The sequence below is a fragment of the Halogeometricum sp. CBA1124 genome (assembly GCF_009741955.1).
Taxonomy (GTDB): domain Archaea; phylum Halobacteriota; class Halobacteria; order Halobacteriales; family Haloferacaceae; genus Halogeometricum; species Halogeometricum rufum.
The window spans coordinates 1-49256 of sequence record NZ_WPCD01000010.1; the positions used below are offsets into that span (position 1 = coordinate 1).

Annotated in this window: 45 protein-coding genes and 11 pseudogenes; 29 read left to right on the forward strand and 27 right to left on the reverse strand. The window is 68.0% G+C overall.

Translation table 11 applies throughout. The annotated features are described in order from the left end of the window. From GJ632_RS02680 to GJ632_RS02690, 3 genes and pseudogenes are all read left to right on the forward strand, one after another. Window positions 1-1378, forward strand: a pseudogene (locus GJ632_RS02680) (heavy metal translocating P-type ATPase); the annotation flags it as partial. Between the two features lie 85 nt (window positions 1379-1463). Then, window positions 1464-1793: a hypothetical protein gene (locus GJ632_RS02685; RefSeq protein WP_191451998.1), complete on the forward strand. Its 330-nt coding sequence runs from the start codon at window positions 1464-1466 to the stop codon at window positions 1791-1793. 88 nt (window positions 1794-1881) lie between these two features. After that, window positions 1882-2273, forward strand: a pseudogene (locus tag GJ632_RS02690) (secondary thiamine-phosphate synthase enzyme YjbQ). Between the two features lie 30 nt (window positions 2274-2303). Here the strand turns inward: GJ632_RS02690 and GJ632_RS02695 are convergent. Then, entirely contained in the window at window positions 2304-3008 is a 705-nt protein-coding gene (locus tag GJ632_RS02695; protein WP_089809563.1) for a type 1 glutamine amidotransferase, read from the reverse strand. A gap of 309 nt (window positions 3009-3317) precedes the next feature. Between GJ632_RS02695 and GJ632_RS02700 the strand changes: the two are divergent. Then, window positions 3318-4528 (forward strand): annotated as a pseudogene (locus tag GJ632_RS02700) (CBS domain-containing protein). Between the two features lie 87 nt (window positions 4529-4615). Here the strand turns inward: GJ632_RS02700 and GJ632_RS02705 are convergent. From GJ632_RS02705 to GJ632_RS02720, 4 genes and pseudogenes are all read right to left on the reverse strand, one after another. Further along, window positions 4616-5532 (reverse strand): annotated as a pseudogene (locus tag GJ632_RS02705) (sodium:calcium antiporter). 73 nt (window positions 5533-5605) lie between these two features. Next, window positions 5606-6151: a plastocyanin/azurin family copper-binding protein gene (locus GJ632_RS02710; RefSeq protein WP_343160981.1), complete on the reverse strand. Its 546-nt coding sequence runs from the start codon at window positions 6149-6151 to the stop codon at window positions 5606-5608. Window positions 6152-6331: 180 nt separating this feature from the next. Next, entirely contained in the window at window positions 6332-7117 is a 786-nt protein-coding gene (locus GJ632_RS02715; RefSeq protein ID WP_191452000.1) for a universal stress protein, read from the reverse strand. 2 nt (window positions 7118-7119) lie between these two features. Next, a complete protein-coding gene (locus tag GJ632_RS02720) occupies window positions 7120-8562 on the reverse strand; it encodes an APC family permease (protein WP_191452001.1) in 1443 nt (480 codons plus the stop codon). A 162-nt stretch (window positions 8563-8724) separates the two neighbouring features. On the opposite strand from GJ632_RS02720, the gene GJ632_RS21825 reads away from it, so the two are divergent. The 4 genes from GJ632_RS21825 to GJ632_RS02735 all read left to right on the forward strand — a co-directional run bounded on the left by GJ632_RS21825 (window position 8725) and on the right by GJ632_RS02735 (window position 10709). Beyond that, on the forward strand, window positions 8725-8895 hold the full coding sequence (locus GJ632_RS21825) for a hypothetical protein (RefSeq protein ID WP_197427833.1): 171 nt from the start codon (window positions 8725-8727) through the stop codon (window positions 8893-8895). Between the two features lie 122 nt (window positions 8896-9017). After that, a complete protein-coding gene (locus GJ632_RS02725) occupies window positions 9018-9467 on the forward strand; it encodes a pyridoxamine 5'-phosphate oxidase family protein (protein WP_089809553.1) in 450 nt (149 codons plus the stop codon). A gap of 75 nt (window positions 9468-9542) precedes the next feature. Further along, on the forward strand, window positions 9543-10178 hold the full coding sequence (locus GJ632_RS02730) for a helix-turn-helix domain-containing protein (protein ID WP_191452002.1): 636 nt from the start codon (window positions 9543-9545) through the stop codon (window positions 10176-10178). 96 nt (window positions 10179-10274) lie between these two features. Next, window positions 10275-10709: a helix-turn-helix domain-containing protein gene (locus GJ632_RS02735; protein WP_231751274.1), complete on the forward strand. Its 435-nt coding sequence runs from the start codon at window positions 10275-10277 to the stop codon at window positions 10707-10709. 21 nt (window positions 10710-10730) lie between these two features. On the opposite strand, the pseudogene GJ632_RS24555 reads toward GJ632_RS02735, so the two are convergent. Then, window positions 10731-11623, reverse strand: a pseudogene (locus GJ632_RS24555) (universal stress protein). 168 nt (window positions 11624-11791) lie between these two features. Between GJ632_RS24555 and GJ632_RS02745 the strand changes: the two are divergent. Beyond that, a complete protein-coding gene (locus tag GJ632_RS02745; protein ID WP_191452003.1) occupies window positions 11792-12679 on the forward strand; it encodes a CPBP family intramembrane glutamic endopeptidase in 888 nt (295 codons plus the stop codon). 118 nt (window positions 12680-12797) lie between these two features. Here the strand turns inward: GJ632_RS02745 and GJ632_RS22885 are convergent, their stop codons facing one another. Next, window positions 12798-13067 carry a hypothetical protein gene (locus GJ632_RS22885; protein WP_231751275.1) on the reverse strand — a complete coding sequence of 90 codons (270 nt, stop codon included), beginning with the start codon at window positions 13065-13067 and terminating at the stop codon, window positions 12798-12800. Between the two features lie 2 nt (window positions 13068-13069). Further along, complete coding sequence (locus tag GJ632_RS24560; protein ID WP_255473501.1) at window positions 13070-13198, reverse strand: hypothetical protein; 129 nt, start codon at window positions 13196-13198, stop codon at window positions 13070-13072. Window positions 13199-13869: 671 nt separating this feature from the next. On the opposite strand from GJ632_RS24560, the gene GJ632_RS02755 reads away from it, so the two are divergent. The 4 genes from GJ632_RS02755 (at window position 13870) to GJ632_RS02770 (ending at window position 17067) form a co-directional block, all read left to right on the forward strand. Further along, entirely contained in the window at window positions 13870-14460 is a 591-nt protein-coding gene (locus GJ632_RS02755; RefSeq protein WP_343160985.1) for a CPBP family intramembrane glutamic endopeptidase, read from the forward strand. Between the two features lie 144 nt (window positions 14461-14604). Continuing rightward, on the forward strand, window positions 14605-15408 hold the full coding sequence (locus tag GJ632_RS02760; RefSeq protein ID WP_191452005.1) for an N-acyl homoserine lactonase family protein: 804 nt from the start codon (window positions 14605-14607) through the stop codon (window positions 15406-15408). Further along, window positions 15409-16725, forward strand: a complete 1317-nt coding sequence (locus GJ632_RS02765; protein WP_191452006.1) for a hydroxyacid-oxoacid transhydrogenase — start codon at window positions 15409-15411, stop codon at window positions 16723-16725. A 105-nt stretch (window positions 16726-16830) separates the two neighbouring features. Beyond that, window positions 16831-17067, forward strand: a complete 237-nt coding sequence (locus tag GJ632_RS02770; RefSeq protein WP_191452007.1) for a hypothetical protein — start codon at window positions 16831-16833, stop codon at window positions 17065-17067. A gap of 27 nt (window positions 17068-17094) precedes the next feature. Here GJ632_RS02770 and GJ632_RS21830 read toward each other — a convergent pair whose 3' ends face one another. The 6 genes and pseudogenes from GJ632_RS21830 to tenA form a co-directional block, all read right to left on the reverse strand. Continuing rightward, entirely contained in the window at window positions 17095-17268 is a 174-nt protein-coding gene (locus tag GJ632_RS21830) for a hypothetical protein (protein ID WP_177232671.1), read from the reverse strand. Between the two features lie 84 nt (window positions 17269-17352). After that, window positions 17353-18676 (reverse strand): annotated as a pseudogene (locus GJ632_RS02775) (NRAMP family divalent metal transporter). Window positions 18677-18716: 40 nt separating this feature from the next. Beyond that, a complete protein-coding gene (locus tag GJ632_RS24565) occupies window positions 18717-18839 on the reverse strand; it encodes a hypothetical protein (RefSeq protein WP_255473503.1) in 123 nt (40 codons plus the stop codon). Next, window positions 18839-20453: pseudogene (locus GJ632_RS02780) on the reverse strand (sodium:proline symporter). Before GJ632_RS02780 ends, GJ632_RS24565 begins: the two are co-directional and overlap by 1 nt. Continuing rightward, window positions 20447-21291, reverse strand: a pseudogene (locus tag GJ632_RS02785) (TenA family protein). Before GJ632_RS02785 ends, GJ632_RS02780 begins: the two co-directional pseudogenes overlap by 7 nt. Then, complete coding sequence (tenA, locus tag GJ632_RS02790) at window positions 21288-21953, reverse strand: thiaminase II (protein WP_191452008.1); 666 nt, start codon at window positions 21951-21953, stop codon at window positions 21288-21290. Before tenA ends, GJ632_RS02785 begins: the two are co-directional and overlap by 4 nt. 562 nt (window positions 21954-22515) lie before the next feature. Between tenA and GJ632_RS22895 the strand changes: the two are divergent. The 3 genes and pseudogenes from GJ632_RS22895 (at window position 22516) to GJ632_RS02805 (ending at window position 24018) form a co-directional block, all read left to right on the forward strand. Next, window positions 22516-23278, forward strand: a pseudogene (locus tag GJ632_RS22895) (sugar phosphate isomerase/epimerase family protein). 6 nt (window positions 23279-23284) lie between these two features. Next, entirely contained in the window at window positions 23285-23677 is a 393-nt protein-coding gene (locus GJ632_RS02800; RefSeq protein WP_191452009.1) for a hypothetical protein, read from the forward strand. After that, window positions 23662-24018, forward strand: a complete 357-nt coding sequence (locus GJ632_RS02805; RefSeq protein WP_191452010.1) for a hypothetical protein — start codon at window positions 23662-23664, stop codon at window positions 24016-24018. Before GJ632_RS02800 ends, GJ632_RS02805 begins: the two co-directional genes overlap by 16 nt. 38 nt (window positions 24019-24056) lie before the next feature. Here GJ632_RS02805 and GJ632_RS22900 read toward each other — a convergent pair whose 3' ends face one another. From GJ632_RS22900 to GJ632_RS02820, 4 genes are all read right to left on the reverse strand, one after another. Continuing rightward, the gene (locus GJ632_RS22900; RefSeq protein ID WP_231751277.1) at window positions 24057-24230 is read right to left on the reverse strand and encodes a hypothetical protein; all 174 of its coding nucleotides are present in this window, start codon (window positions 24228-24230) and stop codon (window positions 24057-24059) included. 43 nt (window positions 24231-24273) lie between these two features. After that, complete coding sequence (locus GJ632_RS02810) at window positions 24274-26103, reverse strand: glycoside hydrolase family 15 protein (protein WP_231751278.1); 1830 nt, start codon at window positions 26101-26103, stop codon at window positions 24274-24276. Window positions 26104-26198: 95 nt separating this feature from the next. Further along, window positions 26199-26909, reverse strand: coding sequence for a CPBP family intramembrane glutamic endopeptidase (locus GJ632_RS02815; protein ID WP_191452011.1), 711 nt, complete (start codon window positions 26907-26909; stop codon window positions 26199-26201). 51 nt (window positions 26910-26960) lie between these two features. Beyond that, window positions 26961-30134, reverse strand: coding sequence for a BGTF surface domain-containing protein (locus tag GJ632_RS02820; protein WP_231751279.1), 3174 nt, complete (start codon window positions 30132-30134; stop codon window positions 26961-26963). A 605-nt stretch (window positions 30135-30739) separates the two neighbouring features. On the opposite strand from GJ632_RS02820, the gene GJ632_RS02825 reads away from it, so the two are divergent. Then, window positions 30740-31054 (forward strand): hypothetical protein, encoded by a 315-nt coding sequence (locus GJ632_RS02825; RefSeq protein ID WP_231751280.1) that lies wholly within the window; start codon window positions 30740-30742, stop codon window positions 31052-31054. A 166-nt stretch (window positions 31055-31220) separates the two neighbouring features. Here GJ632_RS02825 and GJ632_RS02830 read toward each other — a convergent pair whose 3' ends face one another. Further along, window positions 31221-31538, reverse strand: a complete 318-nt coding sequence (locus tag GJ632_RS02830; RefSeq protein WP_191452013.1) for a hypothetical protein — start codon at window positions 31536-31538, stop codon at window positions 31221-31223. A gap of 422 nt (window positions 31539-31960) precedes the next feature. Here GJ632_RS02830 and GJ632_RS22905 point away from each other — a divergent pair, with 422 nt between their 5' ends. After that, on the forward strand, window positions 31961-32074 hold the full coding sequence (locus GJ632_RS22905; protein ID WP_231751281.1) for a phosphate acetyltransferase: 114 nt from the start codon (window positions 31961-31963) through the stop codon (window positions 32072-32074). A gap of 91 nt (window positions 32075-32165) precedes the next feature. Here GJ632_RS22905 and GJ632_RS02835 read toward each other — a convergent pair. Both GJ632_RS02835 and GJ632_RS02840 read right to left on the reverse strand, forming a co-directional pair. After that, a pseudogene (locus GJ632_RS02835) lies at window positions 32166-32968 on the reverse strand (HpcH/HpaI aldolase/citrate lyase family protein). A 180-nt stretch (window positions 32969-33148) separates the two neighbouring features. Further along, on the reverse strand, window positions 33149-33913 hold the full coding sequence (locus GJ632_RS02840; protein WP_191452014.1) for an IclR family transcriptional regulator: 765 nt from the start codon (window positions 33911-33913) through the stop codon (window positions 33149-33151). A gap of 435 nt (window positions 33914-34348) precedes the next feature. Between GJ632_RS02840 and aceB the strand changes: the two genes are divergently transcribed. Further along, the gene (aceB, locus tag GJ632_RS02845; RefSeq protein WP_191452015.1) at window positions 34349-35653 is read left to right on the forward strand and encodes a malate synthase AceB; all 1305 of its coding nucleotides are present in this window, start codon (window positions 34349-34351) and stop codon (window positions 35651-35653) included. A 54-nt stretch (window positions 35654-35707) separates the two neighbouring features. On the opposite strand, the gene GJ632_RS02850 is transcribed toward aceB, so the two are convergent. Further along, a complete protein-coding gene (locus GJ632_RS02850) occupies window positions 35708-36088 on the reverse strand; it encodes a VOC family protein (protein WP_089809497.1) in 381 nt (126 codons plus the stop codon). A 169-nt stretch (window positions 36089-36257) separates the two neighbouring features. Between GJ632_RS02850 and GJ632_RS02855 the strand changes: the two are divergent. The 4 genes and pseudogenes from GJ632_RS02855 (at window position 36258) to GJ632_RS02870 (ending at window position 41181) form a co-directional block, all read left to right on the forward strand. Beyond that, window positions 36258-39276: pseudogene (locus tag GJ632_RS02855) on the forward strand (FAD-binding and (Fe-S)-binding domain-containing protein). 155 nt (window positions 39277-39431) lie between these two features. After that, window positions 39432-39785, forward strand: a complete 354-nt coding sequence (locus GJ632_RS02860) for a 4a-hydroxytetrahydrobiopterin dehydratase (protein WP_191452016.1) — start codon at window positions 39432-39434, stop codon at window positions 39783-39785. 631 nt (window positions 39786-40416) lie between these two features. Further along, window positions 40417-40623, forward strand: a complete 207-nt coding sequence (locus tag GJ632_RS02865; protein ID WP_089809492.1) for a transcriptional regulator — start codon at window positions 40417-40419, stop codon at window positions 40621-40623. A 129-nt stretch (window positions 40624-40752) separates the two neighbouring features. Then, window positions 40753-41181 carry a CBS domain-containing protein gene (locus GJ632_RS02870; RefSeq protein WP_191452017.1) on the forward strand — a complete coding sequence of 143 codons (429 nt, stop codon included), beginning with the start codon at window positions 40753-40755 and terminating at the stop codon, window positions 41179-41181. Window positions 41182-41267: 86 nt separating this feature from the next. On the opposite strand, the gene GJ632_RS02875 is transcribed toward GJ632_RS02870, so the two are convergent. After that, complete coding sequence (locus GJ632_RS02875; protein ID WP_191452018.1) at window positions 41268-41555, reverse strand: amphi-Trp domain-containing protein; 288 nt, start codon at window positions 41553-41555, stop codon at window positions 41268-41270. Between the two features lie 188 nt (window positions 41556-41743). On the opposite strand from GJ632_RS02875, the gene GJ632_RS02880 reads away from it, so the two are divergent. Next, on the forward strand, window positions 41744-42832 hold the full coding sequence (locus GJ632_RS02880) for a sodium:phosphate symporter (RefSeq protein ID WP_245778518.1): 1089 nt from the start codon (window positions 41744-41746) through the stop codon (window positions 42830-42832). 101 nt (window positions 42833-42933) lie between these two features. Beyond that, a complete protein-coding gene (locus GJ632_RS02885; RefSeq protein WP_343160984.1) occupies window positions 42934-43362 on the forward strand; it encodes a universal stress protein in 429 nt (142 codons plus the stop codon). A 58-nt stretch (window positions 43363-43420) separates the two neighbouring features. Here GJ632_RS02885 and GJ632_RS02890 read toward each other — a convergent pair whose 3' ends face one another. After that, window positions 43421-43810 (reverse strand): VanZ family protein, encoded by a 390-nt coding sequence (locus GJ632_RS02890; protein WP_191452019.1) that lies wholly within the window; start codon window positions 43808-43810, stop codon window positions 43421-43423. Between the two features lie 139 nt (window positions 43811-43949). Between GJ632_RS02890 and thiL the strand changes: the two genes are divergently transcribed. The 3 genes from thiL to GJ632_RS02905 all read left to right on the forward strand — a co-directional run bounded on the left by thiL (window position 43950) and on the right by GJ632_RS02905 (window position 46110). Then, on the forward strand, window positions 43950-44825 hold the full coding sequence (gene thiL, locus GJ632_RS02895) for a thiamine-phosphate kinase (RefSeq protein ID WP_191452020.1): 876 nt from the start codon (window positions 43950-43952) through the stop codon (window positions 44823-44825). Window positions 44826-44948: 123 nt separating this feature from the next. Then, window positions 44949-45098 (forward strand): hypothetical protein, encoded by a 150-nt coding sequence (locus GJ632_RS02900; protein WP_191452021.1) that lies wholly within the window; start codon window positions 44949-44951, stop codon window positions 45096-45098. Between the two features lie 142 nt (window positions 45099-45240). Beyond that, the gene (locus GJ632_RS02905; protein WP_191452022.1) at window positions 45241-46110 is read left to right on the forward strand and encodes a universal stress protein; all 870 of its coding nucleotides are present in this window, start codon (window positions 45241-45243) and stop codon (window positions 46108-46110) included. A 58-nt stretch (window positions 46111-46168) separates the two neighbouring features. Here the strand turns inward: GJ632_RS02905 and GJ632_RS02910 are convergent, their stop codons facing one another. Continuing rightward, entirely contained in the window at window positions 46169-46807 is a 639-nt protein-coding gene (locus GJ632_RS02910; protein WP_191452023.1) for a dienelactone hydrolase family protein, read from the reverse strand. Between the two features lie 106 nt (window positions 46808-46913). Here GJ632_RS02910 and GJ632_RS02915 point away from each other — a divergent pair, with 106 nt between their 5' ends. Next, window positions 46914-47558 carry a phosphoribosyltransferase gene (locus GJ632_RS02915; protein WP_191452024.1) on the forward strand — a complete coding sequence of 215 codons (645 nt, stop codon included), beginning with the start codon at window positions 46914-46916 and terminating at the stop codon, window positions 47556-47558. 48 nt (window positions 47559-47606) lie between these two features. Here GJ632_RS02915 and GJ632_RS02920 read toward each other — a convergent pair whose 3' ends face one another. Both GJ632_RS02920 and GJ632_RS02925 read right to left on the reverse strand, forming a co-directional pair. After that, a complete protein-coding gene (locus tag GJ632_RS02920) occupies window positions 47607-48260 on the reverse strand; it encodes a hypothetical protein (protein WP_231751282.1) in 654 nt (217 codons plus the stop codon). 10 nt (window positions 48261-48270) lie between these two features. Then, on the reverse strand, window positions 48271-49256 hold a 986-nt coding region (locus tag GJ632_RS02925; protein WP_191452025.1), incomplete at its 5' end, for an ADP-dependent glucokinase/phosphofructokinase.

A 49256-nucleotide genomic window follows, 5' to 3' on the forward strand; every position in this document is an offset into this window, starting at 1 on the left:
GGTGGACGGCGTCGTCGTCGACGGGCGCGCCGCCGTGGACGAGTCGCTCGTCACCGGCGAGTCGCTGCCCACCACCCGCGGCCCGGGCGACCCCGTCGTCGGCGGCTCCGTCGTCACCGACGACTCCCTGACGGTCGAAGTTGGCGCCGACGCGACGAGCACGCTCGACCGCCTCGTGGAACTGCTGTGGGAGATTCAGTCCTCCCGCGGCGGCGCGCAGCGACTCGCAGACAAGCTGGCGACGGTGTTCGTCCCCCTCGTCCTCGTCCTCGCGGCGGTGACGACGGCGGGCTTCCTCGCGCTGGGGTCGTCGCCGGCGGACGCCCTGCTGAACGGGCTGACGGTCCTCGTCGTCTCCTGCCCGTGCGCGCTGGGGTTGGCGACGCCGCTGGCCGTCGCCTCGGGCGCCGCGACGCGGCCGACGCGGGCGCGTCGTCGCCTCCGACGCCGTCTTCGAGGACGCGCCCGACGCGGACGTGCTCGTCTTCGACAAGACGGGGACGGCTGACCGACGGCCGGATGCACGTCGCGGCGTGACAACCGGCGAGGCCGACGAGGCGACGGCGGTCGAACTGGCCGCGGCCGTCGAACGCCACGCCGCCCACCCGCTCGCGAAGGCCGTCGTCGAACGCGCCCGGACCGCCTCCCCGAGGTGACGGACTCGTCGATTCTCCGGCGAGGCGCGGCGGGGACCGTCGACGGCCGGCGCGTCGTCGTCGGCCATCCGGACCTCCTCCGCGAGGAGGGGCTCTCGGTTCCGGCGACGCTCGCGGCCGCCGGCGAGTCGATTCGCGACGACGGCCGCGTGCCGGTGTTCGTCGGCTGGGACCGGACCGCGCGCGCCGTCCTCGACGTGGGCGACGCGCCCCGGGAGATGTGGGACGAGACGCTGTCGGAACTCGGTGCAGGTCGGGAGATTGTCGTCCTCACCGGCGACGACGAACGCGCGGCGGCGCAGTTCCGCTCTCACCCCGCGGTCGACGAAGTGTTCGCGGGCGTCCCGCCGGAGGCGAAGGCTCAGACGGTCGAACGCCTCCGCTCGCGCGGTACCGTCGCCATGGTCGGCGACGGCTCCAACGACGCCCCCGCACTCGCCGCGGCGGACGTGGGCATCGCCTTCGGGTCCGGCACCGACCTCGCCGGGAGCGCCGCCGACGCCGTCGTGGTCGAACGCGGCCTCGAAGCGGTCCCGACGGTGTTCGCCGTCGCCGCCGGGACGCACCGGCGCATCCGGGAGAACCTCGCGTGGGCGTTCGTCTACAACCTCGTCGCCATCCCGCTGGCCGCCTTCGGCCTGCTCAACCCTCTGCTCGCCGCCGTCGCGATGGGGACGAGCAGCCTCCTCGTGGTCCTCAACTCCTCTCGGTCGGTGGAGTGAGTCGGGGCGACGCCGGGCGCGAGGCGGCGGGTCGTGCCGGTAGGGTGTGATTTAGGCCGTCGGGGCGACAACTCGGCACGACCCGATGCCCGACGAGGACACCCGAGGCGCGGACGACCCGTACCGCATCGACCTCCCGGACGGTTGGACCGCCGTCACCGAGGGCGACACGACGACGTACGAGTCGCCCGGCGGGACGCGCCGCGTCCAGATAACCGAGTTCTCCCGAGGGCTGTCGCTGTACTGGTGGGTCGACGTGTACGAACGCGACGGCGAGGACTGGACGCGGGTCGAGGTCGGTCTCGGCGAGAGTTACACCCGCGCGGACGCCGTCGCGTCGGCCGTCCAGTCGTACCTCGACGGTCTCGCTCCCGAACCGGACCGCCGCGCGACGGTCGGCGGCGAACGCGACTGAACCGTCGCGCGGCGGGCGACTGTCACCGTGACGCTCGTTCGCTGAGGCGACTGCCGCACTTTTCCGTCGAGCGACCCTACCGGCGGCCGTGTCACTCGAAATTTCGACCGACGAGCGAGTGGAACTCCTCGACGTCACCTCGGAGGTGGCCGCGGCCGTCCCCGAGCAACTCGATGCGGGCGTCTGCACCGTCTTCGTGCCCCACACGACGGCGGGCGCGTCGTCAACGAGAACGAGAGCCGACTGCTGCGCGACGTCGAACGACTGCTCGCCGAACTGGTCCCCCGCGGCGACGACTACGACCACGACGCCATCGACGACAACGCGGACGCGCACCTGCGGGCGACCCTTCTCGGTTCGAACGTCTCGATACCGGTCGAAGACGGCGAGTTGGCCCTCGGAACGTGGCAGTCGGTGCTGTTCGTCGAGTGCGACGGGCCGCGGACGCGCCGACTGCGAGTCACGACGACGCCGTCGTAGTGCTCCTGTCGCCCGGCGACGAGCGAGCGCTCACCGCCGTTCCACCGGCGACTGCGTCTCCACGAGTCGCAGGAAGTTGTCGAACACCCGCGCCGCCGCCTCGGCCGCCGCGGCAGTCTCGTCCGTGATGCCGTCGAGGACGGACCGGATGCGTTCGTCGGGCAACTCCTTGTTCTTCGTCACCCACTCGGCCGTCTCGCGGTCGTACTCGGGGTGGAACTGGACGCCGTAGGCGGCGCCGTCGCGGAACGCCTGCACGCCGAAGTCGTTGCGCGCGAGGGTCACCGCCCCGGACGGGAGTTCGGCCACCCGGTCGGAGTGCGTCTCGAACGCGGTGAACGTCCGCGGGACGTTTTCGAACAGGTCGTCTTCGCCCACGCGAGTGATACGCCGGTACCCGAGTTCGTACTCGGCCACGTCCACGATACGTCCGCCGAGAGCCTGCGCGACGAACTGGTGCCCCCAGCAGACGCCGAGCGTCGGGACGCCCGCGGCGTGCGCGCGGCGGAACCAGTCGGTGACCTCGTGAATCCACTCGTGGTCGTCGTAGACGGACGTCTGCGACCCGCTTATCACCACGCCGTCGTACGTCCACGCCCGCGAAGACACCGGCGGGGGGAGTTCGCCGTCGCTCAGTTTGAACGTCGTCACCTCGGCGTCGAGGACGCGCCTGAAGTTCCGCTCTGCGGGTGTGTCGCCGACGGACGCGTCGAGGAGTGCGATGGTCGCGCTCATGGTCGAACGTACGCACCCCCGCCCCTTTTAGTTTTGCATAGTATAGACAATACTACTGTCGGGGGCGCGCGGGGAGACATCTTCCGATGCGCACGTATCCATCAAAATCTGCGACCGGAACCCTTCCGCTCCGAAACCGAACTTGCACGGAAAGTAAAATCACGACGGGGTTGAACGCCTTCGGTGGATATCAGATTCTGAGAACGAGCGACCCGTACTTGCAGTCGTCCCTCCAACTCCTATCCGTAGGGCATCCGCCCGACGACCGACTGTACAGCGCGTGACTGAAGCCGGACACAAACCACAGCTATGGATATAACTGATATCGTTTCGAAGGAGTACGTCGAATTCGACCCCGAGACCGAAGTCTCGAAACTCGTCGGTGCGTTCGAGGACCCGACGGTCAAAGGAGTCGTCGTCCGCGGCGACGAGTTCGAGGGCGTCGTCACGCGGCGGCAACTCACCACCTCCCGTCACCCGCCCGACCAGAAGGTCGGGTCGCTCGTCTGGCACGTTCCTCGACTCGCCCCCACCGAGGACGTCCGCAAGGTCGCCCAGTTGATGATAGATAGCGACTCGCACGTCCTCCCCGTCTTCGAGGGGGACGACCTCGTCGGCGTCGTCACCGCAGACGACCTCCTCGATGCGGTCGCGCCGTTCCTCGACGCCGCCAGCGTCGGCGACGCCTACTCGGACGAACTCGTCTCGGTCGCGTCCACTTCGACGGTCGGCGAGGCCGTCAGCCGGTTCCGCGAACACCACTTCACGCACCTCCCCGTCGTCGAGGACGACGCGGCGGTCGGCATCCTCAGCCTCTACGACATCGTGGACCTCACGGTCCGCCCCGAGACGGGGAGTCAAGGGGGCGACCCGAGCGGTCGAGACGCGTTCGGGGGCGGTTCCGGTCGCACCCGCCGCGGCGGGTTCGGCGCCCGCGAGGGCGAAACCGACCGGGCGTTCGACCTCCCGGTCCGCGACGTGATGGTGTCGCCGGTCCGCACTATCGAACCGAGCGAGACCCTCGACGCGGCGGTCGAGGCGATGTTCGACGCGGACGCTCCTCGCTGGTCGTCGTGGAGGAGGGACGCCCCGTCGGTATCGTCACGAAGACGGACGTCCTCGACTCGTTGACGTGGGAGGCCGAGGGCAACAGGGCGGTCCAGATATACGGGGCCGACCTGCTGGACGACGTCAGCTACGAGGACCTCGTGGCGATGGTCGACTCGTTCGACGACAAGGACCACGGAACGAACGTGCTGGACGCGAAAGTCCACCTCCACGAGCACGACGAGACGCTCCGCGGGACGCCGTTGCTCCTCGCCCGCGTCCGCCTGTACACCGACGGCGGAATGTACATCGCCTCCGGCGAGGGCTACGGCGCGAAGCAAGCGCTCGACGAGGCGCTCGACATCCTCCAGCGGCAACTCCGGGACAAGAAGACCCACGGACGGACCAAGAAGCACCCCGACGAGGCGTTCTGGGAGAAACGCTTCGGCTGGATACTCGAAGAGGTCGCCTGACCGGGCCGGACGACACCTGACGGGGAGCCTCGGAGACAAAACGCCGGCGCGGTCGCCGAACGCCGGTTCGCATTTTTCGACGGAGGGTCAGAGGACGACGAACGACGGGAGGTACAGGAGCAGACAGCCGACCGCCGCGCGCCGGTCGATACCCCGCCGCCAGTACAGCACCGCGAGGACCACGACCGAGACGGTCAACATGTAGCCGACCGACGGTAGCACCGCCTCGGGGTCGCTCAGGGTCACGTCGCGACGAGTGCGCCGATGCCCAGAGAGAACACCGGGTCGGTGATGTTGCTCCCGAGCAACGACCCGACCGAGATGCCCTCTTCGCCGTCTCTGGCGGCGACGCCCGCGACGGCTATCTCCGGTGTCGTCGTGCCCAGTCCGGTCAGAATTCCGACGAGGTAGGGCGGAATCCCGACGACCGTCGCGACTGCGATGCCGTTCGTCACCATCAGATGCCCGCCGCCCACGACCAGCAGGAGTCCGAACAGTATCCACGGAATCGTCCGCTTCGGCGGTTCCTCCTCCTCTATGACCTCCTCGGTTATCTCTTCGCCCCCCTCGCTCGAGTAGAGGTCGTGGACGAAGATGGCGTACGCCAGCATCATCAGGAACCCCTCCGACCGCGTGATTCCGTCTTCGAGGGTGAGAATCATGATTATCATCGACAGCAACATCGCGCCCCCGTAGACGAGCACGTTCTTCCGTTCGGCGACGATCGGCGCAACGAGGGCGACGACACCGATACCCACCGTTATCTGTGCCGTCTCCGACCCGACGATGTTCCCCACGACGATGTCGCCGGCGCCGTAGTAGGCGGCGTACAGCGAGGTGGTCATCTCCGGTACCGACGTTCCGATGGAGACGACAGTCACACCGATGAAGAAGCTCGAGACGCCGTAGTAGAGGGCGAGTTCGGCCGCCGCCCGGACCGTCCTGTCGGCACCCACGAGGAGGACGACCAGACCGACGACGAACCCTCCCAGTTCGACCAGCATCTATCCGGCCCAACAGGGTCCGACGAGTAAAGTGTGCCCGTCGCACCGTGGAGGTCCAACGGTGGGGGGCAGACTACTCCTCGTCGCCGACCTCGTAGTCGCCGCCGTACTTCACGAAGAAGTACGCGAGGGCGATGACGCTCACCAGAGCGATGCCCGTCGCGATGGCCAGCGTTCGAGCCGAATCCGGAACTTGTGGGACCTCCGGGCCCGACGCTTCGGTCGCCCCGCCCGGTTGGACGGTCACGCTCCCGAGCATCCCGACGGACTCGTGGGGGATGCAGAAGTACTCGTGCGTGCCCTCGACCTCGAACGTGTGCTCGTACGTCTCGCCGCCGCCGACGTCGCCGCTGTCGGGGTCGCCGGACGAGTAGGCCCTCCTGGCCGCGTCTTCGGAGTCGAACCCGCCCGAGGCCCAGTATTCGGCCTCCCCGGGGATGTCGTCCTCGTACGCCGTGACGGAGTGACCGATGGTTCCGACGTTCTCCCAGACCACCGTGTCGCCCGGCGCGACGGTGATCGCATCCGGGTCGAACACCAGTTCGTCCGTCATATCGACCGTGTGGCGCTGTCCCTCCTGTGCCGTCGCGGTTCCCGCGGCGGCGCTCAGTGCGGCCACACCGCCCGCGGTTCGCACCGAACCCCCGTCGCGACATGGTGGTCGGGTTCCCGTCCATGCGTAGTGGTCCCTCACCATGTCAATAATCCTTCGGGTCGATTCCTACTCGGTGAGAGCTCCTCGCACGGCCGAGCCGACTCCAGGGGCGTCACCGCTGGGGGTTCGCTCCCCGCCCGTCGCTCACTCGTCTTTCGACTCCTCGGCCGTCCCGTCCGCCGACTCGACGGCCGGGAGTCGCCGCACGACGAGGACGGGCGCGAGCGTTCGCTCCGCGAGTCGCTCCGACGGTTCGCCGAAGACGAGTTCTCGCACCGTGGGCTGGCTCTCGCCGAGGACGATGAGGTCCGTGTCGTCGGACGCCATCTCGCTCAGCGCCTGCAGGGGTGCCTGACTCACCGCCACGGTCCGCTCGATGGCGTCTGGCGGGACGCCGTTCGCAGAGAGGGCGTCGGCCGCCTCCTCGAGCAGTCGGTCACCCGCCGGGCGCGCCTCCTCGGAGTCGGCGACGTGGACCAGCCTCACCGTGACGTCCGAACCGACCGCCAGCGCGGAGGCGAACGCGGTGATTCGGTCGGTGTTGATTCCCGCGCTGAGCGGGACGAAGATTCTGTCGACGTTCGGCGCGGGGTTGAGCAACAGAATCGCGTCGACTTGCTCGTCCACGGCGACGCGTTCGAACGTCTGCGTCGGGTCTCGCGTGAAGACGAACCGCGTCTCGACTGTGCCGTCCGTATCGCGAAACGCGTCGGCCAGGTCGTCTAGCTCCGCCCGCGCCTGTTCGCCGAACTGCTCGCGCGCCTGTTCGGGCGCGGTCTGTTCGGGGATGACGTGGTAGCCCAGCAACACGACCGGAATCGACGCCGCCGTGAGCAGTTCCACCAGCGCGGTCGGGACCTGTTCGCCTTCGAACGTCCGGACGGGGACGAGAACGGTCAGTCCTTCCCCGGTGTCGATGCGTTCGGTCATCGTTAGAGCACACCTCTCAGTTCGACGTCCGCGGCATAGAACCGTTGCCATACTGCGGCCGCGAGCATGACGGCCACTCCGATGGCCTGCGACAGCGGTTGCATGAGTGCGAGGAGGGCGAAACTGGCGACCGCGCCGAGTATCGGCAACACCGGGTAGCCCGGGATGCGGTAGTCGGGGTCGTACCACTCGGGCGACTGCCGCCGGAGGACGACGAGCGTGACGCACATCAGCCCGTACATCAGGAGGTGGAGGAACGACGCAACCTCCGCCAGCACCTCGACGGGACCGAACACGACCAGGAAGAGCACCGGCCCCCCCGCGAGGCTCAGGGCGACGTGCGGCGTGTTGTACTTTCGGTTGAGCGTCCCGGCCTTCGAGGGAACGATCGCGTCGCGGCTGAGCGCGTACAGCGCGCGCGACGAACTCAGAATCGACGCGTTCGCGCTGGAGACGGTCGCCAGCAGGCCGGCGATGAGAATGATCACCGCGCCGCCGATGCCGACGTAACTCCGCGCGACTTCGACGAGGGCGGTTTCGCCGAAGGCGGCCAGTCGCCCGCTCCCGAACGCGCTGGTGGCGACCAGCACGGTGACGACGTTGAACACCGCGACGAGGACCACGGACCCGATCATCGCCAGCGGGAGGTTCCGACCCGGGCGCTTGATGTCGCCGGCGACGGTTGCCACCTGCGCGAAGCCGAGGTAGGCGGTGAACACGAACGCCGTCGTCGTCAGGATGGGGAAGACGCCGAACGGGGCGAACGCCTCGGGGACGGTCTGTCGGCCGAAGAATCCGAGCGTGTCGAGTCCGCCGTAGACGAGAAACACCGACAGGATACCGAGTAGGAGGCCCACGATGACGTTCTGGAGTTTCGCCGTGTTCTCGGTGCCGACGATGCTCGACGCGGTCAGCGCCACCCCGACGAGGACGGCCAGCGCGGGTGCGAGTATCCCCGCGCCGACGTCGATACCGACTTCCGCCAGTATCGCCGCGGCGTACTGCCCGAAGCCGACGAGGTAGAACGCCGAGGCGAACACCAGCCCCAGCCACAGGCTCAGCCCCACCACCGCGCCGTAGGCGGTTCCCATCCCGCGGGAGATGAAGTAGTAGCCGCCGCCGCTCTGGGGCATCGCCGTCGCCAGCTCTGACGTCGGGAGCGCGACGAGGAGGGCGACGACGGCTCCGAGCGCGAACGAGACGGCTGCGGCGGGTCCGGCACGTCCCGCCGCGAGGCCGGGGAACACGAAGATGCCGGCACCGATCATCGTCCCCACGCCGATGGCGATGCCGCCGCGAAGGTCGATGGTCCGCTCCAGTTCGAGTTCGTCGTCGTAGATGGTTGCCTCGTCCACCGTCTCGGCGGTCGAACCGGGCGGCCCCTCCGCCGTCGAACCGGGCGGCCCCTCCGCCGTCGAATCGCCTCCCGTCTCTGGTTCGCTCATTTACCGAGACGATGGTATCTACGGCCCTAATAGATTCCCCCGTGTTTCGCGTCTTCCCGCTTCGTCCCGGCGTCGCCCGCAGACGAACACGTCCGCACGTGTTCTCACCAGCTCGGAAAAATAGGATACCCTTTATTACTGGACTACGCAGGAGTGTACGTGATGAGTTGCGAAAACGACGGGGACTACACCTTCCGCTGCCCGGAGTGCGACGAGGCGTTGGAGGTGAACGACTCCATGAAAACCGCGCTCGTCGAACGTGGGTGCGTCCTCTGCGGAGCCCCGGTCACGAGCGACGCGTTCACGGCCGTCTCTTCGACCGACTGTCCCTAGCACTCCGAAACACGCACGCGTGACCGTCTCGGACCTCCCGTGTGGTCGATTTCGGCACGATACGACCGCGGCCGCCCACAGACAGGTATTAGTTCACCTCCCGTCTCACGTCATACAAGAGCATGACGCTGGACCAGGAGACCGGACTTTCCCGTGAGGAGACGGACGCGCTACTCGCCCGTCACGAGACGGGCGTGTTGGCGCTGGCGCGGGACGACGACCCGTATTCGATTCCCATCTCCTACGGCTACGACTCCGAGACGCGCCGCTTCTATCTCCGACTCGTCTCGACGCCGCAGAGCGAGAAGCGGGAGTTTCTCGCCTCCTCGCCGAAGGCTCGACTCGTCGTGTACGAGGAGGCCGAACCCGTCTACCGGAGCGTCGTCGCCATCGGGACGCTGGAAGAGATATCGAAGGACGAGTTGACCGTCGAGCACGTCGAACAGTACGGCGAGGCCAAGCGCCCCCTGTTCGAGATATGGGGCGAATCGAAGCGCAACCTCGACGTCCAGCTCTATCAGCTCGAACCGGACGAACTGAGCGGCCGCCGGGTCGAGGTCGAACGGGAGTAGGAGACTCCGTTCGGTCGCGGTCCCCGTTCGCCACCTGTGGGTTCAAGTGAGTGCTCGACGAAGCCCTCAGCGTCGATGCCCACTGGAATCCGTGCGACGGTGGCGTTCACGACGCCCGACATCTGTCCGATAGTCGAACTCTCGAACACCGCCGAGACGACTATCGACTCGGTGACGACGAACGTGACGCCGTCCGGCGACGACGAGAGCGTGACCGAGTTCTCTGTCGACGCGGACTGCGACGCCGAGGCGGACCTCACGCCGGTGTTCTCGCACGGGGGCACGAACCGATACCGGTTCACGCACGACGACGGCGTGGCGTGCCCGTGCGAATGCCTCGGGCAGTTCGGGTGTCCGGTCACCCGGTACGTCGCACAGGACGGGGAGTTGACGCTCGTCTTCCACGCCGCGGACTACGAGGAACTCCGGGACGTCGTCGCGGAACTCCGCGAGCGATTTCCCGACGTCGACATCAAGCGGTTCGTTCGCTCGCCGGCGGGCGAGCAGAGCCGTGACAGCGTCTTCGTCGACCGGAGCAAACTCACTTCGCGACAGCTCGAAGTGCTCGAAACGGCACACCAGATGGGGTACTTCGAACGGCCGCGGCGAGCCAACGCGACGGAGGTTGCGGCGGCACTCGGCATCTCCCCGTCGACGTTCGCCGAGCATCTCTCTGCCGCGCAGTCGAAACTGTTCACCGACATCCTGTAACGACGGTCCGAGAACGACGCCCCCGGGAGGTGCTTATAAACCTCCCCGGATGTTGGGGCGGTCAGTTACTCCCACTGTACCGCATCAGCAGTAGGTATGAGCCAGTCACCGATGGTCCCCTCGTCAGTTCAGTTCGCCGACCGACAGTCGTCCACCGAGGAGACGGTGGTTCGGGACGAGGACGCGATTCAGGACCTCCTCGACGCGTTCAACGACGCCGGGTCCCGCGCGATTCTCGACGCGACCAGCGACGAAGCGCTGTCCACGAACGAGATTTCGGAGGCGTGCGACCTCCCGCTCTCGACGGCGTACCGGAAACTCGACCAACTCACCGACGCGGGTCTGGTCGAAGAGCGGACGCGCATCCGTCGCTCCGGGAAGCACGCCAGCGAGTACGCCCGCGTCGTCGAGGACGTCGTCATCTCCATCGACTCCTGCGGCGAGATGGAACTGCGCGTCTCTCACCGCCCGTGCGCCGACCAGTTCGGGGGACGTTTCCCGGGCGCCCCCCGCGACGAGCGCACGAACTGAGCGGAGTGCCGATTCGACGACTCAGTCCGAGCGTTCTCGGGCGTTGACCGCCAGCACGGGCACGTCCGAGTGTCTGATGACGCGTTCGGTCGTACTCCCGAGCAGGTATCGGTCGAGCCCCGTCCGCCCTGCCGTCCCCATCGCTATCGCGTCGACGTCGTTCTCCTCGGCGTAGTCGAGGAGCGTTCGCGCCGCGAACCCTTCACGGACCTCGGTGACGGCGTCGAGTCCGGCCGCGCGGGCCTGCGAGGCGATGCCCTCCGTCATCGTCTGCCCGTTCTCCTCTAGCTCCGCTATCACCTCCGAGGGGAGCGTGTACGTCGGACTGGCCGTCACGTTGCCCACGTCCACCACGTTCACCGCGTGGACGCGCGCGCCGGCCTTCTGCGCGATGGCGATGGCGTGTTCGACCGCCGCACTCGCCGGTTCGCTCCCGTCCGTCGGCACGAGAATCTCGTCGTAGCCGTCGACGACTTCGCTCCGGTCGGTCGCTCGAACCGTGAGGACGGGTACCTCGGCCGTTCGAACCACGTGTTCCGTCACGCTCCCGGTGATGTACCGGCTCAGTCCGGTTCGGCCGTGCGTTCCCATCGCGAGGAGTTCGACGTCGTGCTTCTCGGCGTACTCCAGTATCGCCTCTCTGGGGTCGCCTCTGACGATTGCCGTCTCCACGGAGTCGCGTCCGCGAGGGCGTCTTCGACCGCTTCGATAGCCTCCTCGCCCTTCGCGTCCAGTCGCGACATGAACTCCTCGTCCACGCCGCCGGCGCCGAACACGCCGGCCGCGGCCTGCACGTCCGCGACGTTGACGACGTGTACTGTCGCGTCGAACAGTCGCGCGAGGTACCGGCCGTGTTCGGCCGCGCGAATCGCGTGCTCGCTACCGTCCGTCGGGATGAGAATCGTGTCGTACATCGCCGTTCTACTCACGTATCGAACACGTCTAGATATAAACGGTGGCGGTCATCGCCATCGGATAGGAACGGTGCCGCGGGGACACGACGCGTGGGGGACGCGCCTCCGTCTCCAGCGAACTGAGAACCAGCGACTGCCGTTACCTCGCTCGCTCGCGTATCGTCTCACATGAACCGAAACGTCCGAATCCCCCACGTGGCGGTCGACCTGTCCGACCGGCGGGTGATCAGTTGGCGCCTCCTCGCCGCCGTCCTCGCCGTCGAAGTCGTTCTGAGCGCGGCGTTCAATCTGGTCGTCTTCCGGAGCGAGTGGTTCCTCGAGACGGTGTTCAGGCCCGTCTTCGTCGCCACCGGCGGGCTGGTGGGTCCCACGCTCCTGGTGAACGCCGTGAACGTCCTGCTCGTCTTGGTGGGTCTGCTGATACTCGTCGGCGGACTGCGTCTCCGTGACCTCGGGCTGGAACGCTCGAAACTCCCGCTCGCGGCGGCGGTCACCGCCGGGCTCTGGGCGACGATTCAGGTCGTCGGCGCGACGGTGGCGTACGTCCAGACCGGGTCGGTCGCGCTCGACCCCCTCTGGTCGACGGCCGGCGTCGGTGCCGTGCTGGGACTCCTCGTCGCTCAGTTGTTCGGAAACGCGCTGTTCGAGGAGGTGCTCTACCGCGCCGTGTTGCTCGACCAACTGGTGCTGAAGCTCCGGCACCGCAGGCGCGGCTTCCTGCTCGCACTCGTGGGGTCGCAGGCGGTGTTCTCGCTTCTGCACGTCCCCAACCGGCTCTATCAGGGGTTCCCGCTCGACGCGCTCCTCGTCAGTCTCGGGATGCTGTTCCTGATGGGACTGCTGTTCGCGCTGGTCTACCACCGGACGGGGAACCTCCTCGTCGCCGTCGGCGTTCACGCCGTCGGCAACGCGCCCACGATGCTGGTGGAGACGCCGGTGTCGGGGAACTTCCTCACCGTCGTCTTGGCCGTCGTCCTCGTCGTCGTCTGGCCGGTCGTCTCGGGTTCACGCGGTTCCGGGCCGCAGTCCTCGGACGAGGTTCGACCGACGGCCTGACGGGGTGCGTCGCTCGACGTGCCCCGGTCCGCCGGGGTCGCCGCCAATCGATCGGTCCGGCCCGCCGTCGCGACCGGACGCTCCGTCGCTCGGCGGGTCACGACGCGAGCGAATCCTCTCAGAGACCGAACTTCGCGTCGCGTTCGACGACCGTGTACCCCTGTGCAGTGAGCACGTCGCCGCGGTACCGCTCCGCGACGAACTGCTGCGGAACGCGCCGCACTCCGAAGCGCCGGTTCGACTCGTATTCGACGTCGACGACCGTTCCGTCGCCCTCGCCGCTCACCGTCGCGGTGTACGTCGCCCACGGCCGGTCGTCCGCCGTGAGTTCCAACTCGACCCGTCGCTCTCCGTCTGCGGCGGTGTCGGTCCGCGTCCGAACCGCCACCGTCACTGAGCGCAGGCCGAACAAGTACGACGTCCGGTACCGCACCGCGTCTCGCCGACGGACACCCCGTCCGCGATTCCCCACTGAAGCGCGAGCACCGGCGGCGTCGGACCGGCGAACTCTTCGACCACCGCCGCTGGCGGGTCGTCCGTCCGGAGCCGGAACGTCCCGCGGGAACGGAAGACCGGCGCGCGTGCGGCGACGACGAGGACGGCTGCGACGCTATCGCCGACAGCAGCGACGCCGTCAGATAGGTCCCCAGAAACACCGATACCGCGAGCGTGACGACGAGTACGTTCAGAGGGCGCTCACGTCTGAGGTATCGCTTCGCGACGGTCACCGCTTCCCGCGGTCGTTCGACTTCGTTCGGGGAGGGCATCACGAAGAACGCCCGCCGGGAGCCGATTAACTCTATTGAACTCTCTCCTACTGTCGACCCGAAGTGGCCGCCGCTCGAACGGCGAACCGACCGCTTCTCGGGCGTCGGCAATCACTGGTCGGTTATTTACTGTCAGATGTAGAATGTGAACGTGACGATGACCGAACACACCCCTTCCTCGGAGCGGTCGGCGAGTTCGCGGCCGCTCGTTCGAGTCGCGGAGTTCTTCGCGCTGACGTTCCTCGTCTCGTGGGTCCTGTGGGGACTCGGAGCGTTCCTCGGAACGACCGCCGGCGCGTGGCCGATACTGAGTACGCTGGCCGGCTTCGGACCGCTGGTCGCCGCCGGCATCCTGAGTTGGCGCGACGGTGACCTCCGCGCGTGGGCCGCGCAGGCCGTTCGGTGGCGGACGGGTGCCCGGTGGTGGCTGGCGGCCCTCCTCGGCGCGCCCCTCCTGTCGCTCGCGGGCTACGGCGTCTACGTCGCGCTCTCCGGCGCGTCGTTCAGTCTCGCGAGCGGAACGCTGCCCGTCGTCTACGCGACGGTGTTCCTCTACGTCTCCTCCTCCGCGGGGGGTTCGGCGAGGAGATGGGCTGGCGCGGCTACGCGCTCCCGCACCTGCTCGAACGCTACAGCACCACCGCCGCGGCACTCGTCGTCGGCGTCGGCTGGGCGGTCTGGCACCTCCCCCTGTTCTTCGTTCAGGGGACGAGACAGAGCGGTCCCTTCGCCGTCTACCTGCTCGGCGTCGTCGGCCTCTCCGTCGTGCTGGCGTGGCTCTACGTCCGGGCGAAGGGGAGCGTCCTCCTCGTCGCCGTCTTCCACGCGCAGTGGAACGTCTTCGACAGCGGCGTGTTGTTCGCGCTGAGCGGCGAGTCGCCGCTCCTCGCGCCCGCGGCGTCGGCGGCCGTCGTCTGGGCCGCCGCACTCCTCCTGGTCGCACTCGACGGCGAGACGATGCGTTCGTCCCGTCCCGGCACCGCCCCGCCCGGACGAGGGTCACCCGCCGAGTAGGCACTCGGTCCCGGTTCGAGAGGCGTGGCGACGACGCCGTCCCGTCGGCTGCCCAATTTCCAGAACAAAGAAATTCGTCGAAATATACACTACTGATTCTGTAACCGTGCTAATCTTTTCACATCGTTAACGATAGTTCGGAACATGGTAGAGGCGACCATCGACGTCATCCATCGCGGCGGACTGGAGTGCGACCTGAACTACCTCGTCGAGGGGAACACCCTCGGGTCGCACGACGAACCGAATCCGGACACGGACTACGTCGAGATTCCGGTGTGGAACCTCGTCATCGACCACCCCGAGGCGACGATTCTGTGGGACACCGGCAACCACGAGGACGCCCTCGACGGCCACTGGCCCGAGGGACTCACGCAGGCGTTCTATCCGCACGACGCGCGGGAACACTCCCTCGACGGTGACCTCGCTGACGCGGGCTACGACCTCTCGGACATCGACGCCGTCTTCCAGACGCACCTGCACCTCGACCACGCCGGCGGCCTGCACCACTTCGACGGCACGGACGTGCCCGTGTACGTCCACGAGGAGGAACTGAAGTTCGCCTACTACTCCGCGAAGACCGATGAGGGAAGCGCCGCGTACGTCCTCGGCGACTTCGACCACGACCTGAACTGGCAGGTGCTCCATCAGGACCGCGAGACGCACTTCGAGGACGTCGAGTTCCTGCGTCTCCCGGGCCACACGCCCGGCCTCACCGGGACGATGATTCACCTCGACGACCACGGCACACTGCTATTCGCCGGCGACGAAATCTATCAGGACGTCAACTACGAGGACGAGGTGCCCCTCGGCGCGGGCCTCCTCTGGAGCGGACGCCACTGGTTCGACAGCCTGCAGACGCTCAGAGACCTCCAGCGGCGTCACGACGCCGAGGTGGTGTACGGGCACGACCCCGAGCAGTTCGAGGAGATTCGGTCGGGGTGGTCGTAGATGGGGTACGAGCGGTCGGTCTCCGCGCCGAACCACGAACTCTCGACCGAGACGGTCTGGCACGTCACGATGCCCGAGATTCGGTTCGGCCGCGACTCGACGGACGAACTCGCGTTCCAACTCCGTGACCTCGACGTCGACGACGACGCGCGCGGCCTCGTCGTCACAGACGAGACCCTCGTCGACATCGGCCACGCCGACCGCGTCACCGAGCATCTGGAGGCGGCCGGCCTCTCGGTGGACGTCTACGACGAGTCCGAGCGGGAACCGTCCGTCGAGGCCGCCGAACGCTGCATCGAGTACGTCCGCGAGTCCGCGGGCGAGGCGGGGTACGACTTCTACGTCGGCCTCGGCGGCGGCAGTTGCATGGACACCGCGAAGGTGGCGCGCGCGGTCATCGCCAACGGCGGGTCACCCCTCGACTACATCGCCGAACCGACCGGCGACGGGAAGGCGCTGACGGAGTCCGGCGACCCCCTCGTACTGATGCCGACGACGGCCGGCACGGGCGCGGAGGTTTCGCCCGTCGCCATCCTCTCGGTCCCCGAGAAGGAGATAAAGGAGGGCATCTCCAGCAACCACGTGCGCGCCGACGCCGCCGTCCTCGACCCGACGCTCACGACGACGCTCCCGCCGGACCTCACCGCCAAGACGGCGATGGACGCCCTCGGGCACGCCATCGAAGGGTACACGACGCACGAGTACGACTCGCTCCTGCGACCGACGGACCCGGCGGACCGACCCGTCTACGCCGGGCGGACGCCCCTGACGGAGATGTTCTCCGAGAAGGCCATCGACCTGCTGTCGAACAACGTCCGGGCGGCGGTCCACAACGGCGACGACCTGGAGGCGCGCGAGAACATGCTGCAGGGGGCGCTGTTCGGTGCAATCGCGGGGCTGACCGCCGGCGCGAGCCTTTGCCACGCGATGGCGTACCCGGTCGGCAATCGCTACCACACGAAGCACGGCGAGACCATCGCCGTCCTCACGCCCGCCAGTACCATCGACTACAACGCCGCGAGCGACCCCGGCCGATTCGCCGACGTGGCGGAGATGTTCGGCGTCGACACGACCGGCATGACCGACAGGGAGGCCGCGGACGCCCTCAAATCGCAGTACGTCCAGCTTCAACAGGACCTGAACGTCCTGCCGAGCGGACTCGCCGAACTCGCCGACATCACCGAGGAGGACGTCGATTGGCTTGCCAGACAGACCGTCGAGACGCAGCAGCGACTACTCCGGTGTAACCCGCGTCCGGTGACCGAGGACGACGTGCGCGACATCTTCCTCGACGCACTCCACAACTGGGAGGACTGAGGCGTCGCCGAGGGGGCGTCACCGCGGAGCCACCGCCGGCGACTCTCGGCCGTCGACGAATATGCCTGCAGCAGGCACTTCAGTGCTCGACACCGACGAACGCGTATGACGGACGACTGTCCGAACTGCGGCGCGCCGTTCAGCGACCGAATCACCGTCGAGACGGGCGACCGCTACGAGAACGCGTTCGGACCGCCGCCCGCCAGCCTGTTCAACACCTACGCGCGCATCTGCCCGGACCCCGATGCGGCCAAGCGGGCGGCTCGTGACCCGAACGTCGGCATCGACGTGTACCTGCATCGACACGGCGACCTTCAGCCCGGGTCCGGACTGAGCACCTGACGAGGTGGCCGTCGCTCGGCGGCCGGGTCAGAGTATCGCTCGGTCCTCCGCGGACTTCCGCGACTCGTCCACCACCGCGGTGAGCGTCTCGTACGGGACGAACGCGACGAACTCGCCGTCCTCGTGCAGTTCGATGCCGTGGTCGGTGTGCTGGTAGTCGTCGCACTCGATGCTCCCCGTCTGTATCAGCACGCGGTACATGTTCGAACGTAGCGACTCCTTCGCTTGTGAGTCTTACGCGCGGTGGAGGCGACGCCCCGACACTCGGGGAGGAGGGTCGGGCCGTCAGGCGGCGAACGCCTCCTCGCGGACGAACTTCCCGGCGAGAGCGACGAGAGCGACGCCGAGGACGACGGCGAACGCGAGGACGGCGCCCGACAGCGACCCGACGCCGCCGGCGACCTGTTCGCGGACGAAGTTCGCCGCCAGCGTCCCCGAGACGAGGAGGATGCCGACGCCGGCGACGTTCGCGAGCGTCGAGTTCGGCCGAGACACCGCCTCGGAGTTCAGGAGGTAGAGGACGACGCCGATGGCGAACGGCGTGCCCACCGTCCCGAGGGCGAGGACGAGGACGAGTTGGCCGAGCACCTCGCCGCCGACGAACGCGCCGGGTGCCGACAGGAGAGCGAACGCGGCCAGGAGCGCCCGATAGCGGCCGTCCTCCACCGTCGTCCCCCAGCCGAGTTTGTCGGCGACGACGAACGGCGGGACGACGGTGTTGCCGCCGAGCGTCGACACCGCCGCGCCGCCCAGACCGAGGAGGAACAACCACCGCGCGCTCTCGCCGGCGACGGGGCCGAGCGCCTGCGCCGCGCCGACAGTCGTCAGGCCGGGGTCGGTGAGGACGCTCGCGGCGACGAGGAAGATGGCGACGCTGTAGACGCCGAACGCGACGAGCATCGAGGCGACGACGCGAAGGTTGCCAGCCCGTAGTCCGACTCCGTCCACCCGCGGGCCTGCATCGTGTACGAGTGCATCGTGACGAGCGTGATGTGGACGGCGCCGCCGAGGATGCCCGCGGCGACGAGAGCGCTCCCGGACGGGAGCGTCGGGACGAGTCCGCCGACGGCCGCCCCGGCGCGACGGGGACCACGAGCGACGAGGCGACGAACGCGACGACGACGGCGGCGACGAGCAGTTTCGCCGCCCACTCCAGCAACCGGTACCCCCGCCCCGCCAGTCCGACGAGGAGAATCACGGCCCACGCGACGCCCCACACCCGCGCGTCGACGCCCGTCATCGTCGCCGAGACGGTGGCGACGGTCTTCATGATGACCAGTTGCGCGACGCCGGCGGCGACGACGACGTCGGCGACGAGCACCCACGCCCACGACTCGCCGAGGTTCGACTCCACGACGCTCACGATGCCGTCGCCCGAGAGCAGACCCAGGCGCATCGCGAGGTACTGGGCCACCGTCCCTGCGACGGCGGAGAGTACCACCACCCACAGGAGCGAGTAGCCGAACCCCGCGCCGGCGGTTATCAGACTCGCCATCGTCGCCGGCCCGGCGGCGATGGCGCCCGCCACCCACGAAGGCCCCATCTCGTCGACGTACTCTCTGACCGTGCCGCGACTCACGGCGGTGAGGTCGGTCGTTTGTTGGCCCATATATGGGTAATATCACCAACTAATAAAAAAAGCCTGTTCCTCAGCTCTCCGCGGTTCCCGGCCGCCCGAGCAGGGCGTACACCTCGTAGACGAAGACGCAGAACACGCCGACGAGGCTCCCCCAGAGGAGCACCCCGAACGCCGTCGGGCCGAGTACGGCCATCAGTCGCGCACCTCCTCGGCGTCGGCCGTCTCCGACTCCCCGCGGCCGTCGCCGACGCGCCCGCTACCGCCGGCGCGTCCGCCACCACCGACGCGTCCGCCGTCGGCCACGGGTTCGTCGAGGCGGCGAATCTCCCCGGAGAGTCGGCTCAGGTCGAACTCGTCGCTCGACAGTCGGGCGGCGGTCAGCGCCAGCACCGTCGAGACGAGGAACGCGCCCGCGAACGGGAGCAGGTACGTCGGGTCCGGGGCGGGAAGCGCGCCGCCGAGGAGCGAGTCCGCCGCGCCGTGCAGTCCGAACGGGAAGGGGAAGAACGCGCTTCCCGCCGCGAGTCCGCCGAGACTGCTCGCCAGCGCGCGCCGCCGGTGAGTCGACCGGTGAACAGGCCGTAGACGAGGGGGAAGCCGACGGCGGCGCGAGCAAGTCGGCGACGAAGAACAGTCGGAGGACGCTCTGCGCGCGGAGGCTGACGGCGACGGCCCCGACGGCGACGACGACGGTCACCGCCCGCGCGCCGAGGCGGAGCGTCCGGTCGTCCGGGTCGGAGAGGAGTCGCGGCAGGTCCGCGGTGACGAGGCTCGAAAGCGCGTTGAACAGCGTGTCGGCCGTGCTCATCACGAGTGCGACGGCGAGGAGGAGGACGACGAGGACGAGGGGGTCGGCGAACGTCCCGTCCAGCAGGACGAAGAAGGCGATGCCGGCGTTGTAATCGGCGCTCCCGAGTCGCGTCACCACGTCGGCGCCGCCGACGGCGACGATGCCGAGCAGCGTCGCCAACACGAGGACGAGCCCGTTCGCCACCGTCGCGGTGCGGAAGCCGCGTTCGACCACGCCCGAGTCGGTCGCCGCGTAGATGCGCTGCCACCACGTCTGGTTGACCAGTTCCGCGCCGAGGACGGCGAAGACGAGCGCGACTCCGAACCTGAGTCCGGGGACGAACCCGGGGTCCAGGAGCGTCGGGTTCGCCGCGACGACGCCCTCGTGAATCGCGCCGGTGCCGCCGAGCGTCAGCACCACCGCGCCGACGCTGAGGACGAGCAACGGCAGTATCACTACCGTCTGCACGGTGTCGGTGAAGATGCTCGCGCGGAGGCCGCCGTACCCGGTGTAGAGGAGGACGAACCCGCCGACGAGCAGCGCCGTCTGCCACTGCGGCACGCCGGCGACGTAGTTCAGTGCCAACGAGATACCCGTCAACTCGGCGGCGAGGAAGACGAACATGTAGAGGACGCTGACGACGATGACGAACGCGTACATCGCCCCGCCGTAGCGGGCGTAGGCGTACTCCGTCAGCGAGTGCCCCTCGGGAATCAGCGCTCGAATCCGCGGGCCGAGTCGCGAGTACGCGAGCATCGGAACCGCCTCGCCGACACCGTAGCCGACGACGGCCGCGATGCCGTACAGCGCGCCGGCCTCGGGTGCCGAGAGGAGTATCCACACGCCCATCACCGAGGCGACGAGCGTCGCGCTCAACTGCCCCTCGCCCGTCTCGTTCCGGGCGGTGATGAGGTCCTCCACGGAGTCGACCCTCCCCCGCGAGAACCAGACGCCCAGACCGGTGAAGACGGCGAGCGTGGCGACGGTGAGCGCGAGTGCGACCCCCGAACTCACCATCGGGGCTCACCCTCCGACGAGTCGTCCGTCTCCCCGGTCGGTCGCGCGTCGCCGGCGTCGTACGCCGCGTCGAAGAACGCGACTTCCAGCGACGCCGTCCGCCGGAACAGGCGGTCGAGACGCCGCTTGCGGCGGGGCGACGCGGCGGCGCCCTCGCGGTCCAGTTCCTCGCGGAGCCACCCCACGACGCCCGGAACTCCTCGACGGCGTGCAGTCGTATCCACTCGTCGAGGTAGAACCGCGACGGCGACGCGTCGGCGACGGCCGTCGCCCACTCCCGGTACATCCACTCGGCGGGGACGAGGACGGCCAGCGTCTCGGCGTACCCGCCCTCTCGCGCCGCGCGTTCGAGCAGGTCCTCCATCGCCAGCGTGACGGGCGTCCGCGCGGGGTCCTCGTACGTCTCCGGCGGGACGCCCAAGGCGTCGAACGAGCGCTCGAAGTAGTCGTTCTCCTCGGCCGTCAGCGTCCCGAGGAAGTCGGCGAGTCGCGCCTTCGAGGCCATCGTCGGCGCGTCGCCGACGGCGTGGCCGACGAGTCCGACCAGCGTCTCCAGAAAGGCGTAGTCCTGCACGAGATAGCGCCGGAACGCGTCGTCGTCGAGTTCGTCTCGGCCCAGTTCGCGCGTGAACCGATGTGTCGTCGCTGCCGACCAGTCGGGTTCGGCGCGTTCGCGGAGCCAGTCGGTGAACCGAGGCGCTTCGGCCGTCTCGGCGTACGCCTCGAACGTCTCCGGAACCGGGGCGGGCGCGTCGCTCTCGTCGGCCGGGCCGCCGTTCGACGACGGAGCGTCGCCCGACGACGCGCTCTCGTCGCGGGAGGCGTCGTCGCCGGTCATAGCTCCCAGTCCTCCTGCCGCCACGCGGCGTCCCAGAACCTGTACTCGTACCGGGCGGAGGTGTAGAACAGGTCGCGGAAGCGGTCCCGCGCCTCCTCGCCCGCGTCGGCGGCCACCTCGTCCATCAACTCCTTGCACCAGGTCGTCAGTTCGGTGAACTCCTCGCCCGAGTACGTCCGTATCCACTCGGCGTACCGGTCGTCGTCCGGCATCCCGTCCGCGGCCAGTCGCAGACCCGTCTCGTTGAACCCCCACATGCACGGGAGGAGGACGGCCACGAGGTCACCGAACGTCCCCGTCGCGGCGACGCGGACGAGGAAGTCCGTGTAGGCCCGCGTCGTCGGCGACGCCGTCGTCGCCTCCAACTCCGACTCGGTGATGCCGAACTCCGCGGCGTACGCGCGGTGGAGGTCCATCTCGGTGTCGATAGTCGAGTCCAACAGGTCCGCGAACGTCCCCATCGTCTCCAGGTCCGGCGCCGTCGCCGCGCCGTAGGCGAACACCCGAGCGTAGTCCACGAGGTAGACGTAGTCCTGCTTGACCCAGTACTCGAACGGTCCTGTGTCGAGGCTCCCGTCGCCCAACTGCCGGACCATCGGGTGGTCGAGGATGGCGTCCCACACGGGGTCGGCCACGGGCGCGAGTTCGTCGGTGAACGTCATACCGGTCCGTACCGACTCGGAGGTAATATACCTTAGTAATACCACTCGATTGTTGGAGGTTCACTCCGCCCTCTTCGGGTTCCGAGCGGGGTCGTCCGCGGCGTCGCCGTCTCCGCTCGTTCGCGGTTCGGTTCGCCGGTAGAGCGTACGTTACTCAGACTGACAGTACGGACTACGATTACATCTCAATCCGCGTAACGACTCCGAGATGCGACGCGACGGGAGAGGTGTTCTGCGAGACGTCCGTGGAAGGGGAAAAAGGGCTGAAAAGCGGGAATCCGTCCGAGGCCGAACGCGAGAGATGGGCTCTTCCGGCCACTTCGACTCTGAAATTTGAAACTACTGTCTAACTGATTCGGTGTCCCGTCCGGCGGCGGCGGCGCGCTCGGCCACCCCGCTTCGGGCGTCGATTCGGTCACCGTTCGCGAACGCGGTGCGTGCGGTCGCTTCGGCAGTCCACGAGACGCAGTCGAACGCGGACCGAGACGAAGCGTGAAGATGCTCCGACGCCACGAGGGCGTATGCACGACGGAGACACGTCGGCGCGGACGGGTGGTCGGTAGTGCGGTTCGGGGCGTCGCTCGATCTTCGATTCACCGAGTCGGTCACCGAGTTCGTCGAGTTCCTCACCGACCTCGGCCTCGACCACGTCGAACTGCGGCAGGGCTACCTCGACGTCGACCCCGAGGCGCCCTCGCCGCGGGAACTCGCGGAACTCGCCGATTCGACGGGCGTCACGTACACGTTCCACGCGCCGTTCCGCGCCGCGAACCTCGGGAACCTCAACGAACCGCTCCGCCGCGCGGCCGCCGAGGGCGTCAGGCGAACCCTCGACGCGGCCGTCGCCGCGGGGGGCCGGCGCCGTCGTCGTCCACGGCGGGTCCGTTCCGCGGCGCTACCCGGACCACGTCCGCCGACACTCCCGGCGGCAGGCCGTCCGGTCGCTCCGCGAGTGCGCGCGCCACGCCGACGACGTCGGGATGCCCCTCTGCATCGAGAACCAGCGCCGGAAGGCGGCGCACCTGCGGAACACGGAGACGCCGGCGCGACTGGCGTCCTTCCTCGACGAGATAGACGTCGACTCGGACTATCTGGGCGTGACGCTCGACGTCGGCCATGCGAAGGTGACGGGCGTCGCCGTCGAGGAGTTCGTCGAGGCGTTCGGCGACCGGATTCGCGTCGCCCACCTGCACGACAACGACGGCTCCGGCGACCACCACGACCCCCTCCCCGAGTACGAACGGGTCGCAGAGCGCATCGGCGCCGAGTACAACGTGCTCGAGATGAAGTCGCTCGCCGACGTCGAGCGATGCGTCGCGGGGTGAGACAGCGTGTCGCCGACCGGTAACCCCCCGCGAATCGGCATCACTTGCCCGGACGACCACCCGGTGTTCTCGGTGGTCGGCGAGCGCCTGCGGGAGCGGGGACACCGCGTCACCAACTACGACCCGAACGCGTCGATAGCCCCCGACGAACTCGAACGACTCGCGCTGTTCGTCACCAAGCAGACGCGTCCGGCGTCGGTCCGCGCGCTCCTCGCGGCCGAACGACTCGGCGTCCCGACGTGGAACAGCGCCACCGGCGTCGTCGCCTGCGTCTCGCGGTTCTCGCAGCTGTGCCTCCTCTCGGGCGTCGGCTTCGCCGTCCCGACAGCGTCGCGGACGAGGCCCGACGCGACTACGTCGCCAAGGCGCTCTACCACTGGGACATGTCCCCCGAGGTGAACGGCGAGGGCGACGTGTACGAGGAACTCCTCTCCGCGGACCCGGTCGACTACAAGTACTACGTCGTCCACGACGGGTCGACGTACCGCACGGTGGTGCTGCGCGTCACCTCGAAGCTGTGGGGGCAAAAGCGCATCCTCGGGGCGGTCGACCCGGTGCCCGACCACGCGGACCGAATCACCTCGCTCATGGACCGACTCGACATGCGCGCCATCGGCGTCGACCTGGTTCGGACGGACGACCGCTGGTACGCCGTCGACCTCAACCCGTGCCCGAGTTTCGTCCGGACGGGCCTCGAAGGCGCTCTCGTCGACTCCATCGAGTCCGCCCTCCCCGAGTGACCCCGTCGGGAGGACGGACCGGCAGGCAGAGCGCTCGCTCACTCCCCCGGCGCGAACCCGAACGGCTTCCCACGCGCGTGACTCTCGACGAGGAGGACGTACATCGCCTGACTCCACTGGAGGTTCGAGTTCCAGCGCACCCTGCCGTCGCCGTCGACGCGTTCGGGGAGCAACCCGGCGGCGGTCCGCCACGCCCGACTGTCGTCGAACACGTAGTCGGCGACGCGTCCTCGTCCACGCCCGACTGCCAGCGGATCACGTCCGCGTACGCCTCGCAGACGGCCACCCGCCGTCCTCGTCCCTCCCCGTCGGCGTGTAGTCGTCGCCGGGGTAGCGTCCGACGCAGGGGTTCCGGCTGGCACGCCACCGTGCGTCGTCCGCGTGCGAGACGGTCGACCGCATCGACTCGCTGTCGGCGTCGACGACGTTCCACGGCCAGTACGCCATGAACGCCGCCGCGTCGGGGCGTCGGTCGGCGGCCGGGGACTCGGTCGTCTCCGGGTCGTCGGCGGTGACGTAGTGGTCGCCAAGGAGCGCGTCCCGTTTGAAACAGTGCGCCTCGAAGTTCGACGCCCACGTGGATGCCCTGTCGCGACAGCGCGCGGCGTACTCGTCGTCGCCCGCCGCCTCGGCCAACTCGGCCATCGACCGCAGTCCGGCGATGGCCGCCGCGCTCCCCTCCGTGGAGTGGCCCCACACTTCCTCCCACGGGTCCTGGTGCTTGCGGGGGAACTCCTCGCCCCACCCGAGGAGGAAGTCGGCGGCGAGGCGACTCGTCCGATAGTACGCGTCGAGGACGGAGTCGTCGCCCGTCTGCCGCCAGCAGAGCCAGTGCGCGTATATCGGCCCGCCGACCTGGTCGAGTTGCAGTTCGACCCAGTGAGGGTCGAGGTTGCCGTAGTAGTTCTGCCACCACGTCCCCCGGCGCTCGATGCCGCGCCTGTCGGTCACGTCGTCGGTTATCTGCGCGTGCGAGAGCCAATCGAGCGCTTCGAGGGCCTCGACGACGGCCCCGGCCGAGAGGAACGCCTGGATGTCGGCGACGAGGTCGCGCGGCCAGACGAACCGGTAGGCGAACTCCTTCGGCTTGAACGCGCCGGCGATGATGCCGCCGCGCCGGTCCTGCGCGCACTTCATGCTCGTCAGCGACATCTCGTACATCGCCGTCGCGTAGGCGTCGTCGACGGGACTCTGCGCGTTGTTCTCGTGCCAACTCTCCCAGACGGCGGCGAACGTGGACCGCTCCGCGTGGTAGCCGTTCCACATGCTCGCCAACGCGTGCTCGATTGCGCTCTGCTCGCTGTGACCGAACCCGATGGCGGTCACCCAGCGCACGTCCGTGTCGTCGCCGACGGAGAGGCCGAACCCGGCGTCGACCTTTCCCTCCAGTCGGTCGTTCTCCGTTATCCGCCCCTCGTTCTCCTCGTAGATGTCCTGCCACGCGCTCTTGTCGGCCCCCGTGGTCACACCCTGTCTGCCGACCCGGTGGCCGTCGAACGTGGTCCGACCCGTCGAGGGCCGACGCTGTGCGATGGCAAGGTACCGACCGGAGTCGTGGGCGACGACGAAGTCGTAGCCGTGGTCGTGGACGACGTACGCTTCGTCGACGTCGTCTGACCCCGTCCCGTCGTGAATCCCCAGTCCGAACAGCGTGAATATCGTCCGGTTCGACGGCGCGGAGAACCGCGCGCGGTTCTGGACGAACAGCGCGGCGGTGTCGGGGGTGACGAGAACGTCCTGGTCCAGCGTCGCCGTCGTCCCGTCGTCGAACTCGAAGGCGTTGTAGAGGTGGACTTCGGGGACGCGGCTCGACTCGTAGTCGACACTGCTCTCGACGGCGTCGTTGCGGACGTCCAGCGTCTGCCCGCAGGCCTCGTCCCACAGCAACGTGTGCATGTCGTAGAACTGCTCGATGTCGAGTCTGAACGCCGACGTCTCCTCGACCAGCGCGCCGTTCCACCCTCGGTCGTCTACTTGCGCGTACTGGTTGACCGTCGCGAGCACCTCCATCCCCTCGCCGAGGGGGGCGCTGACGATGGCGTCCTTGTCGCTGGGTTGCCGGACCACGTACTCCTCGTACGACATTCGACACCACGTTGCGCGGGACCGGGGAAAAAATTGGTCGCCTCGCCGGGTGGTTCCCCGCTCCGTCGTCTTCTCCGCTTCTACCTCCGCCCGCCCTACATCGCCGCGTACGACACCGACAGTAACACGACGTTGTAGACGGCGTGCGCGGCGATGGGCACCGCGAGGTTGTCGGTGTACTCGTACAGCGCCCCGAAGACGCCGCCGACGACGGCGATGAGCGCCGCGCCCGCGACGATGGGCGCGAGCGCGCCCGTGTAGTTCGTGAGGTGCATCGACCCGAACAGGAGGCTGGACCCGACCACCGCCGGAACCGGCCCGACACGCTGGCGCAGGCGCCCCTGAATCACGCCCCGGAACAGCCACTCCTCGGCGGGTGCGACGAGCACCACCGAGAGCGCGGCCAATCCGAGCAGGAACGTCGGGTCCTCCATCCCCGCCTCGCCGATGACCGACTCGGGAACCAGTCCGAGAACCGACAGTAGCACCGAGAGGGCGACGGCCAGAATCAGCGCGACGAGCGTTCCGACGGCGACGGCGGCCACGTCGCGGACGGACGGCAGTGCGACCGAGACGCGCACGTCCCGAACCCGTGCGTACGCGTAACCGACGGCGAGAAAGCCCGCCTGTCCGACGGCCGTCGCGCCGAGCAGCACCGCGGTGGTTCGGACGTCGTAGCCCAGCGCCACCAGCGGTACGACGAACACCACGCCGGCCACCAGCGCGACGAGAAACGCCACGACGGTGAGTCCGACGACTTCGAGCGCCGGACGGGCCACATCGCGCGCGCGAACGGACAGTTCCATGTCTTTCTCGTCGCGCGACGGCGAGAAAACCGTTTGGGAGGCGGTGCGTCCTCAGTCGCGGCGGCTCACGAGGAGGGCCGCAGCGAGGAGTGCGACGACGGCGACGGGGATGCCGAAGCCGGGCGTCCCGACGGGTTGCAGCGTCTCCGTCGGGGTGGCCGTCGGCGTGTCAGTCGGGGTGTCGGTCGGCGTGTCCGTCGGGGTGTCGGTCGTCTCCGTGGGCGTCACCGTGTCGGTGGGCGTCTCGGTGTCCGTGGGGGTGTCCGTCGGCGTCGGCGTCTCGCCGTCGTCGACGATGCTCCCGTCCACGGTGAGCGTGCCCGCGGGGCCGCCCTGGACGACCACCTCGAACGTGTCGTTGACCTGCTCTTCGCTGAAGTCGAAGGTGCCGCGGAACGACCCGTTCTCGGAGACGTAGGCGACGCCGGATTTGATGAACGGCGGCCGCGTGTCGCCGCTGGACCGAATCCGGATGTCGAGGCGCGTTCCGGGGGCGACGGTCGTCTCGCCGCGGACGACCTGCCCGGTGGTCGCGGACACTTCGACGGGTTCCTCCACCTCGTGTTCGGCCTCGACGAGTTCGTACTCGGTCAGGACCGTCTCCTCGTCGTCGCCGGCGAGGTCGGAGTTCTCGGGGACGGTGAAGTTCGCCGTCAGCGAGTCGTCCTCGCCCACGCTTCGCTCCGTCGCCTCGACGTCGTCGGTGTCGACGACGACGTAGTACGTGTCGTTGTCCGCGTCTGCGACGACGTCGGCGCTCCCGTCGTCGAGGACGAACTGGTACGGGTCACGGTTCGGACCGGGGTCGTCCTGTTCGACCGAGAACAGGACCGTGCCGTCGTTCACCATGTCGAAGAACGCGTCCGTCGCGTCGTCGCCCTCGGCGGCGATTGCGCCCTCGATGCCCGACGCCTCGATTCGGTGGACCGCGAGGTCACCGTAGGCGATTTCGTCGTCCCGCGTCAGGTTGTTGTTGGCGAGAGCCTGGTACACTTCCTCGTTCTCGTCCAGACTGGTCCGCGACGGCGCGGTCCAACTCTGGACGGACGTGGTGTTGCGCTCTTCGAGGACGAGGGTGCCGACGCCCTCGGTGTCGTCCCGGTCGGACCGCTCGCCGGACTGGACTTCGAGGGGGTACTCGGAGCGTTCGAGGAGGTTGCTGACCGAGTACTCCTCGTCCACGTCGGCGCTGTCGACGTCGTCCGCGTCGTCGGCCGTGTCGAAGACGGCGTCGCGTTGGTCGTTGGAGAGTTCGCCCTCCAGACCGGTGACGGCGAACGTGTTGAACTCGAGGACGACTTCGCCGTCGCCGTCGTCGTCCACGACGGTCACGTTCGACACGAACCCGACGTCCTCGTCGCCGATGGTCAGCGTCGCCGTGTCGGTGTTGCGAATCTCTATCTCTATCTCCGCCACGTCACCGCGATCCTCGGTGAAGATGCCGTTGCCGCCGATGTCGGCGGTTCCTTCGCCCTGTTCTCTGACGACGATGTCGTCGGACTCGGTCTCGACGCCGGACTGTTCGTCGGTCACTCGCACCGTGTATTCGCCCGGTTCGAGGTCGAGGTCCGACGCGTCGAAGCTGAACTCGAACTCGGCCTGTCCGTCGAGGTTCCCGGTGATGGTCCCGTCCTCGACCACCTCGCCGTCGTCGTCGAGGAGTTCGACGGTCACCGGCCGGTTGCCGGCGTTCGCGGTGATGGTCCCCTCGATTTCGTCCTCGTCGGTGACGTTCTCGTCGTCCACGTCGACGTCGAGGCCGAGTTGGCGGAGGACGATTTCGGCGTCGTACTCGCTGCCGCCGCTTCCGACGTCCACGTCGTAGTCGTCGGTCTCGCGGTTCGCCGTCTCGAACACGTAGACGTTGCTGTTCAGCCCTGTCGACCCGGAGCGGAAGAAGTCGCCGTCCGTAATCTCGACGGGCGTCTGGTCGTCGGCGGCGACGATGGCGACGCTCGACCCGACGAACGCCGTCACGTCCCGTCGCGACGAGGAGACGGTCACGGGTGCGGTCGCGACGGTCTTGTTGCCGGTGTTCGACAGTTCGTTGCCGGAGTCGTCGGTGACGTCGTCGGTGAGGCGTATCTGGATGTCGCCGTTGTTCACCTGGTCGCTGTCGACCGTCGCGACGTACCGGCCGTCGTCGTTCGAGATGTCCGAGGCGTACTCCGACAGCGTTCCCTGCGGCGCGTCGTCGATGTAGAGGCGCGCGTCGCCGAGGTTCTGGACCGGTTCGGAGAACGAAATCTCGATCTCGGTCTCGTCGTCGCCGGTGTCCTCGTCGTAGTGGACGCTCTCGAGGTACTCCGGCGCTTCCTCGTCGGGCGCGGCGGCGTCGACGGTCACGTCAACGGTGGCGGTGTTCGACGTGTTGCCGTCGTCGTCGTCGACCTCGTAGGTGAACGAGTCCGTCGTCGAGTCCGTCTCGTCGCCCGTGTGGGTGTACCGGATGCTGCCGTTGTCGTAGACGGTCGTCGTCCCGTCGCTCGGTTGTGAGACGACGGTCACCGTGGAGGCGTTGAGGCTGCCGTCGGCGTCGTCGTCGTTGTCGAGGACGTCTATCACGACGCTCTCGGTGGCGTTTATCGTCACGCTGTCGTCGTTCGCCGTCGGCGCCGTGTTGGCGGCCGTCACGCCGACGGTGTCGGACTGGTACTCGCCCTCGCTATCGTCCCAGTAGGCGGCGGTGACGGTGTCGCCGTCGGTCACCTGCAGGACGTCGTCGCCGGTTGAGGAGGACGAACTGGACGTTCCGATGGTCGCCGTCGTCGACCCGCCGTTGGGGTTGATGCTCTGCGCCTCCGGCGCGAGGGCGTACTCGATTCGGACGTTGTCGGTACCCGTGGGGGGCGCGTTCTCGACGGTCACGTCGCCGGCGACCGGGTCGATTCCGGTCACGTTGTACTTCGCGCCCGTGGAGGCGTTCGAGACGTTGACCTCGTCGGTGAGTAGTCCGTCCAGGTCGTCGTCGACGATGGGGACCGTGCCGACGTTGAACGTCGTGGTCGTCCCGTCACCGTTCCGCGTGACTGTTTGGTTGAACGTGTCGTCTGTGCTGCTGAAGTAGACTATCTCCGTGCTCGTCGTCTGGTCGGAGTCGCTGACAGTGAAGTCCGCGTCGGACCCGATTTCGACGTCCGATGTCGGGCCAGAGACGGTACCGGCGGCCGCGGCGGCCGTCCCCGCGAACGCCGGTACGCCGGCGAACACGGACGTCACCACCATCACTGCCAGGAGTAGCGTGCGTAACTGAGTCGTGGTTGCTGTCATTGTTGTCTGAATATCTGCGGCGACGGGGGGCTGTCTGGAGAGTCGCTCGCGATGTCGTCGCCGCGTGGAGGGAGCATGTAAACCACGTGACGACTGCGTTAAGTAGTTTGTGTACCGGAATGATTGATTAGGAACACGCTCACCGCGTCTGACAGGGCGAGGGCTGTCGTTGCGGTCGCTCGCTCCCCGCCCCGAATCCGACTCCCGCACCCGCGGTCCGCGACTGCCTCGCCAACCGAGTCCCTCGGATCGAAACTGGCCGCCCTCGCCCCCGCGCGTCCCGGACTGCCGCCGGCTTCGGACCCTCTCGATGACCTTTCACTCTCGACGCTGCCGACGCACACTGCTCCCCCTTCGTGCGGCCGGCACGGGCCGAACGCGGGCGATTAACGAGCTCGTAACCCTCGGAACGAGGAGTTATTACCTCGCTAATTGGTCGCCACGCGGTCGTCGCCGGCGACCCAGCGCTCGTGAGGTGGTGAGTACGCACGGTGAGACGGACGCCCACTCGTCCGGCCCAGATACTTTACAACGCGTGGTAGGTGGCGTAAATTAACGTCTTGAGACGGTCGCGGCATGGATCCGAACGAGAGACGCTGTGCACGGTCTCCGCCACTGCCCCGGCGAACTCTGGACGCCCCGTCGGCGTCCGCAGCGACCGTGAACACGACGTACACGACTGCACCGTCTGCGACACCCGGTTCGACGCGGACGAGACGACGTGCCCGTCCTGCGGGAACCGAATCTTCCGCACGAAGACGGTCGTCCCCAACGCGGCGCTGAACCTCCTGTTAGTTCTGGTGCTGTCGGGACTCGGCGTCGTCTACAACCTCCTCACGGGCCGGATTCCGAAGGACGCGCCGAAGAATCGATGAGGTTCGAGTGGTGCGGCCGGGTGCGGCGTCGAACGGAACCCGCGTCCGTCGGCTACAAGGTTTTAGCCGTACAGCCGTAGCGGTGTAACAGTCGTCGCGATAGCGCGCCGCGCGTGCTCGAACGCGGAGTCGCGTTCGGGTCTGCGTGGAACCGCCGGGGTTCGGCTCAGGCGTCCGCGTGGTCGCGTTCGACCAGCGTCGCCGTCCTCTCGCCCTCGACGGGCGAGTCGTCAGTCGAGTACGCCAGCGCCAACTCCTTCTCCTCGAACTCCTCGCGGAACTCGTCCCACGAGATTCGTTTGAGGTCCTCGTCGTCGTCGCGGAAGCCGACACGCAGGAGTCCTTCGTCGCCCTGCCCCTCTGACTTCGAGGCGTGCGCCGGGTAGCCACTGCGGTCGTCCACGACGCTCTGGGCCTCCCACGCGTCGGTCGTGTGTTCGGTGGCCGATTCGCCGGTCGCGTCGCTGTCTGCGTCGTCTGCCATCGTCGTCAACGACCCGGGCCGAGCGTATAGAAGCAACGGCAGATTTTCCCGCGTGGCGGCCGGCCGGCGGTTGCGACACCGGCGGTTCCGCGGCCGTCGTCCCCCGTGCGAGTCCGGTAAAGCTTACAATCATTTACGTCCGAAATTCTTTCGGAACGGATTTCGAGTGCGCCGAGTCGGTTCCGCGCTCGGCCGACGCAGTCTCCGACTCTCGTGGTAGAGGACCCTCTGAGGCCCTCTCGCTCACTCGACGCGACGCTGACGCATCACGTCTCTGTCGGTCCGACCCGTCGGGAGTGAGTCTGTCCGACTCCTCCGAGCGAGGTGACAGGGAGCGAGTTAGCGGCGTTCACGCGACGAAACCACTCGAAGGCGAGGTGCGCCGACGTTCGTTTTCGGAAAAGCTCTCCGACGATAAAACATTGGCAGTTGTACGCGTCGCCGGTTACAGACTGCTCCAGCGACTGGGCGACGCCGAAGCCGACGGACCGATGCCCGTCGGTGTGGACGACCCGCCCACGTCATCCGGGCGGTGACGGGATGAACGGCGTCGTCGACCCGGCCGCCGTGGCGGTGGACGCACAGGAGAAGTGAGCCGAGAGTGCGGAACGACGGGGACGGCCGTCGCTACGTCTGCCCCGCGCGGTCACCCTCGAACGCGTCGAGCCACGACCTGACCGTCTCGCTGAGGACGCCGGCCGTGCTTCCGAGGTGGAGGAGTTGGTAGCCCGTCTCGGCCTTCTCGTTCACGTCGTCCATCCCGAACCCGAGTCCGCCGAGCGGGACGTCCGCCTCGACGGCGGCCGATCGGACGCGTTCGACGGCCTCCTGCACCTCCGGGTGGTCTATCTCGCCGGGGTGTCCGAGCGACACCGAGAGGTCGAACGGTCCGACGAAGACGAACCCCAACTCAGGGACGGACAGAATCTCCTCGACGTTCTCGACGGCCGCCGCCGTCTCTATCGTGGTCCCGACCAGCGTCTCTCTGTCCTCGGTGGCGAGGTAGTCGTCGGCGAGTCCCCACCGGCGGGCGCGCGGGGCCGCCAGTCCCCGTTCCCCGGGGCCGCCCTCGTACCGGAACCGCGCCGCCTCGACGGCCGCCCGCACCGTCTCCGCCTCCCGCACGCGCGGGAGGAACACGTTCCGAACGCCGGTGTCCAGCGCCTTCCGAACCGTCGCGGGCGCGTGTCCGGCACCCGGACCAGCAGTTCCGTGTCGGTTCGCTCGGCCGCCCGGAGCAACTCTTCTATCGCCGGCGCGTGGTCGGGCGAGGGGCCGCCGTGCTCGAGGTCGATCCAGACGAAGTCCGCGCCGAGTTCGCCGTACAACTCCACCAGCGTCGGACTGTACGCGTTCTCGAGGACGCCGAGTGCGACGCCGCCGCTCTCGAAAGCCGCCCGCAGGCCGTTCGTCGACTGCGTGTCTGTCATATCCCACATGTGACACTCCCCGTCGACATAACGCTGTCTGTGTCGACGGCGGACAGTCAGTCGCTGGCGAGTGTGTCGGCGGTTCGGCCCGCCGTTTCGCGAAGGTCGAGTCCAAACGGCCGCCGAAAGCGAACAGCGATAGTAGTGTAATGTCCGGAACCGTTGGACTGTCCGCGGCACTCACTCGTGGGCGAGGTTGACCTCGATGACGTTGGCCGCCTGTTTCACCGTGTCGATGATCTCTCGTTCGCGTTCGGCCGACGTGAGGCGGTTGATGGGCGCGGTGATGCTGATGGCGGCCTCCCGTCGGTCACCGGTGTCCACCGGGACGCCGACGCATCCGGTTCCGTCCACTCGTTCCTCCTTGTCGTAGGCGACGCCCTCGGACCGAATCGCCGCCAGTTCCTCGAACAGCGTCTCGCGGTCCGTGATGGTGTGCTCCGTCTCGCCGGGCAGGCCGCGTCGGTCGAGAATCTCTTCGACCCGGTCGTCCGAGAGACTCGACAGCAACGCCTTGCCGATGGCCGTCTGGTGGAGGTACACGCGCTTGCCCAGACTCGTGTCCAGGTTCACCGCTCGGTCGCCGCTCGTGGTGTGGATGTAGATTCCGTACCCGCGTTCCTCTATCATCAGGTTCGCCAACTCGCCGGTCTCGACGGCCATCCGTCGCACTTCGGGCTTCGCCACGTCGTAGATGCCGTCGTATCGCTGAGCGATGCCCCCCAACTCCAGACAGCGCAGGCCGACGAGGTACTCGCCGTCGCGGAAGACGACGAATCCGCCGTTCTCCAGCGTGTTGAGGTGCTTGTATATCGTGCTCTTGGCGAAGTCGAGTTCCTCGGCCAGTTCGGCCAGGGTGGCACGGCCGCCGAGGGACTCGATACCCGACAGCACCGACAGCGACGTCTCGGTCGCCCGCACCGACGCCGTTTTCGCGTTTCTCATTGAGAAACGGATACCGCTCCCTGCGGATTAAAATTACCGTCGGCACCCGCCCTCGCCTCCGCCCCCGGCCGCGTCTGTCGTCCGTTTCGACCGCTCGGTCGAGCCGACGTTCTGTCGGTTGCCCCCGTCGGCCGTTCGCAAAGACGAAATATAACCCAAGACAGACACGAACGCGGCCGGTCGGCGTCGACGCTTCCGAACGCGAAGCGGTGGGCACGATTGTCGTCCGTCTCGCCACAGCAGTCCCGTTCGAGGGGGGAATCGTCGGGGGTTCCCCCGACACGTCGCTCCGCCACCGCGACCGTCACCGAGAGTCCTGTTTCCCCACTTCGAACGGTACAGAGAAGTGATGTTTCGGTGCTTCGGCAACGTCCACGAACATTTTGCCACAATACGTTCGATTAAATATCTCGGACGTGGCCTTCCGTACGTCACATGAGCGTCAAGCGTCACTACGAGCGCGAGTTCGTCCGAACGTTCTTCACCTCTCCGACGGCGGTGGAGGGCGAAGACGACTCCGCGAAGATGCTGCGAAGCGCGGCCCAACTCTCCGGGATGCAGGCGCCGGACGTGTGGGTGCCGGACAACGAGGACGCGACGGCTCCGTCGATGCGCGACGAGGGCGTCGAGAACATCATCGAAGTCGTGTCCGAACACGGTGCGGACTTCCCCGGCGAGATTCATCCGCGCATCGTCTGGCACCGGGACTCCCCGGGCACACGGTATCAGGGCTTCCAGCACATGCTGGAGATTGCCGACCCGGACAACGGCGCCGTCGACCACATCGACGGGTTCGTCGTGCCCGAAGTCGGCGACATCGACGACTGGAAGAAGGCCGACGAGTTCATCACCATCGTGGAGAACGAGCACGGCCTCGAAGAGGGCAGCCTGTCGATGTCGGTCATCGTCGAGAGCGGCGAGGCCGAGTTGGCGATGGGCGACCTGCGGGCTGAGATGGGCAGGCCCGCCAACAACCTCGAACGCATGTTCCTCCTCGTCGACGGCGAAGTCGACTACACGAAGGACATGCGAGCCATGACGCCGACGGGCGAACTGCCGCCGTGGCCGGAACTCCGTCACAACACCTCCCGCGGTGCGAGCGCTGCCGGCCTCGTCGCGGTGGACGGCCCGTACGACGACATCCGCGACGTGGAGGGATACAACGAGCGGATGGTCGAGAACCAGGCGAAAGGGATGCTCGGCATCTGGTCGCTGACGCCCGGACAGGTCGTCGAGGCGAACAAGTCCCCCCTGCCGCCGAAGACGGGCAGTTGGCTGCTGGAGGTCGGCGACCGAGAGATAGAACTCGACGCCGAGGACGGCAAGCAGGTGTACCGCGGCGACGACGTGGGACTGGAGTCGACCGACGACGGCTACGTCCTGCGCGTCGGCGGCGAGGAACACGAACTCGACGAGGACGAACTCCGGCAGGAACTGCTCGACATGACCGCCTACGTCCCCAGCATGGACGACATCGTGGACTCGATGGAGGAGTTCGAAGCCGCGAAAGAGGCGGGCAAGGGCGCCATCGCGATGACTCAGTCCGCGACGCTCGTCGTCGACGGCGTCGAAGTCGAACTCCAGAAGGACCGGATGTGGGACGAGGCCACCTATCAGGCCGCGCAGACGCCGATTACGCTGTTCCAGGACGTCTACGAACACCGACCGGACCAGCACGAGGAACTCGAGGAGATGTACGGGTCGGACATCGTCGAACGCGCCACGGACGTCGGTAACTGACGGCCCGACGCGGCGCGAATCGATTCGCTCTCGGCGGTTCTCGCCGCCGGCGCTTCACTCCTCCAGCGGTTCGATGAGTTCGACGGAGTGACCGTCGGGGTCCGCGACGAACGCCGTGTACGCGCCGGCTTCCGGTTGCGGTCCCGGTTCCTTCTCGACGCCGTAGTGGTCGATGCGTTCCACCGTCTCGTCCACGTCCTCGACGCCGAGAGCGAGGTGGTCCCAGCCGGTTCCCATCTCGAACTCCGTCTCCCCGTCCGTCTCGGAGAGTTGGAGTTCCACGCCGTCGTCGTCGCTGACGTAGTAGTTCGTCGTCTCGCCGTCGGGGGTGGTGAACTGCCACGACTCGGTGAAGCCGAACTGTTCGTAGAACGCGATGGACTCCGCGGCGTCCGCCACGTTCAGGCACACGTGCAGTACTGACACACTGGGCATGTCTGGTTCTGAACTGCCCGGGTCAAATACGTGTGGGTCTCGGCGGTGGGTCGGTTCCGTGCCGTGCTGTGTCGTGACGTACCGTGCCGCGCTCGCGACGGCCTCCGAACCCGCGGTAACTGGTTACGTGTAGCATAGGACTTAACTATTGTCGATGATAGATTTCGACATGGCGATCGAAGACAGGGACGCCACCTGGTCGGCCGGCGAACTCGGCCACGACCGTCCCGACGTGGCGGAGTACCGCGACTTGGCGAGTGACCTCCGCGCCCGCGTCGACGGGGGCGTCGAATTCGACGAGTACGCGCAGGTGTTGTACTCGACCGACGGGAGCATCTACAGCGCGAAGCCCGCGGGCGTGGTGTATCCCACCGACACCGAGGACGTGCGGGCGGCCGTCGAGGTGGCGACGCGGCACGAGGTACCGATACTCCCGCGCGGGACGGGGTCGTCGCTGGCGGGCCAGACCGTCGGTCCGGGCTGCGTCGTCCTCGACGTGTCTCGGCACATGGACGACGTGGTGGAGGTGCGACCCGAGGAGAAGCGCGTCCGCATCCAACCGGGCGTCGTGCAGGACGACCTGGACGCCGTCCTCTCGGAGTACGGGCTGAAGTTCGCCCCCGACCCGGCCTCCTCGAACCGCGCGACGGTCGGCGGCGGCATCGGCAACAACTCCACCGGCGCTCACTCCGTCAGGTACGGCATCACGGACGCGTACACCGAAGCCGTCACCGCGGTCCTCTCCGACGGGTCCGTCGTCGAGGCGCGCGAAGTCGTCCTCGACTCCGAGGAGTGGGACGACATCGTCTCGAAAGACGACCGGGAGGCTCACGTCTACCGGACCGTCCGCGAGGTGGTCGAGGAGAACGAGGCCGAGATAGCCGACCGGTACCCCGACCTCAAGCGCCGGGTGTCGGGCTACAACCTCGACCGGGTGGTGTACGAGAACGACGACGGCGAGCGAGTGATGAACCTCGCGAAACTGTTCGTCGGGAGCGAGGGGTCCCTCGGCGTCATCGTCGAGGCGGAACTCTCGCTCGTGACGGTCCCCGAGGAGACGGCGCTGGCCCTCTACTGCTTCGACGACCTGGTGAAGGCGATGGAGGCCGTCCCCGTCGCCCTGGAGTACGACGTGAGCGCGGTGGAGTTGATGGACGACGAGGTGTTCCGCATGGCCGCCGAGTCGGACGGCTACGCCGAGTACGTCGAGCCGATTCCGGACGGAGCGGACGCCGCCCTGATGCTGGAGTACGACTCGGAACTCCACGACGACTTCGAGGCCGCAATCGCGGCGACGAACGAGCGATTCGTCGCCGACGGTGCGGCGTTCGACGTCGTGGAGGCGTACACCGACGCCGACCAGGCGAAACTGTGGAAACTCCGCAAGGCGGCCATCCCGTTGCTGATGAGTCTGGAGGGCGACGCGAAGCCGTACCCGTTCATCGAGGACGCGACGGTGCCGCCCGCGGAGTTGGCCGAGTACGTGCAGAAGTTCGAGGACGTGCTGGACGACCACGGCACGTCGGCGGCGTACTTCGCCCACGCGGGGTCGGGAACGCTCCACATCCGACCCATCCTCAACCTCAAGAGCGAGTCCGGCATCGAGGACCTGCACTCCATCACGGAGGACGTGACCGACCTCGTCCTCGAACACCACGGCTCGTTCTCCGGCGAACACGGCGACGGGATGGCCCGGACGGAGTTCAACCCCAAGATGTACGGCGAGGAGATCTGGCAGGCGTTCAAGGAGGTCAAGACGGCCTTCGACCCCGACTGGTGGATGCACCCCGGCAACGTCGTCTACCGCTCGGGTCCCGACGACGTCGGGCCCGACGCGGACCGCGGCGTCGGCGCGGACAACCGCGAACACCTCCGGTACGGCGCGGAGTACCAGTCTATCGCGCCGCAGACGACGCTCGACTCGACGACGAGGGCGGGTTCACCCACCTCGTCGAACTGTGTAACGGCTGTGGCACCTGCCGGCAGACCGGACACGACGTGATGTGTCCGACGTACCGCGCGTCGAACGAGGAGGTCCAGACGACTCGCGGCCGCGCCAACATGCTCCGGTCGGCCATCAGCGGTGACCTCCCCGAGGAAGAGATTCACACCGAGCGGTTTCAGGAGGAGGTGCTGGACCTCTGCGTGGGCTGTAAGGGCTGCAAGAGCGACTGCCCCACCGCGTCGACATGGCGAAGCTCAAGACCGAGGTGAAACACCAGCACCACCAGAAGGAGGGCGTCGACCTTCGCGAGCGACTGTTCGCGAACATCGACGCCGCCTCGAAATTCGGCTCGGCGCTGGCACCGCTGTCGAACTGGGCGACCGCGGTTCCGGGCGCGCGACGGGTCATGCAGACGGTGTTCGGCATCGCGCCCGAACGCGAACTGCCGCCGTTCCGGCGGGAGACGCTCCGGGACTGGTTCGCCGAACGCGGCGGCTCGACCGTCGAACGTGCGACCGCAGACCGCCGAGTCGTGCTGTTCCCCGACACGTACACGAACTACTCGTACCCAGCGGCCGGGAAGGCGGCCGTCGAAGCCCTCGAAGCGGCGGGCGTCCACGTCGTCGTCCCCGGCGACACCGTCCCGTCGGGCCGCGCCGCCTACTCGACGGGGATGCTGGACCTCGCCGCCGACCGGGCGCGGACGAACACCGACCGACTCGCCGGCCCCGTCGCCGCCGGGTGGGACGTCGTGTTCGTCGAACCCTCCGACGCCGTGATGTTCCAGGACGAGTACCTCGACCTGCTCGACGGTCCCGAGGTCGAACGCGTCGCCGACAGCGCGTACGGCGTGCTGGAGTACCTCGACGCGTTCCGACTCGACGAGTCGCTCCCGATAGCCGACCGGACGCCCGGCGCGGCCGGGTCGCTGAGCTATCACGGCCACTGCAACCAGAAGGCGACCAACAAGGACCACCACGCGGTCGGCGTCCTGCGCCGCGTCGGCTACGAGGTGGACCCGTTAGATTCGACCTGCTGCGGCATGGCCGGCAGTTTCGGGTACCACGACGAACACTACGACCTGTCGAAGACCATCGGCCGTCTGCTGTTCGACGAAGTCGACGAGAGCGACGGGGAGCGAGTGGTCGCACCCGGGGGGTCGTGTCGCTCGCAACTGGGCGACCGCGATGGCGCCGACGGCATCCCGCCACACCCCGTCGAAGCGGTCGCCGACCGACTGTAGCGGCGCGCCGCCCTCGCCGGGGCGTTCCGCTCCGCGAGGGCGTCCGTGGACACGGTACGTTTCGTCCGTTAGCACCGTCCCTTCAGCCGACTTTCGCCCCCGGAGCGGACCGGCGCTGGTGAAGATACAAGCCGATGGCGACCGTACTTCCGGCCATGGCATCGACGCTAGCCGACCAGGAGTGCGAGGCGTGCACCTCAGAGGACGAACCGCTCACCGAAGCCGAGTACGACGACTACCTCGCCGAACTCGACGACGACGTCTGGGAAGTCGTCGACGACCACCACCTCGACGGTACGTACGCGTTCGAGGACTTCAGAGACGCCCTCGAGTTCACCTACGAGATAGGCGAACTCGCCGAGGAAGAGTGGCACCACCCCGACCTCCACCTCGAGTGGGGCGAAGTCCGCGTCGAGATGTGGACGCACAAGATAGACGGCCTCCACAAGACCGACTTCGTGATGGCGGCGCGGATGGACCGGATTCACGAGCAGTACGCGCCCGCGTGACGGGCCGGTCCGGAGCGACGTCCCCCCGGAACGGCGTCGACCCGACGACTGCGACGACTCCGACCGAATTACCGCCGACGGGTCCCGAGAGAGAGAAGACGACCGACGACGCGACCCTGACATCAGTATAAATACTTGGATTAATTGGCGGTGGACCGTCGGCAGAGTCCGTTCGCCGACTGGGACGTGGATGGACGGTTAGATACCGCCGAAATACCACATATCGGTGGACGGGTGCCGAGAGACAGCGTTCGAAATCGACGCTCACGTCGGCTTACGATGGACGATGCGAACGCGCCCGCGGTTCGCGCCCGGTCGTCGACCGTCGACGAGGGAATCGCCGCGATATTCCGCGAGAGAAGCGCTTTCACCAGCGACTCCGGTACCGCGACGCGACAGGGCCCCCGGGTTTCGTCTGTTGGCGCCGCCGTCGCTCGCCCCGTCGGCCGCCGCGACTGGATACAACTACTACTATTCGAGTAGCGGTTCGGACGGCGAGGTTCTCCCGTGGCGACGTCCGCCGAGGCGACGCCCCGCGCGCCCCTTCCCACCACGTGAGAACTCAGTTCGGGAACTATACGCTCCCCCGCCGTACCGTCGGATTGCCGCACATACACGGAGGCTTACTACTATGAGCGAACGCGTGACCGACGACGAAGCCGAACGACCGCCGACTCCCGACGACTCCGCCCCCGCGTTGGCGGCCGAAATCGTCGTCTCGCAGGGCCGCCCCGCCGAGTGTACGCTGTTCCCGCCCGATGCGGACGACTTCGAACGCATGACGACCTGGATAACGGCCAAAGAGGGCTCGTTCGTCAGTCTCGACGACGTCCGATAGTCCTCTCTCGTCGACACCCTCTCTCGTTGACACTGACTCCCTGTAGCCGTGTTAAAGTACCACACGATTCTCGGCTGGTGGTAGGTGTCGACGGACTACTTGTGACTGCGAACCGACAGTTCAAGTGTCATGCCAGTATCCAATCTCGCGGTCGAGGCCGAAACCGCGAACAGAGAGACGGCGTTGAAGGAACTCGCTCGGACGATGGCGGACGAGGAACTCGGTGACCTCGTCATCGTCGAGGACGACGAACCGGTCGGTATCGTCACGGACCGCGACATCGCCCTCGCGGTGGCTCACCACGACGACCTGACCGAACTGACCGCCGCCGACGTCATGACGTCGGACCCGGTGACGATTCACGAGGACGCCACGGCGGTGGACCTCCCGGCGACGATGGCCGACGGGGCGGTGCGACGGATTCCCGTCGTCGACGACGACGGCAAACTCGTCGGCATCGCAACGCTCGACGACGTCGTCGCGACGACGGGCGAGATGCTCGACGACGTGGCGACGGTCATCGAGGCACAGTCGCGCGAATACGAGCCGGACGACTGACGCTGCAGGTGCCCCGGACCGTCGTCACGGTCCGAACTCGCCACCCTCCGGCGCACTCTTTCACCGTCGAGAGCGACCCGCGTCGCTCATTGGTCCGTTCGTTCGACGTTCAGCGAGGCGTCTTCGTCCCCCTGGACCGCCCGCCGCCACACCATCTCGAACTCGATACTCTGCTTGGCTTCGGGTTCGCCTGCGGCCCAGTCGGACTCGCCTTCGAGTTTGAACGTGATGGGGTCGACCGGTTCGAGCGTCACCCGCCGGTTCCCGAGTTCGAGTGTCACTTCGCCGTCGTCGTCGAGTTGGTCCGCCAACTCGCGGAGGTAGGTGGCCACCTCCGCTCGCGTCCGCTGTTCTTCGGTTTCGAGTTCTCCCATGCGGGTTCGTATGCGCCACTGTCTCATAGTCGAGTCGGTGGTTCCCACCGCGTAGGAACGGCGTGGTCGCGTCGCTGCGGGACCCGCATCGGCTCTCGGTCGTCCGGACCCCGCGGCGTCGTCCGCTCTGCATCGTCAGCGGAGCGAAACGTTATGGTCCCGGCGGACCTCGCCCAGAGGCGAACACCGTGGAACCGAGTACCGTGAGCGGGACGATAGCGCGGGTCCGCGTCTCCGGTCCCCTCTGGCTCGGCGGCCTGATTTCGCTGGCGCTGTTCCTGTTCGGAGTCCAACTGCTGGGGACGGCGACGGAGGCGGCGGCAGTCCCTCTCGGACGGTTCTTCGACCGCTACGTCGCCGGCGACGTGCGAGCACTCGGCGTCAGTTGGGTGGCCACGTACGCCCTGACGAACGGTTCGGTCGTCGCCGCCCTGGCCGTCTCGCTGTTCGACGCCGGCGTCGTCACGGCGACGCAACTGTATCTGATGGTCGCCGGATCGCGACTCGGCGCGGCCGCAATCGTCGTCTTCGTCGGCGCGCTGGATTACCTGCAGAAACGCCGGTACTCGGTGGGAAAAGCCATCAGTCTGGGGCTGCTGACGTTCCTGTTGACTCACTCCGTCTACCTGCCGGCGACCCTCGTCGGCTACCTCCTGTTGCCCTGGTTTCGGACCGCGTTCGCGGACGTGGGCGGCCACCTCGAATTGACGTTCCAGCCGCTGTCGGTGCTGGAACCGGCGACCACGGCCATCGTCGACGCCGTCGGCGCCGCCCCCGGATTCGGCGTGGCCGTTCTGGTTCTGTTCGGCAGCCTGAACCTCTTCGACCGCGTCCTCAAGCGGGTCGATACCGAGTGGCTCCGTCAGCGCGTGTTCCGGCGGTTCCGTCGGCGGTGGGTCTCGCTCGGCCTCGGCGTCCTCGTCACCGGCATCACCACGAGCGTCGCCTTCTCGCTCGGCGTCATCGTCCCGCTCTACAACCGCGGCTATCTGGAACGACGGGAAGTGGTCCCCTACGTGCTCGGCGCGAACATCGGAACCCTGTTCGACACAGTCGTCGTCGCCGTCGTCCTGGAATCGCCCGAGGCAGTGGCGTTCGTCTTGGCCCTCCTCGTCGTCGGCACGGCGGTGACGCTGGTCGAGTTACTGTGGTTCTCCGTCTACTTCGACGCCATCGAGGGCTTCCACACCCGTCTCGTCGACGACCGACGAGCGCTCGCCGGCTTCCTCGTCTCGCTGGTGCTGGTTCCGGTGTCCCTCGCGTTGTTCCCCTTCTGACCCGCTGGCGAACGCCGCGCGCATCCGCGCCCGATTCCCCTCGCGCCGTCGCAGTCGGTCGCTCCGGTTCCTCTTTTGTGCTTCGGCGTCGAACGTCGACCGTGCCCGAAATCGACCGACTCCTCGTGGCGTTCGACGGGACGCCGCTCGCACGGAAGGCGCTCGAACACGCACTGGAGACGTACCCGGAGGCGGAGATAACCGCGCTCCACGTCGTCGACTACGTGGAGGAGAGCTACGGGGCCGAGGCGCTAATCGGGTCCGAGGAACTTCGAAAGCGGGCGGACGACCGCTCTGCGTCCCTGCTCGCGTCGGCGAAGGAGACTGCCGCCGACCACGGCCGAGAGATATCGACGGCGACGCGGGTCGGAAAGCCCGCCCGCCAAATCGTCGCGTACGCCGAGGAGCACGGCGTCGATACGATAGTCATCGGCAGTCACGGTCGCTCTCTCGTCGCCCGAGCGATCCTCGGGTCCGTCGCCGAGACGGTGGTCAGACGCGCGCCGACGCCCGTGGTCGTCGTCAGATAGCCACCCGACCTCCGCGTACCGACCGCGACACCACGTCGAACGCCGACGACCGACCGTCTCAGTCGCCGTTTCGGACGCCCGTCCCGTTCTTCGCGTACCAGCCCCCCACGGCGAGCACCGCGCCGAGGAGGCTCGCGAGGACGTCCGCAACCTCGAACGCCCGTCCCGGAACCCGCTCTTGAACCCGGCCGGTCACGAGGCTGTGGACGGTCGAGCCACAGACGGCGAGGACGGCGGCCTGCCGCTCGTCGAACCGCCCGCCGCGAAGCGCGTCCGCGAGTGCCACCGCGTAGACCGCGTGTGCGACCAGATGCAGGACCTTGTCCGGGCCGACCCACTTCCACTCCGGATGACGCTCCAGCGGTGAGGGGACGACCGACGCGACGAAGAGTACGACCGTCCCGACGATAGCCGCCGTCCACCGAGAGTCACGGAATCGAGACTGCATGTGTTCCCATACGTCCCCTGGCTCTTTGGTTTGCGGGATGGCCGTCCGACCGTCCGGTCACGACTGCGGGGTCCGCCGTCCGAATGGCGACCGAACCGTGCTGGCAAAGAATAATCCGCCGCTGTCCCCATCCTCGGATATGGACGAACGCGAATCGCTCGCGGCGATTTACGAGTGGCTCCCGGACGCCGGCGACGACGCCGCCGTCGTCGGCGACCTGATATTCACGGTGGACATGCTCCACCAGCAGACCGACTTTCCCGAGGGGACGACGCGGTATACCGCCGGGTGGCGCGCCGTCGGCGCTTCGCTGTCGGACGTCGCCGCGATGGGGGCCGAGGCGACGGCCGCCGTCGCCGCCTACGCGGCGCCCGAGTTCGACGGCGACGAACTGCACGCGTTCGTCCGCGGCGCGCGCGACGTCTGCGAACTGGTCGACGGCCGGTACGTCGGCGGTGACCTCGACACTCACGACGAGTTCACGGTCGCCTCCGCCGTCGTCGGCCGGACGGACGCGCCCGTCTATCGGTCCACCGCGGCGGTCGGCGACGCCGTCTGCGTGACGGGGACGCTCGGACGGACCGGAGCGGCCATCCGCGCGTTCGAGCGAGGGGCACACGACCGGGGGAACGACCTCTTCCGGTTCGAACCGCGAGTCGCCGCGGGCCGAGCGCTGGCCCCGCACGCGTCGGCCATGATGGACTCCTCCGACGGACTGGCCCGGTCGCTCCACCAGTTGGCCGAGGCCAGCGACTGCGGCTTCGCCGTCGCGTGGGACCGCGTTCCGCTCGACGACGCCGTCTTCGAGGAGTCGACGACCGACGCCGACGAACGCGAGTGCGGCCTCTACACGGGCGAGGACTTCGAACTCGTGTTCACGGTCCCTCGCGACCGACTGGAGGCCGCGCGAACGGCCTCGCCCGTTCCGGTGACCGTCGTCGGGGAGGTCACGGAGGAAGCGGTGACCATCGACGGGGAACCGCTCCCGGACCGGGGGTACACCCACGGCGACTGAGACCGTTCCGTCGCCGCGCGGACGTCGACTCGACCGTCCGTGGCGACGCCGGCCCGCCCCGTCGACAGGTGTGTGTCTATTTGACGCTCGTCCGCGTACGGGAGTGTGGAGGCCTCTCCGACCGTGACGTATACACTCGAAATCAGCGACGAACTCAGAGAGCGACTGGACGACCACCTGGAGGATGACGAGACGTACGAGGAGTTCATCACCGAACTCGTCGCGATATACGAGACCGAGGGGGTGTTCCTTCAGGAGGGCTACTCCGAATGAGTCGCCCGTCGCCGTGACGGCACCGCGGAATCCGCCGTCGCCGCGGGTTCGGACCCCCGCAGGAACCGCGACCGATTCCTGCGGACCGGGACCGAGTGTCACGTTGATGTCCCCGCGCGCCGTACCGACCGGTAGAGCGACCATGTACGACTCGATACTGGTGCCGACCGACGGGAGCGACGTCGCGCGGGCCGCGGCCGAGACAGCGGTCGAACTCGCGGGGCGGTTCGATGCCCACCTCCACGTCGTTCACGTCCTCGAACCCGGGGAGTCGTCGACGGCGGACGAAGCGGACGACGGACTCGCGCGGAGCGCAGAGCGCGCGACGTCGGCCGCCGCCGAGATAGCCACCGACGCCGGTCTCGACGTGAGCGTCGCCGCGGTCGAATCAGAGGGCCGGATTCACCGCACCATCCTCGACTACGCGACCGAACACGCTATCGATTGCATCGTGATGGGGACGTACGGCCGGACCGGCGTCGACCGGTTCGTACTCGGGAGCGTCGCCGAGCGGACGATACGCGAGTCGCCCGTGCCGGTCGTCACGGTCCACGAGGGGACGACCGTCGACCTCCCGTTCGACGCGATTCTAGTACCGACCGACGGCAGCGACTGCGCGCGGGCCGCCGCCGACCACGCCATCGAACTGGCCCGGTTGACCGGTGCGGCACTGCACACGATCCACGTCGCCGACGCGGGCGTCCTCCACGGCGGCACCGACCCCGCCACCCTCCTGGAGTCGCTCGAAGACGCCGGCCAACGGGTGCTCGACGCGATAGTCGAACGCGCCACGGAGGCGGGCGTCGGGACCGTCGAGGCGTCGGTCCTGACCGGGTCGCCGCACGGGGCCATCACAGAGTACGCCGACGAGTACGGCGTCGACTGCATCGTGATGGGGACGCACGGGCAGACGGGACTCGACCAGCGGTTCCTCGGCAGCGTGACCGAACGCGTCGTCCGGACCAGCGACCTGCCCGTCTTCACGATTTCTGACGGCGGTCCCGAGGAGTGAGCCAGCGATTCGACTCGCGGGCTCGCGGTCGTAACCGTCTACCCCGCCCGCTCGGCCCCTACAGCGCGTCCTCGAACCAGTCCGCCGCCACCGCGGCGACTTCTTCGAGTTCGCCCTCGCCCTCGAACAGGTGCCCCGCGCCCTCGACGACGTGCAGGTCTCTGTCGCAGTCGAGGCGGGCGAACGCGTCGCGGTTGAGTTCCAACACCTGCGTGTCGGCACCCCCGACGACGAACAGCGTCGGCGCCCCGACGTCGTCGAGCACCTCCGACGCCATGTCGACGCGGCCGCCGCGCGAGACCACCGCGTCCACGTCGTCGCCCAGACGCGCCGCCGCCCGAAGCGCAGACGCCGCGCCCGTACTGGACCCGAAGTAGCCCACGTTCAGGTCGCGGGTATCGTCGCGGTCCCGCACCCACTCGGTGACGGCGACGAGGCGGTCCGTCAGCACCGGGATGTCGAAGCGGTTCTCGCGAAGCCGGTCCTCCTCCTCGGTCAGAAGGTCGAACAGGAGCGTTCCGAGCCCTCGCTCGCGGATGACCTCGGCGACGTAGTTGTTGCGCGGACTCTTCCTGCTCGACCCGCTCCCGTGAGCGAACACCACCAGCCCCGTCGCCCCGGGCGGGACTTCGAGCATCCCCTCCAGTTCGACGCCCTCGACCGGGATGTTGACGAGCGTCTCGCTGCGCTGCGTCATGCTGAAACCGACGCGCTCGCCGCGCTTTAGCGGTCGGGGTCGTTCCTATCGCGTGGGAACGTTCGCGCGTTTCAGGGCAGTGGGAGACGTTCACACACGAACACGCATGGCAGACCCTCGCCGATTCAGCGACCGGGCCGAGGCGGGAGCGCGACTCGGCGCGGCGCTCCGTGACCGGGGCGTCGACGCGGACGTCGTCCTCGCGATTCCCCGCGGGGGGCTCCCCCTCGGCCGCGCCGTCGCGGACGCGCTCGACGCACCGCTCGACATCGTCGTCGCACAGAAGATAGGCGCGCCGGGGAACCCCGAGTACGCCATCGGCGCCGTCGCCAGCGACGGCACCGTCTGGCGCAACGAGGAGGCGTTCTCCCGGACCGGGTCCGACGAGGACTACTTCGAACGGGAGCGCGAACGCGAGGCCGAGAACGCCCGGAGGAAGGTCGAACAGTACCGCGGCGACCGACCGGCCCCCGACCTGACGGGAAAGCGCGTGGTCGTCGTCGACGACGGCGTCGCCACGGGGTCGACCGTCAGGGCCTGTCTGCGGATGCTCGCGGACCGCGACGCCGAGCGAATCGTGCTGGCGGTGCCGGTCGGACCGCCCCGAACCGTCGACGAGTTGTCGGTGATGGCCGACGACGTCGTCTGCCTCCTGACCCCCAGCGGGTTCATGGGCGTCGGACAGTTCTACGAGCGGTTCGACCAGGTGTCCGACGAGGAGGCGATGAGCTACCTCGAACTGGACGAGTGAGCGACCGGTCGGCGTCGTCGCGTCGCGACCGCTGGCTCGACGGTCGTCTCACCCCGCGATTCGCGCGATTGCCGTCGCCTCGCGATAGTTGGCGACCGCCAAGAGGAGGTAGCCGACGGCGAGGACGACCCACTCCCGACGCGTCAGCGACCACTCGCGCGGCGACCGGACGCGCTCGAACTCCTCCCTCCAGCGGGGTCCCGACGCCTGATGCCAGACCATCACGCCGCGCGTGGCGACGACGACGGCGACTATGGCCGTAATCTCCAGCGGTCCGCTCCGCGCAACGAGGACGGACAGCGACGGGGCGATTCGCGCGCCGGTCCCCACCGCCAGCGACCCAGTCCCCCAGATTGCGCCGTACCCGGGCGCCTGAACGACGAGGAGGACGTATCCGAGCGGCGTGTTCACCGACCGGAACGTGTTGGCCGCTATCGCGACGAGCGTGACGCCGACGTTCCACGCGAAGAGACGGAGGAACTCCGACGCGACGCTGCCGGCGTAGTCGGCCGTCGCGCCCGGATTTCCGGCGCGCAGCAGTCCCTGCGGGAGGAAGGCGTAACTGCCGACCCACGCGACGGTGAACGCCGCCGCGACGACGACCCACAGCGACGCGAACCGGACGAGCACGTCGTCGTGGTTGACGTATCTGCCGACCGTCCGCGCGAATCGGGTGCCGCCGGCGACGAGATTGTCGGACACGGGTTCTCCGTCACCGAGCGTCCTCGACCGTCGCGCCGACTTCGAGCGCGAAACTGGCGGCGGACACGATGTCACCGATACCGACCGTACCCGCGGGGTCGTCGACGACGCGGTTCGGGCAGGCGACGACGGACGGGGTCGCGAGCACGCCGTCCTCGGCCGTCGCGTCGACGGCGTCCGCGAGGGACTCGACGGCCCGCTTCCCCGCCGTCGACGGCTCGTACTCCAGCCCGGTTTCGAGCGCCTCCGGGCCGTCGATGTGCCCGGTCGCGGCCTTCGTCGCGGCGTTGACGGCGGCGAATTCGAGGCCGTGTTCGACGGCCTCCGGCGGGAGGTAGTCGTCCATCACCGCGAGGTGGTAGTGCATGGCGTGCATCCGGACGCAGTCGACGCCGAGGCGGTCCCGAAGCGCAACGAGCGTTCGGTAGTGCGCGACGATGGACCGCTCCGGCGACTCGTCTTCGAGGGACGTTTCCTCGAGGGCGCCGACGGCGCCGTCGCTCTCGTCCGTCGGTTCGGCGGCGAGGTTCAGGTCCTCCCGCAGCAGGCCCAGTTCGTGCGGGTCCAGACCGACCACGTTCGCCTCCGGGAGAATCGTCTCCGTGACGCTCCGACGAAGTTCGTCGTCGTGCGTGACCGCGTACTCGACGTGGACGGGGAACTCCCGTTCGGACCGAAGTCGGCGCAGCACGTCCCGCGCGTGGCGGAGCGTCCGGTCGTAGCCCGCCTCGACGTTCTCGGGCGTCAGGTTGTGGTACCCCGCGAGGAGTGCGCCGTGGGTGCCGTCGCCCACCTGGTCGATGACCGCGTCGAGTTCGCCGGCGTGCAGGTCGAACTCCGGCGGCCGCGAGGCGGCGATGAACCGCGTGTTGCCCGTCGCTCGAACGCCGAAGAACTCCGCGCCCTCCCTGAACTCGAATATCCAGTTTATCTTCGTTCGTTCGGCTGTCGGCGCGTCGTCGAGGGAAGCGAACCGGACTTCGCCGTCCTCGACGA

Excerpts from the sequence above, each read along its gene's own strand:
- GJ632_RS02685 (WP_191451998.1), top strand. The coding sequence starts at position 1,464 with ATGCCCGACGAGGACACCCGAGGCGCGGACGACCCGTACCGCATCGAC.
- GJ632_RS02695 (WP_089809563.1), bottom strand. The coding sequence starts at position 3,008 with ATGAGCGCGACCATCGCACTCCTCGACGCGTCCGTCGGCGACACACCC.
- GJ632_RS02715 (WP_191452000.1), bottom strand. The coding sequence starts at position 7,117 with ATGACCGAACGCATCGACACCGGGGAAGGACTGACCGTTCTCGTCCCC.
- GJ632_RS02720 (WP_191452001.1), bottom strand. The coding sequence starts at position 8,562 with ATGAGCGAACCAGAGACGGGAGGCGATTCGACGGCGGAGGGGCCGCCC.
- GJ632_RS21825 (WP_197427833.1), top strand. The coding sequence starts at position 8,725 with ATGAGTTGCGAAAACGACGGGGACTACACCTTCCGCTGCCCGGAGTGC.
- GJ632_RS02725 (WP_089809553.1), top strand. The coding sequence starts at position 9,018 with ATGACGCTGGACCAGGAGACCGGACTTTCCCGTGAGGAGACGGACGCG.
- GJ632_RS02730 (WP_191452002.1), top strand. The coding sequence starts at position 9,543 with ATGCCCACTGGAATCCGTGCGACGGTGGCGTTCACGACGCCCGACATC.
- GJ632_RS02735 (WP_231751274.1), top strand. The coding sequence starts at position 10,275 with ATGAGCCAGTCACCGATGGTCCCCTCGTCAGTTCAGTTCGCCGACCGA.
- GJ632_RS02745 (WP_191452003.1), top strand. The coding sequence starts at position 11,792 with ATGAACCGAAACGTCCGAATCCCCCACGTGGCGGTCGACCTGTCCGAC.
- GJ632_RS02760 (WP_191452005.1), top strand. The coding sequence starts at position 14,605 with ATGGTAGAGGCGACCATCGACGTCATCCATCGCGGCGGACTGGAGTGC.
- GJ632_RS02765 (WP_191452006.1), top strand. The coding sequence starts at position 15,409 with ATGGGGTACGAGCGGTCGGTCTCCGCGCCGAACCACGAACTCTCGACC.
- GJ632_RS02770 (WP_191452007.1), top strand. The coding sequence starts at position 16,831 with ATGACGGACGACTGTCCGAACTGCGGCGCGCCGTTCAGCGACCGAATC.
- GJ632_RS21830 (WP_177232671.1), bottom strand. The coding sequence starts at position 17,268 with ATGTACCGCGTGCTGATACAGACGGGGAGCATCGAGTGCGACGACTAC.
- GJ632_RS24565 (WP_255473503.1), bottom strand. The coding sequence starts at position 18,839 with ATGGCCGTACTCGGCCCGACGGCGTTCGGGGTGCTCCTCTGGGGGAGC.
- tenA (WP_191452008.1), bottom strand. The coding sequence starts at position 21,953 with ATGACGTTCACCGACGAACTCGCGCCCGTGGCCGACCCCGTGTGGGAC.
- GJ632_RS02805 (WP_191452010.1), top strand. The coding sequence starts at position 23,662 with ATGTCCCCCGAGGTGAACGGCGAGGGCGACGTGTACGAGGAACTCCTC.
- GJ632_RS02810 (WP_231751278.1), bottom strand. The coding sequence starts at position 26,103 with ATGTCGTACGAGGAGTACGTGGTCCGGCAACCCAGCGACAAGGACGCC.
- GJ632_RS02815 (WP_191452011.1), bottom strand. The coding sequence starts at position 26,909 with ATGGAACTGTCCGTTCGCGCGCGCGATGTGGCCCGTCCGGCGCTCGAA.
- GJ632_RS02820 (WP_231751279.1), bottom strand. The coding sequence starts at position 30,134 with ATGGTGGTGACGTCCGTGTTCGCCGGCGTACCGGCGTTCGCGGGGACG.
- GJ632_RS02830 (WP_191452013.1), bottom strand. The coding sequence starts at position 31,538 with ATGGCAGACGACGCAGACAGCGACGCGACCGGCGAATCGGCCACCGAA.
- GJ632_RS02840 (WP_191452014.1), bottom strand. The coding sequence starts at position 33,913 with ATGAGAAACGCGAAAACGGCGTCGGTGCGGGCGACCGAGACGTCGCTG.
- aceB (WP_191452015.1), top strand. The coding sequence starts at position 34,349 with ATGAGCGTCAAGCGTCACTACGAGCGCGAGTTCGTCCGAACGTTCTTC.
- GJ632_RS02850 (WP_089809497.1), bottom strand. The coding sequence starts at position 36,088 with ATGCCCAGTGTGTCAGTACTGCACGTGTGCCTGAACGTGGCGGACGCC.
- GJ632_RS02860 (WP_191452016.1), top strand. The coding sequence starts at position 39,432 with ATGGCATCGACGCTAGCCGACCAGGAGTGCGAGGCGTGCACCTCAGAG.
- GJ632_RS02865 (WP_089809492.1), top strand. The coding sequence starts at position 40,417 with ATGAGCGAACGCGTGACCGACGACGAAGCCGAACGACCGCCGACTCCC.
- GJ632_RS02870 (WP_191452017.1), top strand. The coding sequence starts at position 40,753 with ATGCCAGTATCCAATCTCGCGGTCGAGGCCGAAACCGCGAACAGAGAG.
- GJ632_RS02875 (WP_191452018.1), bottom strand. The coding sequence starts at position 41,555 with ATGGGAGAACTCGAAACCGAAGAACAGCGGACGCGAGCGGAGGTGGCC.
- GJ632_RS02890 (WP_191452019.1), bottom strand. The coding sequence starts at position 43,810 with ATGCAGTCTCGATTCCGTGACTCTCGGTGGACGGCGGCTATCGTCGGG.
- thiL (WP_191452020.1), top strand. The coding sequence starts at position 43,950 with ATGGACGAACGCGAATCGCTCGCGGCGATTTACGAGTGGCTCCCGGAC.
- GJ632_RS02905 (WP_191452022.1), top strand. The coding sequence starts at position 45,241 with ATGTACGACTCGATACTGGTGCCGACCGACGGGAGCGACGTCGCGCGG.
- GJ632_RS02910 (WP_191452023.1), bottom strand. The coding sequence starts at position 46,807 with ATGACGCAGCGCAGCGAGACGCTCGTCAACATCCCGGTCGAGGGCGTC.
- GJ632_RS02915 (WP_191452024.1), top strand. The coding sequence starts at position 46,914 with ATGGCAGACCCTCGCCGATTCAGCGACCGGGCCGAGGCGGGAGCGCGA.